The sequence below is a fragment of the Streptomyces sp. NPDC088923 genome (genome assembly GCF_044749745.1).
GTDB lineage: Bacteria > Actinomycetota > Actinomycetes > Streptomycetales > Streptomycetaceae > Streptomyces.
The window spans coordinates 171,907-229,577 of sequence record NZ_JBIVIO010000007.1 but is presented as its reverse complement, the minus strand read 5'-3'; the positions used below and the strand labels follow the sequence as shown (position 1 = coordinate 229,577).

At 73.2% G+C, this 57,671-nt stretch carries 40 protein-coding genes (2 of these 40 only partly in view); 30 read left to right on the top strand and 10 right to left on the bottom strand.

Translation table 11 applies throughout. The annotated features are described in order from the left end of the window. From ACIP4O_RS24700 to ACIP4O_RS24690, 3 genes are all read left to right on the top strand, one after another. On the top strand, positions 1–429 hold the end of the coding sequence (locus ACIP4O_RS24700) for an ABC transporter permease (RefSeq protein ID WP_401577588.1). It extends 525 nt beyond the left edge of the window; the window shows 429 of its 954 coding nt (coding positions 526–954); its start codon lies beyond the left edge, outside the window; it ends in the stop codon at positions 427–429. Between the two features lie 107 nt (positions 430–536). Beyond that, positions 537–1,322, top strand: coding sequence for an ABC transporter permease (locus ACIP4O_RS24695; protein ID WP_401577586.1), 786 nt, complete (start codon positions 537–539; stop codon positions 1,320–1,322). Then, complete coding sequence (locus ACIP4O_RS24690; RefSeq protein WP_401577584.1) at positions 1,319–2,908, top strand: ABC transporter ATP-binding protein; 1,590 nt, start codon at positions 1,319–1,321, stop codon at positions 2,906–2,908. Before ACIP4O_RS24695 ends, ACIP4O_RS24690 begins: the two co-directional genes overlap by 4 nt. 170 nt (positions 2,909–3,078) lie before the next feature. Here ACIP4O_RS24690 and ACIP4O_RS24685 read toward each other — a convergent pair whose 3' ends face one another. Further along, entirely contained in the window at positions 3,079–4,749 is a 1,671-nt protein-coding gene (locus tag ACIP4O_RS24685) for a (2,3-dihydroxybenzoyl)adenylate synthase (protein ID WP_401577582.1), read from the bottom strand. A gap of 181 nt (positions 4,750–4,930) precedes the next feature. Here ACIP4O_RS24685 and ACIP4O_RS24680 point away from each other — a divergent pair, with 181 nt between their 5' ends. The 13 genes from ACIP4O_RS24680 (at position 4,931) to ACIP4O_RS24620 (ending at position 31,469) form a co-directional block, all read left to right on the top strand. Continuing rightward, entirely contained in the window at positions 4,931–11,716 is a 6,786-nt protein-coding gene (locus ACIP4O_RS24680; protein WP_401577581.1) for an amino acid adenylation domain-containing protein, read from the top strand. Continuing rightward, entirely contained in the window at positions 11,713–17,205 is a 5,493-nt protein-coding gene (locus ACIP4O_RS24675) for an amino acid adenylation domain-containing protein (protein WP_401577579.1), read from the top strand. Before ACIP4O_RS24680 ends, ACIP4O_RS24675 begins: the two co-directional genes overlap by 4 nt. Beyond that, complete coding sequence (locus tag ACIP4O_RS24670; RefSeq protein WP_401577578.1) at positions 17,202–18,374, top strand: saccharopine dehydrogenase NADP-binding domain-containing protein; 1,173 nt, start codon at positions 17,202–17,204, stop codon at positions 18,372–18,374. Before ACIP4O_RS24675 ends, ACIP4O_RS24670 begins: the two co-directional genes overlap by 4 nt. Next, positions 18,371–20,482, top strand: a complete 2,112-nt coding sequence (locus tag ACIP4O_RS24665; RefSeq protein WP_401577577.1) for a Gfo/Idh/MocA family oxidoreductase — start codon at positions 18,371–18,373, stop codon at positions 20,480–20,482. Before ACIP4O_RS24670 ends, ACIP4O_RS24665 begins: the two co-directional genes overlap by 4 nt. Further along, positions 20,479–21,693, top strand: a complete 1,215-nt coding sequence (locus tag ACIP4O_RS24660; protein WP_401577575.1) for a cytochrome P450 — start codon at positions 20,479–20,481, stop codon at positions 21,691–21,693. The genes ACIP4O_RS24665 and ACIP4O_RS24660 overlap by 4 nt, the downstream gene beginning before the upstream one ends. Continuing rightward, positions 21,690–22,502, top strand: a complete 813-nt coding sequence (locus tag ACIP4O_RS24655) for a thioesterase II family protein (protein WP_401577573.1) — start codon at positions 21,690–21,692, stop codon at positions 22,500–22,502. The genes ACIP4O_RS24660 and ACIP4O_RS24655 overlap by 4 nt, the downstream gene beginning before the upstream one ends. Before the next feature lie 85 nt (positions 22,503–22,587). Continuing rightward, complete coding sequence (locus ACIP4O_RS24650) at positions 22,588–23,316, top strand: class I SAM-dependent methyltransferase (RefSeq protein WP_401577571.1); 729 nt, start codon at positions 22,588–22,590, stop codon at positions 23,314–23,316. Further along, on the top strand, positions 23,313–25,283 hold the full coding sequence (locus tag ACIP4O_RS24645) for an ABC transporter ATP-binding protein (protein WP_401577569.1): 1,971 nt from the start codon (positions 23,313–23,315) through the stop codon (positions 25,281–25,283). Before ACIP4O_RS24650 ends, ACIP4O_RS24645 begins: the two co-directional genes overlap by 4 nt. Next, on the top strand, positions 25,280–27,133 hold the full coding sequence (locus ACIP4O_RS24640; protein ID WP_401577567.1) for an ABC transporter ATP-binding protein: 1,854 nt from the start codon (positions 25,280–25,282) through the stop codon (positions 27,131–27,133). Before ACIP4O_RS24645 ends, ACIP4O_RS24640 begins: the two co-directional genes overlap by 4 nt. Continuing rightward, positions 27,133–28,503, top strand: a complete 1,371-nt coding sequence (locus ACIP4O_RS24635) for a salicylate synthase (RefSeq protein ID WP_401577565.1) — start codon at positions 27,133–27,135, stop codon at positions 28,501–28,503. The genes ACIP4O_RS24640 and ACIP4O_RS24635 overlap by 1 nt, the downstream gene beginning before the upstream one ends. Positions 28,504–28,663: 160 nt before the next feature. Further along, complete coding sequence (locus ACIP4O_RS24630; RefSeq protein WP_401577563.1) at positions 28,664–29,623, top strand: metal ABC transporter solute-binding protein, Zn/Mn family; 960 nt, start codon at positions 28,664–28,666, stop codon at positions 29,621–29,623. An 11-nt stretch (positions 29,624–29,634) separates the two neighbouring features. Further along, the gene (locus tag ACIP4O_RS24625) at positions 29,635–30,531 is read left to right on the top strand and encodes a metal ABC transporter ATP-binding protein (protein ID WP_401577784.1); all 897 of its coding nucleotides are present in this window, start codon (positions 29,635–29,637) and stop codon (positions 30,529–30,531) included. Beyond that, a complete protein-coding gene (locus tag ACIP4O_RS24620; RefSeq protein WP_401577561.1) occupies positions 30,528–31,469 on the top strand; it encodes a metal ABC transporter permease in 942 nt (313 codons plus the stop codon). The genes ACIP4O_RS24625 and ACIP4O_RS24620 overlap by 4 nt, the downstream gene beginning before the upstream one ends. A 99-nt stretch (positions 31,470–31,568) precedes the next feature. On the opposite strand, the gene ACIP4O_RS24615 is transcribed toward ACIP4O_RS24620, so the two are convergent. Beyond that, complete coding sequence (locus ACIP4O_RS24615) at positions 31,569–32,015, bottom strand: Fur family transcriptional regulator (protein WP_401577559.1); 447 nt, start codon at positions 32,013–32,015, stop codon at positions 31,569–31,571. Between the two features lie 135 nt (positions 32,016–32,150). Continuing rightward, the gene (gene rpmG / locus ACIP4O_RS24610) at positions 32,151–32,315 is read right to left on the bottom strand and encodes a 50S ribosomal protein L33 (RefSeq protein WP_401577557.1); all 165 of its coding nucleotides are present in this window, start codon (positions 32,313–32,315) and stop codon (positions 32,151–32,153) included. Positions 32,316–32,385: 70 nt separating this feature from the next. Between rpmG and rpmB the strand changes: the two genes are divergently transcribed. The 8 genes from rpmB to ACIP4O_RS24570 all read left to right on the top strand — a co-directional run bounded on the left by rpmB (position 32,386) and on the right by ACIP4O_RS24570 (position 38,589). Further along, positions 32,386–32,622, top strand: a complete 237-nt coding sequence (rpmB, locus tag ACIP4O_RS24605) for a 50S ribosomal protein L28 (protein WP_401577555.1) — start codon at positions 32,386–32,388, stop codon at positions 32,620–32,622. After that, positions 32,622–32,927, top strand: a complete 306-nt coding sequence (rpsN, locus tag ACIP4O_RS24600; protein WP_401577554.1) for a 30S ribosomal protein S14 — start codon at positions 32,622–32,624, stop codon at positions 32,925–32,927. Before rpmB ends, rpsN begins: the two co-directional genes overlap by 1 nt. 99 nt (positions 32,928–33,026) lie before the next feature. After that, a complete protein-coding gene (locus ACIP4O_RS24595) occupies positions 33,027–33,464 on the top strand; it encodes a permease (protein WP_401577552.1) in 438 nt (145 codons plus the stop codon). Between the two features lie 265 nt (positions 33,465–33,729). Further along, complete coding sequence (locus ACIP4O_RS24590) at positions 33,730–33,861, top strand: hypothetical protein (RefSeq protein ID WP_401577550.1); 132 nt, start codon at positions 33,730–33,732, stop codon at positions 33,859–33,861. Between the two features lie 605 nt (positions 33,862–34,466). Beyond that, a complete protein-coding gene (locus ACIP4O_RS24585) occupies positions 34,467–35,252 on the top strand; it encodes a TIGR03084 family metal-binding protein (RefSeq protein WP_401577548.1) in 786 nt (261 codons plus the stop codon). Between the two features lie 92 nt (positions 35,253–35,344). Continuing rightward, a complete protein-coding gene (locus ACIP4O_RS24580; protein ID WP_401577546.1) occupies positions 35,345–36,655 on the top strand; it encodes an ABC1 kinase family protein in 1,311 nt (436 codons plus the stop codon). 213 nt (positions 36,656–36,868) lie between these two features. After that, positions 36,869–37,891, top strand: coding sequence for an NAD-dependent epimerase/dehydratase family protein (locus ACIP4O_RS24575; RefSeq protein WP_401577544.1), 1,023 nt, complete (start codon positions 36,869–36,871; stop codon positions 37,889–37,891). Beyond that, positions 37,888–38,589, top strand: a complete 702-nt coding sequence (locus tag ACIP4O_RS24570; protein WP_401577542.1) for a maleylpyruvate isomerase family mycothiol-dependent enzyme — start codon at positions 37,888–37,890, stop codon at positions 38,587–38,589. Before ACIP4O_RS24575 ends, ACIP4O_RS24570 begins: the two co-directional genes overlap by 4 nt. 147 nt (positions 38,590–38,736) lie before the next feature. On the opposite strand, the gene ACIP4O_RS24565 is transcribed toward ACIP4O_RS24570, so the two are convergent. The 5 genes from ACIP4O_RS24565 to ACIP4O_RS24545 all read right to left on the bottom strand — a co-directional run bounded on the left by ACIP4O_RS24565 (position 38,737) and on the right by ACIP4O_RS24545 (position 44,538). After that, positions 38,737–39,534 carry a helix-turn-helix transcriptional regulator gene (locus tag ACIP4O_RS24565; RefSeq protein WP_401577540.1) on the bottom strand — a complete coding sequence of 266 codons (798 nt, stop codon included), beginning with the start codon at positions 39,532–39,534 and terminating at the stop codon, positions 38,737–38,739. Positions 39,535–39,893: 359 nt separating this feature from the next. Then, positions 39,894–40,949 carry a carboxymuconolactone decarboxylase gene (locus ACIP4O_RS24560; RefSeq protein ID WP_164282956.1) on the bottom strand — a complete coding sequence of 352 codons (1,056 nt, stop codon included), beginning with the start codon at positions 40,947–40,949 and terminating at the stop codon, positions 39,894–39,896. A 274-nt stretch (positions 40,950–41,223) separates the two neighbouring features. Then, complete coding sequence (locus ACIP4O_RS24555; RefSeq protein WP_401577538.1) at positions 41,224–42,105, bottom strand: SDR family NAD(P)-dependent oxidoreductase; 882 nt, start codon at positions 42,103–42,105, stop codon at positions 41,224–41,226. Continuing rightward, on the bottom strand, positions 42,102–42,737 hold the full coding sequence (locus tag ACIP4O_RS24550) for a carboxymuconolactone decarboxylase family protein (RefSeq protein ID WP_164282960.1): 636 nt from the start codon (positions 42,735–42,737) through the stop codon (positions 42,102–42,104). Before ACIP4O_RS24550 ends, ACIP4O_RS24555 begins: the two co-directional genes overlap by 4 nt. A 253-nt stretch (positions 42,738–42,990) precedes the next feature. Beyond that, positions 42,991–44,538: a GMC family oxidoreductase gene (locus tag ACIP4O_RS24545; RefSeq protein ID WP_401577536.1), complete on the bottom strand. Its 1,548-nt coding sequence runs from the start codon at positions 44,536–44,538 to the stop codon at positions 42,991–42,993. Between the two features lie 304 nt (positions 44,539–44,842). Here ACIP4O_RS24545 and ACIP4O_RS24540 point away from each other — a divergent pair, with 304 nt between their 5' ends. Genes ACIP4O_RS24540 through ACIP4O_RS24520 form a run of 5 tightly spaced genes read left to right on the top strand, consistent with a single transcriptional unit; the run spans position 44,843 to position 54,777 of the window. Continuing rightward, positions 44,843–46,822 (top strand): FG-GAP repeat domain-containing protein, encoded by a 1,980-nt coding sequence (locus ACIP4O_RS24540; protein WP_401577534.1) that lies wholly within the window; start codon positions 44,843–44,845, stop codon positions 46,820–46,822. Next, complete coding sequence (locus ACIP4O_RS24535) at positions 46,819–47,838, top strand: enediyne biosynthesis protein (RefSeq protein ID WP_401577532.1); 1,020 nt, start codon at positions 46,819–46,821, stop codon at positions 47,836–47,838. The genes ACIP4O_RS24540 and ACIP4O_RS24535 overlap by 4 nt, the downstream gene beginning before the upstream one ends. Next, positions 47,835–53,729, top strand: a complete 5,895-nt coding sequence (locus ACIP4O_RS24530) for an SDR family NAD(P)-dependent oxidoreductase (protein WP_401577530.1) — start codon at positions 47,835–47,837, stop codon at positions 53,727–53,729. Before ACIP4O_RS24535 ends, ACIP4O_RS24530 begins: the two co-directional genes overlap by 4 nt. After that, positions 53,726–54,202, top strand: coding sequence for a thioesterase family protein (locus tag ACIP4O_RS24525; RefSeq protein WP_164282968.1), 477 nt, complete (start codon positions 53,726–53,728; stop codon positions 54,200–54,202). The genes ACIP4O_RS24530 and ACIP4O_RS24525 overlap by 4 nt, the downstream gene beginning before the upstream one ends. Positions 54,203–54,207: 5 nt before the next feature. Then, on the top strand, positions 54,208–54,777 hold the full coding sequence (locus ACIP4O_RS24520; protein ID WP_239096282.1) for a flavin reductase family protein: 570 nt from the start codon (positions 54,208–54,210) through the stop codon (positions 54,775–54,777). A gap of 167 nt (positions 54,778–54,944) precedes the next feature. On the opposite strand, the gene ACIP4O_RS24515 is transcribed toward ACIP4O_RS24520, so the two are convergent. Both ACIP4O_RS24515 and ACIP4O_RS24510 read right to left on the bottom strand, forming a co-directional pair. Next, positions 54,945–56,342 carry a cytochrome P450 gene (locus ACIP4O_RS24515; RefSeq protein ID WP_401577527.1) on the bottom strand — a complete coding sequence of 466 codons (1,398 nt, stop codon included), beginning with the start codon at positions 56,340–56,342 and terminating at the stop codon, positions 54,945–54,947. Further along, positions 56,339–57,322: a DUF1702 family protein gene (locus ACIP4O_RS24510; protein WP_164282973.1), complete on the bottom strand. Its 984-nt coding sequence runs from the start codon at positions 57,320–57,322 to the stop codon at positions 56,339–56,341. Before ACIP4O_RS24510 ends, ACIP4O_RS24515 begins: the two co-directional genes overlap by 4 nt. 268 nt (positions 57,323–57,590) lie before the next feature. Between ACIP4O_RS24510 and ACIP4O_RS24505 the strand changes: the two genes are divergently transcribed. Next, positions 57,591–57,671: the start of a hypothetical protein gene (locus ACIP4O_RS24505; protein ID WP_401577525.1), read on the top strand. Its footprint extends 888 nt past the window's final position; only the first 81 of its 969 coding nucleotides appear in the window; the start codon lies at positions 57,591–57,593; its stop codon lies off the right edge, out of view.

Below are 57,671 nucleotides of genomic sequence, written 5' to 3'. Positions count from 1 at the left end.
CCCTTCCAGGCGCCGAGCGGGCTCGTCCTGCCGGTCCTGACCCTCGCGGGGGCCGGGCTCGCGACAGCCACCAGGCTCGTGCGCACCGCGGTCGCCGAGGTGGACCGCAGCGCGTACATCGAGGCGGCACGGCTCGACGGGGTGCGTGGTGCCCGGCTCGCGCTGCGACATGTCCTGCCGAACGCGTTGGGACCGGCGGTGCAGGGCCTCGCCCTCACGACGAGCGGCCTCGTGGGCGGGGCGGTCGTGGTCGAGAGCGTTTTCGACTACCCCGGCATCGGCCGGGAGCTCCAGCAGGCGGTGGCGGCGCGGGACGTCCCGATGGTCCTCGGCATCACCACGGCGCTCGCGGCCGTCGTCCTGCTCCTCCTGCTGCTCGGCGACGTCCTCGCCCGGCTGCTCGACCCGAGGGGAGGGACAGGGAGGTGAAGAGGCTCGGAAAGCGGGGAGTCCGGGAGACGGAGAGGGAAAGACCGGAGGTGCTGAAGGGGGACGCGGTGGCGCGGGTGAGTGGAGATGCGCGGCGGTCCCATGGCGTGCTGCCATGGCTCGCGGGGGCCGGTGCCGCCCTCGTGCTCGCCCTCGCCCTCGTCGGCCCCCTGTTCGCACCGCACGACGCGCGGGCCCAGCTCGGAACGGCATACGGTGGCCCGGCCCCCGGACTGCCGCTGGGGACCGACGCGCTCGGCCGCGATGTACTGAGCCGGGTGCTGTGCGGCGGACGCCGGATGGTCCTGACGGCGGGCACGGCGACCGTGCTCACGAGCCTGGTGGGCGGGGTCGCCGGCGTGCTCGCGGGGCTCGCGCCGGTACGGGTGGGGGAGACGGTGCAGCGGCTCTTCGACGTGCTCGCGGTCGTCCCGCCGCTGCTGCTCGTCCTCGTGCTCGCGGCCGGATTCCCCGGCAGCGGCCCGGCCACCGTCCTCGCGCTGGCACTGGCCACCGCGCCGTTCTCGGTGCGCGTACTGCGTGCGGCGACGGCCCGCGTCGTGACCACCGCTTACGTGGAGACGGCGCAGGCGCGCGGGGACTCGGCGCTGCGCGTGGCCCGCTACGACCTCCTGCCCAACCTCGCGGGAACCGCGCTCACGGAGGCGGGGCTGCGCCTCGTGGCCTCGCTGCACCTGGCGGCGACGGCGGGCTTCCTCGGCCTCGGCGGGAGCGGTGCGGAGCCGGACTGGGGGCGGATGGTGAGCGAGAACCTGGCCGGCGCCTCGCTCGTGGTGGTGCCCTTCCTCGTCCCGACCCTCCTGCTCGTGGCCCTCTCGGTGTGTGTCGGACTGCTGGCCGACCGGTTTGCCGGAGCGGAGGCGGCGGGATGAGGGCCGAGGGAGCGGGCCGGGGAGGCGGCGGAGAGAGGGAGCGCGTCACGAGCGCCGACGGCTTGCGGGTCCAAGGGCTCACGCTCGGCCCGGCCTCCGGTGGCGAGTCCGTCCTCACGGAGGCGAGCCTCGTGCTCGGCGCGGGACGGATTCTGGGCGTCGTGGGCCGCTCGGGTTCGGGCAAGAGCAGCCTCGCGCTGGCGCTCCTCGGCCACGTCAGGCCGGGACTCGCGCTGCGCGCCGGCCGGGTGCGCGTCGCGGGCACCGATCCCTTCACGCGACAGGGCGCACGGCTCGTACGGGGCCGGCTCGTCGCGTACGTGGGCCAGGACCCGGCGGCGGCCCTCAACCCCGCGCGGGGGATCGGCGCGCACCTCCTGGACGCGGTGCGGCGCGCCGGCGGACCGCGTGAGAAGGAGGCGGAGCGGGTCGCCACGCTCCTCGACCGGGTCCGGCTGCCCGCCGCACGCGCCTTCCTGCGGCGGCGTCCGCACGAGGTGTCAGGTGGCCAGGCGCGGCGCGTGGTGCTCGCCGCCGCGCTCGCGAGTGCGCCGCGCGTCCTGGTCCTGGACGAGCCGACGGCCGGTCTGGACGACGCGCTCGCCCGGGAGGTGCGGGAGCTGATCGAGGAGACGGTGCGGGAGGAAGGAAGGTCCGTTGTGCTCGTCAGCCACGATCCCCGCTGGGTGGGTGCGCTCGCGGACGAGGCCGTACGGCTGGAGGCGGGACGCGTCGTGGCGCGCGGAACGCCCCGGGAGGTCCTGGCCACCGACCCCGCACCGCCCCGGAGGCGGAGAGCGGCGGAGGCCGGGCGTGAAGGCGGGCTCCGTGCTTCGGGACTGGTGGTGGTGCCCGCGCGCGGGGCCGCGCCCGTCCTGCGCGGCGTCGGCCTCGCAGTGCCCCCGGGGACGTGCACCGCCGTGCTCGGTCCTTCCGGCGCGGGCAAAACGACTCTCGCGCGCTGCCTGGCCGGTCTCCTGGCCCCGGAGGCCGGCACCGTGGAGTGGCACGACCGGGAGGGCGTGGGCCAAGGCCCTTCCGCCGCTGCGCAGTTGGTGGCACAGGACGCGCATGGCGCGCTCAACCCCAGGGAATCCGTCCGGCGCGCCCTGACCCGCCCGCTCACCGGTCTTCGCGGTTTCGGCCCGGACCGCGCGGCGGCGGAAGCCGGCGCACTGCTCGCCAGGGTCGGGCTCGGCGCGGAGATCCTCGCGCGGCGTCCTGCCGCTCTCTCGGGCGGGGAGCGGCAGCGGGTGGCGCTCGCGCGTGCTCTCGCGGCGGCGCCCCGCGTACTGGTGTGCGACGAGGTGACCTCCGCTCTCGACCCCGACACCGCGACCGAGATCGTGGACCTGCTCGACGCACTGCGCCGTCGGGACGGGCTGACCCTGGTCCTCGTCTCGCACGACCTCGCGGCCGTCGCCCGCTGCGCGGATCGCGTCGTGGTCCTGGACGGCGGCGAGGTGGTCGCTTCGGGCGCCGCGTCCCAGGTGCTGGGGCAGCCTCCGTACGCGGTGCCGAAGCCGGCGCGAGGGCAAGAGCCGTCGCGACGGGGCCGTGCCACCCGGGGCGAGGAGCAGGAGTAGGCGACGCCGCGGTGCGGGAGCCGCCGAGGGTGCGCTGTGGCGGGGCCGGCCGTGCACGGTGCGGACGGCCGGCCCCTGCGCCGCGAGGCACGCGCGGCCGGGCTGTCGCGTCCCCGGCCGCTCGTGGTGCCCCGCCTCGGTGAGCACCACGAGCGGCCCTCCGGCCGGGCTCAGTCCGCGAGCCGCTCGGCCAGCGCCTTCTTGTCCACCTTGCCGACCGGCGTCAGGGGCAGCGCGGTGACGACGACGAACTGGTCGGGGACCTTGTAGGCGGCCAGTCCGCGCTTCTCGCTCAGGTAGCGGCTGAGCTCCGGTGCCTCCGGGGCAGGAGCGGCGGAGCACGTCACGAAGGCCACGGCCCGCTCGCCCCGCGCGGGGTCGGGCAGGCCGACGAGTGCCGCCGCGCCGATGCGCGGGTGTGTCAGGAGGTGTTCCTCGACCTCCGTCGCCGCGATCTTCTCGCCGCCGCGGTTGATCTGGTCCTTGACCCGCCCCACGACGACGAGATGCCCGGAGGGAAGGCGCCGCACGAGGTCGCCGGTGCGGTAGTGGCCCTCCGGGGTGAAGGCGCGCGCGTTGTGTGCGGCGGCCCGGTAGTAGCCGCGCGGGGTGTACGGGCCCCGGGTGAGGAGTTCGCCGGGTTCTCCCTCGCGGACGCGGGCACCGTCCGGCCCGACGACGAGGATCTCGTCGTCGGGGGAGAGCGGACGGCCCTGCGTCGTACGGATCAGCTCCGCGGGGTCGTCGAGCCGGGTCAGGTTCAGCAGTCCCTCGGCCATGCCGTACACCTGCTGGACCGTGGCCCCGAGCGCGGGACCGAGCCGGGCGGCGAGCGCGTCGGCCAGCCGGGCTCCGCCGACCTGGACGACACGCAGCGTGCGCGCGGAATCCGGGTCGGCGGCGGCTTCCTCCATCCAGTGCGGGACGAGCGGCGGGCTGAGCGCGGTGAACGTGACCCCCTCGCGGGCGATGAGTGCGAAGCCGGTCTGCGGACTCGGGTCGGGCGCCAGGACGACCGTGCCGCCCGCGAAGAGTGTCCCGAGGACGCCGGGACAGGCGAGCGTGAAGTTGAAGGCGACGGGGAGCACGGCGAGGTAGACGGAGCGCGCGTCAAGGCCGCACACCTCGGCGGCGGCACGGGCGTTGTAGGCGTAGTCGTCGTGCGTGCGCGGGATGAGCTTCGGCAGACCCGTCGTGCCGCCGGATAGCAGCAGCAGGGCGAGGTCGCCGGGCGCGGGCGGGTCCTCGACCGCCCTCCTCGCCGACTCCGTACGGCGCAGGGCGGCGTACGGCACGAAGTCCTCGTGCGGACCGGGGTCCCCGACCACGATCACCTGGCACGCGTCCTGTCGCGGCAGCCCGGCGAGCACTTCGCGCATGAGCGTGCGGTGGTCGTGGCGGGCGTGCCGGTCCGGCACGACGCAGGCGACGGCGCCGGAGAGGCGGATCAGGTGCGTCAGTTCGGCGCGGCGGTGTCCCGGCATCGCGTGGACAGGCACGGCACCGAGGTGTTGCAGGGCGAACCACAGCAGGACGAACTCGGCGACGTTGGGGAGCTGTACCACGACGCGGTCCCCGCGCCCGATACCGAGGGCGCGCAGGCCGGAGGCGAGCAACTCGCTCTCCGCGGCGAGTTCGGCGTACGTCCAGCGGCGCGTGCCGTCCACGAGGGCGGTACGGCCGGGGCGTTCGAGGCCCCACGCGGTCACTTCCTGGCCGAAGGCGCGCCCGCGCCAGTGGCCGGCGCGCCGGTAGCGCTCGGCCGCCTCCCGGGGCCAGGCGGGGTGGTCGGGGTCCTTCGGGTGTTCGTGCGGATCGTGCGAGTGCGGGGGGCGAGGCATGCCGTGCTCCTGGGGCCTGGTCGTAAGGGACGGGCGGAATGCGCCCTTGAACGTTCGAGAATCTAATGATAATCATTTTCAGGTGCGGCTGTGACCCCCTCGCGGCTCTCGCCCGTACGGGCGAACCGAGCCCCCCTCCACGCACCCAACCCCCCTGCTCCCACCGGAGGCTGACACCGCCGTGAACGACCACCACCCCGACCCCCGCGCCAGGACCGGGCAGCCCACGCCGCCCGGCGACGGACTCACCCCCGAGGAGATCCGCGCGACAGTGGCCGAAGCGCTGGGCGCCGGGACACTCGACGAGGACAGCGACCTCTTCGCGCTCGGCCTCGACTCACTCGTGCTGATGCGACTCGTGGGCGCCTGGCGGCGGGCCGGCAGTTCGGTGACCTTCCAGGACCTCGTGGACAAGCCGGTCCTGAGGGCCTGGTACGCCGTCCTGCGCGAACGGAGCGGCCTCCCCGCGGCGAATGCCGCCGCCCCCCTGCCCGCGAGCAGCCCGGAGGACGGCACGCCCTTCGCCCTTTCGGCCATGCAGCACGCGTACTGGATCGGCCGCCAGGACGGACAGCCGCTCGGCGGCGTCGCCCCGCACTTCGCCGTCGAACTCGACGGCACCGGACTCGATCCCGAGCGCCTGGGCACGGCACTCGGCAAGCTCGTGGACCGGCACGCCATGCTGCGCGCGTACGTCGACGCGGACGGCCGCCAGCAGTACGGCGACGGACCCGCCCGCTTCGCCGTGCACGACCTGCGCGAACTGTCCGGCGAGGAGCTGAGCGCGCGCCTCGCCGAGCTGCGCGAGCGGCACACCCACACCCGGCCCGACCCGGCGGCGGGAGAACTCTTCCGTACCGCCCTGTGCCTCCTGCCCGGCGACCGCACGCGGCTCCAGATCGGCCTCGACATGATGGCCGGCGACGCCCTGAGCCTGCGCGTCCTCCTCGCCGACCTGCGCGACCTCTACGCCCACCCCGGCGAACCGCTCCCGCCCCTCTCGCTCACCTACCGCGACTACCTCGCGGCGCGCGCCACCGACCCCGGCACAGCCGAGAAAAGGGCGGCCGACCGCGCCTGGTGGCACGAGCGGCTCGCCACCCTGCCCCGGGCCCCGGAGGTCCCGACGACCGTGCCGCTCACCCGGCCCGTCGCGGCCACCGACACCGCGCTCACCCGCGCGCGGCGGCTGCACCACTGGATCGGCCCGGCCGACAAGGAGACGCTCGCCGCACGGGCCAGGGGCCACGGGCTCACCCCGGCCGCCGCGCTCGCCACCGCCTTCGCCGAGGTCCTCGCGGCCTGGAGCGGCAACCGCCGCTTCCTGCTCAACCTCCCCCTCTTCGACCGCGAGCTCTACACGCCCGATGTCGCCGGACTCGTCGGCGACTTCAGCTCCTCGCTCCTGCTCGACGTGGACCTCACCGAGCCCCTCCCGTTCCTCGCCCACGCCCAGCACATCCAGGACGGCATCAGGGCGGGTGTCGTGCACGGCTCCTACGGCGGTGTCGAGGTGCTGCGCGACCTCACGCGCGCCGAGGGCTCCCCCGTCCTCGCGCCCGTCGTCTACACGAGCGCCCTCGGACTCGGCGAGATCTTCACCCCCGAGGTCCAAGAGCTCTTCGGGCGCCCGGTGTGGATCATCTCGCAAGGCCCCCAGGTCGTCCTCGACGCCCAGGTCACCGAACTGGACGGCGGGCTGCTGCTCAACTGGGACGTACGGGACGGAGTCCTCGCTCCGGGAGTCGCGGACGCGGCCTTCGCCGCATACCGCGCGCTGCTCACCTCCCTCACCGAGCGGGAAGCCGCGTGGGAGGAGCCGGTCGGCCCCCTCGTCCCCGCCGCGCGGCTCACGGCGCGCACGGCGGCGGCACGGCCCCGCACCCCCGAGTCCGAAGAGCCCCTGCACGGCCCGTTCTTCCGGCACGCCGCCGAACATCCCCAGCGCCTCGCCCTCGTCCGCGAGGACGGGACGCGGCTCGCCTACGGCGAACTGGACCGAGCGGCCCGCCGGGTGACGGCCCTGCTGCGCCACCACGGGGTCGGCGAGGGCGATACGGTCGCGATCACTCTGCCCAAGGGCGCGGCCCAGGTCGTCGCGGTGCTCGGTGTCCTCGCCGCCGGGGCCTGTTACGCGCCCGTGGGGATCGAGCAACCCGCCGCGCGGCGGCGGCACATCCACGCGCGGGCGGGGGCGCGCGTGGTCCTCACCGACCCCGGCCACGCGCACCTGTGCCGGGACGTCCCCGGTCTCACCTGCCTCACGATCGACGAGGCAGTCGGCCACCCCCCGGCCGCCGTCATCAGCACGCCCGCACCGGAGAGCCCCGCGTACCTCCTGTTCACCTCGGGCTCCACCGGTCTCCCCAAGGGGGTCGAGGTCCCGCACCGGGCCGTCGTCAACACACTCGACGCGCTGCGCGAGCGATGCGCCATCGGGCCCCGCGACCGCACCCTCGCCCTCTCCGCGCTCGACTTCGACCTCGCGGCCTTCGACCTCTTCGCACCCCTGTCGGCCGGGGGCGCGGTCGTCCTCGTCGGCGAGGACCACCGCAAGGACGCGCACCACTGGACCGCGCTCGTGCGCGGCCACGGCGTCACACTCCTCCAGTGCGTGCCGGCCGTCCTCGACCTCCTCCTCGCGGCCGGAGCAGATACCGGACTCGGCAGCACCCCGCGCTTCGCCCTGCTCGGCGGCGACTGGATCGGGCTCGACCAGCCGGCCCGGCTGCGCGCCCTCGTCCCCGGCTGCCGCTTCCTCGCGCTCGGCGGGATGACCGAGGCCGCCGTGCACTCGACCGTCTTCGAAGTCGAGGAGGTGGACCCGGCATGGCTCTCGGTGCCCTGGGGGAAACCCCTGCGCAACATGCGCGCACGCGTCGTGGACAGCCACGGGCACGACTGCCCCGACCGCGTTCCGGGCGAACTGTGGATCGCGGGGCCCGGTCTCGCCACCGGTTACCGCGGCGACCCAGAACGCACCGCCGAGCGGTTCGTGGAGCACGACGGCGAGCGCTGGTACCGCAGCGGGGACCTCGCGCGCTACCGCCCCGACGGGATCATCGAGTTCCTGGGACGGGCCGACCACCAGGTGAAGATCGGCGGGCACCGGATCGAACTCGGTGAGGTCGAGGCCGCTCTGGAAGCCGACCCCGCGGTCCTGCGCGCCGTCGCCGTGGTCGTCGACGAGCCCGTGCGCAGGCTCGCCGCCCTCGTCACTCCCGTACCGGGCGGCGCGGAGCCCCCCGTACTGCCCGAGGAGGTGCGCGCGCGGGCGGCAGGACGGCTCGTCGGCTACATGGTGCCCGAGTCCGTCCTCATCAGGGACGCCCTCCCGCTCACGCCCAACGGCAAGCCCGACCGCGCGGCCGTCGCCCTCCTGCTCACGGGGCACGCCGGCGACCGGTGGCAGACACGAGAGACCCCCGCGGGCACCGCGGAGGAGACGGTGGCGGCCGTGTGGGCGGAACTCCTCGGGGTGACCGGCATCGGCAGAGACGACAGCTTCTTCGCGCTCGGCGGCGACTCCCTTCTCGCCACCCGGGCGGTGGGACGGCTGCGTGCCGCCGGCTTCGCGGAGGCCGCAGTGGCCGCCCTCTTCGCCGCACCCGCTCTCCGGGATTTCGCCGCCCGCCTCGGACCGCGTGCCGCCGCCGGCACACCCGCACCGTCCGCCCCCGTCGCCGACGCGGTGCACGCCCACGAGCCCTTCGCGCTCACCGACGTACAGGCCGCCTACCTGCGCGGCCGGGACTCCGATTTCACGCTGGGCGGCGTCGGCACCTGGCACTACAGCGAGTTCGACGGCCCCGACGTGGACCTCGACCGCCTCGCCCGCGCCTGGAACCGGCTCGTGCGCCGCCACGGGATGCTCCGCGCCGTCGTCGAGGCGGACGGCACACAACGCGTGCTCCCCTCGGTGCCCGAGGTACGCGTCCGCGTCGAGGAGACGGACGCGGCTGGGGCCGGGCCCGCGCTCGCCGCCCTGCGGGAACGCATGGCGCACCAAGTGCGCGACCCCGGTACCTGGCCGCTCTTCGACCTCGCCGCGCTCCGCTACCCGGGCGAGAACGGCCGCACCAGGACCCGCCTCGCCGTGGGCCTCGACTACCTCGTACTCGACGCCCTCTCGCTCACGACGCTCTACGGGGAACTGAACACCCTCTACGACGACCCGGAGGCCCCCCTCCCGCCGCTCTCGCTCACCTTCCGCGACTACCTGACGAACCTCGCCCCCGATCCCGCCGCGCTCGCCCGGGCACGCGCGCACTGGGAGGAGCGGCTCGCAGAGCTTCCGCAGCCCCCCGCCCTGCCCTTCGCCACCGAGCCGGCGTCCCTGACGGGGCCGCGCTTCACGCGGCGCCGCCTGAGTCTGCCCGCGCCGCGCTGGCGGGCCGTCAAGGAGCGCGCGGCCCGGTACGGGCTCACCCCGGCGACGCTGCTCCTCGCCGCCTACGGGGAAGTCCTCGCCGCGTGGAGCGGGGCGGACGCGGTCGCGGTGACCCTCACGCTCTTCAACCGCCGCGAGACGCACCCCGACGTGCACCGCGTGCTCGGGGACTTCACCTCGCTCGCGCCCGCCGCCTACCGGCGCGCCGGAACGCACTGGCTGGAGCGGCTGCGCGAGACACAGGCACGGCAGGCCGCCGACCTGGACCACCAGGACGTGCCCGCGGCCTGGCTGTTGCGCGAGACGGCCCGCCGCTCGGCGCCCGGGACCCCCGCTGTCGTCTTCACCGGCGCGCTCGGGGTCGGCGACGCCTCGCTCTCCGGCCCGGCGACGGGCTTCCCGGCGAAGGTCTGGGGGCTGTCGCAGTCGCCGCAGGTGTGCCTGGACAACCAGGTCACCGAGGAGGACGGGGCCCTCGTCGTGACGTGGGACGCCGTCGAAGCCCTCTTCCGCGAAGGCGTTCTGGACGCCATGTTCGCGGCGTACGCGAAGCTGCTCGACCACCTCGCCGACGGCGACTGGGAGTCGCCGGTGCCCCCGCTCCTCCCCGCGCCCCAGCGGGAAGCCCGCCGCCGTGCCGCCGCCGAGGCGGCAGGACCCGTCACCGCGGCGCGCACCCTGCACGAGACCTTCTTCACGCATGCCGCCGCCGCGCCCGGCCGCACCGCGCTCATCACCCCGGACGGCACGCGGATCAGCTATGTGCGGCTCGCCTCGGACGCGCTCCGCTTCGCCGCCGCGCTGCGGGCCCGAGGGGTCCGCGAGGGGGAGCGGGTCGCCGTGGGCCTGCCGAAGGGCCCGGCGCAGGTGGCCGCGGTCCTCGGAGTGCTCGCCGCCGGCGCGGTCTTCGTCCCCGTGGGCCCCGCGCAGCCGGCCCACCGGCGCGCCCGGGTGCACGCGCTCGCCGGCATCCGCGTGAGCATCGCCGAGGAGGCCGAACCCGGGGCTCCGGCCGCCGCGAAGGCGGGGCCCGAGGTGCTGACCCCGGCACTGGCGCACGAGCACGAACCCCTCGAAGGTCCCGTGGTGCCCGCGCCGGGCACACCCGCGTACGTCATCTTCACCTCCGGCTCGACCGGCGAGCCGAAGGGCGTCAGCGTCTCGCACGCCGCCGCCTGGAACACCGTCGCCGATGTCAGCAGGCGCCACGGCATCCGGGCCAGGGACCGGGTGTTCGCTCTCTCGGCACTCGATTTCGACCTCGCCGTCTACGACCTCTTCGGCATCCTGTCGGCGGGCGGCTCGCTGCTGCTGCCGACGGAGGAGGACCGGCGCGACCCCGCCGGCTGGCCCGCGCTCGTACGCCGCTTCGGCGTGACGGTGTGGAACACGGTGCCGGCGCTGCTCGGGCTCCTCCTCGACGCGGACGAGCACGGCGAGGGACCGCCCGGAGACCTCCTCGGCCTGCGCACGGCCCTCGCCTCGGGTGACTGGATCGCGCTCGACCTGCCCGCTCGCCTGCGGGCGCGCACGGCGGGCGGCTGCCGGTTCGTCGCCATGGGCGGGGCGACGGAGGCCGCCGTGTGGTCCAACACGTACACGGTCACCGCGTCGCTTCCCGGCTGGCCGTCGATCCCGTACGGCAGTCCGCTCACCGGGCAGGAGTACCGGGTCGTGGACGGGGCCGGAAAGGACTGCCCGGACTGGGTGCCGGGCGAGCTGTGGATCGGCGGACTCGGGCTCGCCGACGGATACCTCGGCGACCCGGAACTGACGTCCCGCAAGTTCCCCATGAGCCAGGGGCGGCGCTGGTACCGCACGGGGGACGTGGGCCGGTTCCGGCCCGGCGGGCTCATCGAGTTCCTGGGCAGGCGCGACGCGCAGCTCAAGATCTCCGGGCACCGGGTCGAGGCCGGCGAGGTCGAGGCCGCGCTGGAGGCCCAGCCGGGGATCGCGCGGGCCGCTGTCGTCGGCGCGGGACCGCGTACCGCCCGCAGGCTCGTGGCCTTCGCCGTGCGCCAGGACGGGCCCGTACGGGAGGAAGGGGCGGACGGGTCCGTACGGCAGGACGGGGCGGAGGGGCGCATACGGGCCGGCGCGGGCGACTCCGGCGCGCCGGGAAGCGCCGACGACCTGCCGCGGACCGCGCACGTCCTGTCCGCGCTGCACTCACGGCTCTCCGCGCACGCGGTGCCCGCACGGCTCCACTTCCTCGACGCGCTACCGCTCACCGGCAACGGAAAGGTCGACCGGGCGGCCCTCCTCGCGCTCGCCGAGGAGCACGAGCCCGCGCGCGTCGCGGAGAGCATTCGGCCGCGTCCGGGCACCGAGGCCGAGGTCGCCGCGCTGTGGGAGTCCTGTCTGCCCGGCACCGCGAGCGACCGGTACGCCAACTTCTTCACCGCCGGCGGGGACAGCCTCGCCGCGATGCGGCTCGTCGCCGCGCTGGGACGCCACTTCCACATCCCCTTCCCGGTCCGCCGCCTCCTCGCGGCCCCGGACCTCGCCGCCCTCGCGGCCGACATCAGCACCAGCGTCGCCGCACAGGCGGCCGACACCGAGAGCGGAGCACTGTGAACATCAACGAACTACTGGCCGACTGCGCGGCCCTGGGCGTCGAACTGTGGGAGGAGGAAGGGCGCCTGCGCTTCCGCGCCCCCCGCGGGGTGCTCACCGGGGGACTGCGCGAGCGACTGGTCGCGCACAAGGAAGAGCTCCTGCGCCATCTCGCGGACCCCACCGACGAGATGCCGACCCCCGACCCCGCCGCGCGGCACGAGCCCTTCCCGCTCACGCCCGTGCAGTCCGCGTACCTCCTCGGCCGTGCCGAAGGCGTGCCCTACGGCGGCGTCGCCTGCCAGGCGTACGTCGAACTCGACTACCCCGAGCTGGACGCCGAGCGCGTCGCCCGGGTGTGGCAGGAGCTGACCGAACGGCACGACATGCTGCGCGCGGTCGTCCACGAGGACGGCTACCAGCAGGTGCTCCCCGAAGTCCCCGCGATCGAGGTCGAGGTCGCCGAGGCACCGCCCGGCCAGGAGGAGCGCACGCGTGCCGCCGTGCGGACCCGCATGACGGAGCGCCGATCCCAGACCGACCGGTGGCCGTTGTTCGAACTGGCCCTCACCCGGGCTCCCGGTGGCGACCGTCTCCACGTCGCCTGCGACATGCTCATCGTGGACCACGCGGGGCTGCGGCTCCTGCTCGCCGAGTTCGACGCCCGCTACCGGGGCACGGCGGAGCGAACGGCGCCGCTCACGCCGAGCTTCCGCGACTGCGTGCTCGCGCGGCGCGCGCAGGTGGGGACACCCGCGTACGAGCGCGACCGCGCCTACTGGTCGGCGCGCACCGACACCCTGCCGCCCGCCCCCGAACTGCCGCTCGCGGAGCGGTGGGCGCCGGTCCCCAACGCACCCCGTGACGCTCTTCCCGGTGCCCCCGTCTCCTTTCGGAGGCTCGAACGACTCCTCGGCGCCGAAGCCAGGGGACGGCTCGGCGAACGGGCCGCGCGACGCGGACTGACCCTGTCGGGTGTGCTCCTGACCGCCTACGCGGAGGTCGTGGGCCGCTGGTCGCGGACGCCGCGCTTCACCCTCAACGTACCGACGGCCGACCGGCGCCCCGGGACCGGCCACGTCGTCGGGGACTTCACCGCGCTGGAACTGCTCGAAGTGGACCTCGGCTCACCCCTGTCCTTCGCGGAGCGCACCCGGGAGCTCACCGGGCGGCTCCTGGAGGACCTGGAGCACGCGCGGTACGGCGGGACCGAGGTGCTCGCCGAACTGTCGCGCCGCTCGGGCTCGCCCGTCCTGATGCCGGTCGTGTTCACGACCGCGCTCGGCGGCCGTGAGACCGCTTCCCTGCCGATCGCCTACGCCGCGACCAGGACTCCGCAGGTGTGGCTCGACTGCCAGGCCATGGAACGCGGGGACGCGCTCGCCCTGTCCTGGGACGTGCGCGAGGGCGTGCTTCCCGAGAGCACGGCCGAGGACATGTTCACGGTGTACGCCGCGCTCGTCGAGGAGCTCGCCGCGCCCGGCGCCGACGCCGCCTGGGACCGGCCGGCCGCGCTCCCGCTGCCGCCCGCCCAGGAAGAGCGGCGTGCCACCTACCACGCGAGCGAGGGACCACTGCCCGGCGGACTGCTGCACGAGGCGTTCCTCGCCCGGGCGGCCGCGGCCCCGGACGCCGTGGCCGTCGAAGCGCCCGGGCGCACACTGACGTACCGGGAGCTGGCCCGGCGCGCGGGCGAGGTGGCGACGCGGCTGACCGCGCTCGGACTGGAGCCGGGCGAGCGGGTCGCGGTGTGGATGGACAAGGGCTGGGAGCAGCCGGTCGCCGTCCTCGGCGCACTCCTGGCGGGAGGCGCCTACCTGCCGGTGGACACCGCGCAGCCGGTCCGCCGCAGGGACACGATCCTGGCCGACGCCGCCGTGCGCCACGTCCTGACGCAGTCGTGGCTCGCGGAACTCGACGACCTGCCCAGTACCCTCACGGCGCACGCGGTGGACGCGCTTCCCGAGGCGCCCGCCGACCCCGTCTCCGCCCAGGGGACCGCCCCTGCCGACCTCGCCTACGTCATCTACACCTCCGGCTCGACCGGGACGCCGAAGGGCGTCATGATCAGCCACCGCGCCGCCGTCAACACGATCGCCGACGTGAACCGGCGGTGGGGGCTCGACGCCGGGGACAAGGTGCTCGGCGTCGCGGGCCTCGGCTTCGACCTGTCGGTGTACGACCTGTTCGGGCCGCTCTCGGTGGGCGGGACGCTCGTGCTGCCGCGGGAGGAGCGCCGGGGCGACCCCTCGCACTGGGCGGAACTGCTCCTCGACCGGGGCGTGACGGTGTGGAACTCCGTTCCCGGACAGCTCCAGATGCTCTGCGACTGGGTGCGTTCGGCGCCGGGGGCGCGGGAGGCGCCGCTGCGGCTCGCGCTCCTGTCGGGCGACTGGATACCCGTCGCCCTGCCGGACGAGGCCCGCGCGCTGTGGCCGTCCCTGGAGGTCGTCGCCCTAGGCGGCGCGACGGAGGCGGCGATCTGGTCGATCGCCCACCCCGCCGCCGACGTGGACACGGCGCGCCCGAGCATCCCCTACGGACGGCCGCTCACCAACCAGCGCGTGCACGTCCTGGACCACGCGCTGCGCCCCCGCCCCGAGTGGGTGCCCGGCGAGCTGTACCTCGCGGGCGCGGGGCTCGCGCTCGGCTACCTGGGTGACGAGGCCCGTACCGCCGAGCGCTTCGCGCACCACCCGCTGACCGGTGAACGGCTCTACCGCACCGGCGACATGGGACGCCAACTCCCGGACGGAACCGTCGAGTTCCTCGGGCGCGAGGACACCCAGGTCAAGATTCGCGGCTACCGGGTCGAGCTGGCCGAGGTGGAGGCCGCCGTGCAGGCACACCCCTCCGTGGGCGCGGGCGCGGTCGTCGTGGACGACGGAGCGAGCGGCGGACGCAGGCTCGCCGCCTTTGTGGAAAGCGGTCGGCGCGCGCCGGGCACCGCCTCGGCGCTCTCGCGGGAGGCCGCCGAGGCGGCGCGCGCGGCGATCGCACACGCCGGCGAGTCGGTGGACGGCGCTCGGCTGGGCGCCTTCCTCGACGCACTGGACGCCACCGCGCTCGACGTCATGGCGCATGTCATCGCCGCGGCCGGACTGTGCACGGGGCCTCAAGGCCACACCGCCGACGAGGTCTGCGCGGGACTGCGCGCGACTTCCCGCCACCGGCATCTGGTCCGCCGCTGGCTGCGTGCGCTCACCGCACACGGGCGTCTGACGCATGACGCGGTCAAGGGCGCGTACACGGGGCTGGCCCCGGTGGACGGGGCCGCGCTGGAGGCCGCGTGGCGCACCGCGGCCGGACTGGAGGCGGAGGTCGGCTGGTCGACCGAACTCCTCGGCGTCATGCGCACGTGTGCCGACCGGCTCCCCGAACTGCTCGCCGGTGAGGTGGAGGTGGCCGCGCTGCTCTTCCCCGGCGCGACGACCGCGGCCGCCGACGCCGCGTACCGCGACAACCTGGCGATCCGCCACCTCAACCAGGCGGTCGCCGCCGCGCTCACCCGTGTCGCCGCCGCACACACCGGCGAAGAACGACTGCGCGTCCTGGAGATCGGCGGGGGAGTGGGCGGCACGACCGCCGAACTCGTCCCCGCGCTCGACCGCTACGGTGTGGACTACCTCTTCACGGATGCCTCGCCGTTCTTCGTCGACGAGGCCCGCGAGCGCTTCGCCGAGCGGCCGTGGGTCCGCTGCGCGCGCTTCGACCTCGACCACGAGCCGCGTGCCCAGGGCCTCGTGCCCAATTCCTTCGACGTCGTGGTGTGCGCCAACACCCTGCACGCGGTGGCGGACACGGAGGCGGCGGTGGCGCGGCTGCGAGAACTCCTCGCGCCCGGCGGACGGCTCGTCTTCGTGGAGAACACGCGGGACCTGCACCCCCCGCTCCTCGTGTCGATGGAGTTCCTGGAGCTGGCGGGCGCCGAGTGGACGGACGAACGCCCGGCGCTCGGCCAGTCCTTCCTCACCGGTCCGCAGTGGCACGACCTGCTCGCGCGGCACGGGGCCACGGACGTGGCGGCGTTCCCCGGCGCGGGGGAGCCGCTCGCGCGCACGGGACAGGAACTCTTCCTCGCCGTCCTCAAGGACGACCGCGTCCCGCTCACCGAGGGCGAACTCGCCCGGGACGCCGCCAACAGGCTGCCCGCGTACATGCTTCCCTCGGTGTGGCAGGTCGTGGACGCGCTGCCGCGTACGGCGAACGGCAAGACGGACCGGGCCGCGCTGCGCGCCTGGCTCCCGCGCGAGAGCGCACGGCCCCGGACCGGGGCCACCGGGGCGGAACGGCCGATGGACCCACTGGAGCGCGAACTCGCCGCACTCTGGGCAGAGTTGCTCGCGGTGCCCGAGGTCGGCGCGCACGAGGACTTCTTCGACCTCGGCGGGGACTCCCTGCTTGTCGCGCGGATGGCCGGAAGGATTCGTGAACGGGTGGCCCACGCGGGGGATCTGGAGTGGGAGGCCGTCCTGCGACACCTGCTGCGGCGGCCCACCGTCACCGGTCTCGCCGCCTTCCTGCGCGAGCGGGCGGGCGAGGCGGCGCCGGACCCGGCGGCGCCGGCGGACCCCCTCGTGCACCTGCACGGCTCGCGGTCCACCGACGAGCCGGTGACGGTCCTCGTCCACGCGGGCACCGGCACCGTGATGCCCTACCGGGCCCTCGTCACCGAGATCCGGCGGCGCTCGCCCGGACTCGCCACCGTGGCGGGCCTGGAGGTGCCCGCCCTCGACCGCTACCTCGCCGCCCCGCCGGAGGGGCTCATCGAACAGCTCGCCGCCGAGTACGCCGAAGCGCTGACCCGGGACGGAGCGCGACGCTTCCACGTCGTCGGCTACTGCCTCGGCGGCCTTGTCGCCACCGAGGTCGCCCGCTCCCTCGCCGAGTCGGGAGCGGTGGTCGAGAGCCTCACCGTCATCAGCAGCCACAGCCCGCGTTTCCGGCTCGACGACGAACTGCTCTCCGAGTACGCCTTCGCCGTCATGATGGGCATCGACCCGGCGGACCTCGGCTTCCCCGCCGACGAGAACCGGGTCGCGGCGGCGGCCGACGCCGTCCTCGCGCAGAGCCCCGGCGTGCTGCGGGACGGCGGACTCGCCGCGCTGCAAGGGGAGTTCGCCGATGTCGGCGCGTGCTTCGCCGCGCTCGCCGCCGTACCGCGAGAAACCCGCATCGAGCGGATGTGCGACGCGGTCCCCGCCGGTGCCGGCAACTACGCCCCCGACCACATGACCCGTCTCTTCTCCGCCTTCCGGCAGAGCGTCTTCGCGATCACCCGGTACACCGCCGAACCGTACGCGGGGGACATCACCTTCCTGCGCCACGACGGTGCCTACCCCTTCCCCGGCAGCAAGGCGGCGGTCACCACCTACTGGGAGGACCTGACGCTCGGCGACCTGACGATCCTCGACATCGGCGGCGACCACTTCAGCTGCCTCGCCCCCGAACACGCCCCGGCTGTCCTCAAGCTCCTCGACGAGCTGACCTCCGGGGCGGTGACCCGGTGACCGCGACGACGATCGGCGTGCTCGGCGCCTCGGGCGCCGTCGGCCGCGCCGCCGTGCGGGCCCTGCGCGACCTCGGGCACACCGCACTGCGCCTCGGGGGACGCACCGAGCAGCCGCTGCGCGCCGTGCTCGCCGAGGAACTGCACGGACAAGGGCACATCCGGACCACCGACCTCGCCGACCCCGCCGCGCTCGCCGCCTTCGCGCGCGGCTGCGACCTCGTACTCAACTGCGCCGGCCCCAGCTACCGCTTCGGCGCGACGGCGGCCCGCGCGGCCCTCGGGGCCGGGGCCCACTGCGTGGACGTCGCGGGCGACGACCCCGCCGCCGAGAACCTGCACGACGAACCGCCGCCGCAACTCGCCGGGCACACGGTCGTCCTCTCGGCGGGAACACTGCCCGGCCTGTCGAGCCTCCTGCCACGACTGGCAGCACGCCGACTCGACACGGCCGACTCGCTCACGGTGTACTGCGGCGGCCTGGAGCCCTGCTCGCCGACCGTCGCCGCCGACCTCCTCCTCTCGCTCACCTCGGGGGGTCCGGAGGGCGGCGCCTACGGCGAGGCGCTCGCGGCGGTACGGGGCGGACGGCGCGCCGCGCGGGTACTGCGCGCCGCGCGGGACGCCTTGGTACCGGGCTTTCCCGGCCGGGTCGCTCTCGTGCCCTTCCTCGGCGAGGAGACGGTACGCCTGGCCGCCGCGCTCGGCCTGGAGCGCGCCGACTGGTGGAACGTGCACCCGGGCCCCCGGGTCCACGCGCTGCTCACGAGCCTGCCGGCCGCGCTCGCGGCGGGCGAGGAGCCCCGGCTCCTGGAGGAACGGCTCAGCCGCGCCGCCGGCGTCGACCTCGCCGGGCGCTCCCCGTACTACGCGATGGAGTTCCGGCTCTCGGGCCGCGCGGGCGGGCGCCCCGCCGAACGGTGGCTGCGGCTGCGCACCAGCAGTAGTTACCGGCTCACCGGCGCGATGGGCGCGCTCACGGCTGACGCCGTCGCGCGCGGCGCCGTACCCGCGGGGACGCACTTCGCTTGCGAGGTGCTCGACCCCGAGGAGGTCGTCAGCGGCCTCGTCGCGCTCGGCGCCGCCGACTTCCTCGTCCAGGACGCGCCGCCGACAGCGGCGGCCGGGCGAGCGACGGGCCGGGACGAGGCAGAGGAGGGAGAACTGTGAGCACCGGCACCGCCCCGCTGCGCGTCCTCGTGTGCGGAACGAACTTCGGGCGCTTCTACGCGCAGGCCGTGGACGAACGGCCCGGGCTCGTCCTCGCGGGCGTGCTCAGCCGGGGCTCCGCCGCCTCCCGCGAGCTCGCCGCGCGGTACGGCGTCCCGCACCACACCGAGGTGAGCGCGCTGCCCGAGGACATCGACCTCGCCTGCGTCGCCGTCGGCTCCGCCATCTCGGGTGGCGCGGGGACCGAACTGGCGCTCGCCCTGCTCGACCGGGGCGTGCACGTCCTCCAGGAACACCCCGTGCACCTCGACGAGATGACTCGCTGCCTGCGCCTGGCCCGCAGGAGAGGCGTGCACTACCGCGTCAACACGCACTACCCCCACGTCGCCCCGGTGCGCCGTTTCCTCGCCGCCGCCCAGCGGCTGCGGGAGCGGCAGCGGCCGCTCTTCGTGGACGCGGCCGGCCCGGTCCACCTCATGCACCCGCTCGTCGACGTGCTCGGGCGCGCCCTGGGCTCGCTGCGCCCGTGGAGCTTCGACGAGGGACCCACGCGCCCCGGGGCGCCGTTCCAGACGGTGAGCGGCGCGCTCGCCGGAATCCCGCTCACGCTGCGCGTGCAGAACCAGCTGGACCCAAGTGACCGGGACAACCACGCGCTGCACTGGCACCGCGTCTCGCTCGGCACCGAGGGCGGGGTCCTCACGCTCGCCGACACCCACGGCCCCGTCCTGTGGAGCCCCCGGCTCCATGTCGCCCGAGACACCGGGCACCGCTTCGTCCTTGACGGACCCGGCACGGAGCCGCTGGAGCGCGCCACGACCTCGGTGCTCGGCGGGACGGGCTCCTTCCGCGAGGTGTTCACCCGGCTGTGGCCCGACGCGCTCGGGCTCGCCATCGACGGCCTGCGCGAAGCCGCCGAACAGGGCACCGACCCGCTCGCCGGCGCGCAGTACGACCTGACGGTGTGCCGCATCTGGTCCGCCCTTGCGGCCCGCATCGGCCCGCCCGAACTCGTCCGGCCCCCCACCCCGCGTCCCCTGACCGCCGACGAGCTCTTCCCCGAAGAGGCGGGCCCGGGGCCGGTCACGGCACGGCCGCGCGCGCCGCGCTCCGGTCGAAGTCCCCGCGGCGCGAGGCCCGTCGGCGGCGCGGAGCCCGGGGCGGGCGCCGACGGCGCGGTACCGGGCCCCACTGGTACAACCGCGTCAGGACCCCCTTCGCCCGCCCCCTCCGGCACCACAGTCGCGAGGACCGTCCCCTACGACACCTCGGCGGAGTTCTTCAACCTCGTCGCCGCCGAGCACACCGAGACCGCGAGCGCGCCCGCCGTCGCGGAACTCCTCGCCGACGCGGACCTCTCGTACGGACCGGTGGCCGATATCGGCGCGGGGACGGGACTGCTCACCGAGGCAGTGGCCCGGGCCCGCCCCGATGTCGAGGTCTTCGCGTGCGAACCCGCCACCGGGATGCGTGCCGTCCTGATGAGCCGGGTCGTCAGCGACCCCCACCTGCGCGCCCGCGTCACCGTGACGGACGACAGGGCACCGGAGCTGGACCTGCCCGACCGGCTCGGAGCGGTCCTGCTCTGCGGCGTGCTCGGCCACCTCGATACGGAGCAACGTGCCCTGCTGTGGAGGTACTTGCGTCCCAGGCTCGGTCCCGCGAGTCCCGTCGTCGTCGAGCTCATGGGCTTGGAGGAGCCCGTCGAGCTCCCGCAGACGCGCACGGCGACGGCCCGCGCGGGCCGCCACACCTACGCCTGGTGGTTCTCCGGCGGCCCCGACCCCGAGGAGCCCCGCGCGATGCGCCTGCGCAGCACCTGGCGGGTCCACGAGGACGGCGCGGCCGACCCCGTGCGCGAGGTGCGCGACAGCTACCGGTGGTGGCCCTTCGGACTGCGCGCGGTGGAGGAGGAGTCCGGGCTGTGCGCCCGCCTCCTCGCCACCCGGCCCGGGGCGCCCCCGCTCGCCGTCCTCAGCAGACCCCCGGGCACCGGCTCCGTCTCCACCCCCGGCCCGCTCGCTTCCGGGCGGCCCGTTGCCGAACCGCCCGATTCCGAACCGCCCCACCCCGGACCACTCACCCCCGACAGCGAGGACCACCGATGACCACTCCCGCCGAACCGCCGCCCGCCGCCCGTGACTTCCCCGTCCGCCGCACCTGCCCCTTCGCGCCGCCCCCCGTTTACGCGGAACTGCGCGCGCAGGAACCCGTGGCCCCCGTGACCCTCCCCACCGGCCGCCCCGCCTGGGTCCTCACGCGCTACGAGGACGTGCGCGAGCTGCTCGCCGACCCGCGCGCGAGCGCCGACATCCGGCGCCCGGCCTTCCCCGCGCTCGGCGAGGGCGAGCAGGAGGTGGGTGCCCGGCTGCGGCCCTTCATCCGCACCGACGCACCCGAGCACACGCGCTACCGCCGCATGCTCCTGCCCGAGTTCACCGTGCGGCGGGCGCGCGCGATGCGCCCCGCCGTCCAGGCGCTCGTGGACGGCCTCGTGGACACGATGCTCGACGGCGGGGCGCCCGCCGACTTCGTCCCCCTCTACGCCAACGCCGTCTCCACCTCCGTCATCTGCGAACTGCTCGGCATCCCGCGCGAGAACCTGGAGTTCTTCCGCGACGTGACCCGGATCTCGGGCTCGCGGCACAGCACCGCCGAGCAGGTGACTGAAGCACTCGGCGGCCTCTTCGCCCTCCTCACCGACCTCGTCCGCGCCCGCGAGAAGGACCCCGGCGACGACCTTCTGTCGCGGCTCGTCGTGCGGCACCTGCGCACCGGTGCCGTGACCCTGCCCGAACTCCTGTCGACCGTGGGCATCACCATCAACGCCGGCCGCGAGACCAGCACGAACATGCTGGCGCTGAGCACCCTCCTCCTGCTCCAGCGTCCCTACCTCCTGGCCGAGTTGCGCGCCGATCCGGCGCTCTGGCCGGCCGCCGTGGACGAACTGCTGCGCGTCATGTCGATCGCCGACTCGATCCCGCTGCGGGTCGCCGCGGAGGACATCGACATCCCCGGAGGCACGATCCCCCGCGACGAAGGGGTGATCGCGCTTCTCGCGGGCGCCAATCACGACCCGGAGCAGTTCGACCACCCCGAGCGCGTCGACTTCCACCGGCCCGCCAACCACCACGTCGCCTTCGGCTACGGCGTGCACCAGTGCGTCGGCCAGCACCTCGCGCGCCTGGAGTTGGAGGTCGCCCTGGAGACCCTGATCCGCCGGGTCCCGACTCTGCGGCTCGCCGAACCCGAGGCGGAGATCGCCTTCAAGCACGACTCGGCGACCTTCGGCATCGAGCGCCTCATGGTGGCCTGGTGAACGCCGAAGGCGTGCACACCGGGACGGGACGGCGCGGGGCGCTGCGCTGCTGGCACCCCCGGCCCGCCGCGCGCTGGCGGCTCTTCTGCCTGCCGCACGCGGGCGGCGGCGCGGGCTCCTTCCGCCCCTGGGCCGCGCTGCTGCCGCCCGAGGTGGAGTTGTGGGGCGTGCAGTACCCGGGCCGCGAGGACCGCTTCGCCGAACCGTTCGCGCCGGACATGGGCACGCTCGTCACCGCGCTCGCGGCCGAGCTGGCACCGTACACGCGTCGCCCGTACGCCCTGTTCGGGCACAGCATGGGCTCGGCCGTCGCCTGGGAGCTGGCCCACGCGCTCCGCGCGGCCGGAGCGCCCGAGCCGGACCGACTCTTCGCCTCGGGCCGCCGTTCCCCCGCGACGGCCGTCACCGGCACGGTCCATCTCCAGGACGACGAGGCGCTGTGCCGGGAGCTGGACCGGCTGGGCGGGACGAGTGCGGAGGTCCTGGCCGACCCGGGGCTGCGGCCCGTCGTCCTCGGCTGCGTACGCGCCGACTACCGGCTCATCGAGACCTACCGGCCCGCGCGGAGACCGCCCCTGAACTGTCCCGTCGAAGTCTTCGCCGGGGACAGCGACCCCGAGTTCCCCGCCGGGCCCGAGGACCGGGACGGCGGCTGGGCAGCGCTGACACTCGGCCCCACCCGCGTCCGCGTCTTCGCGGGCGACCACTTCTACCTGACGCCGCGTCGCACGGAGGCCGTCGCGGCCCTCGTCCGGCGCCTGGACCCCGCCCTGCCGACCGGAGGCCGCTCGTGGCCGAGCACCCCGTGACCACCCCGGGCGCCGCGCACCGGTGCCCCGTCCGCACGGTGACCGGCGCGCGCCGCCCCGATCCCCGTACCCCGGGAGCAGGACAGTGATCGACTACTACTCGCCCTCCGCCGAGTTCTACGAGATGGTCGCGGCCCGGCACACCGCGAGCAGCGGCCCCCCGCTCGCCCGCGTCCTCGCCGGGCTCGATGTCTCGCACGGCCCCGTCGTGGAGATCGGCGCGGGCACCGGGCGCGTCACCGAGGTCATCGCCGGCGCCCTGCCCGGCGCCGACGTCCTCGCCGCCGAACCCTCCGCGACCATGCGCGCCGTACTCACCTCGCGCGTCGCCCGCGATCCCGACCTGCGGCGCCGCGTCACGGTGAGCGACGGCGCCGCGCAGGACCTGCGCCTGCCCGAACGGATCTCCGCCGTCGTCATCTTCGGCGTGGCCGGGCACCTCACCGCGCCCGAGCGCGTGCGGCTGTGGCGCCGTCTCGCCGCGCGGCTGCCACCGGGCGGCCCGGTCATCGTCGAGCTGATGGGCGTCTCCGCCCCCCGGAAGCTGCCCCCCGCCCTCTCCCTGCGCGAGCGCGTCGGCCGCCAGACCTACGAATGGTGGATCGGCGGCGAGCCCGCGGAGGGCGACGCGATGCGCTTCACGACCACCTGGAAGGTGCTGCGCGAGGGCCGCACGGTCCGGGAGGTCTCCGACAGCTACCTGTGGCACACCTTCGACGTCGCACGACTGGCCGCCGAGTCCGGCATGACGAGCCGACGCGTCACCGAGGCGGCCGGCCGCCCCGTTCCCGAGATCGGAATCCTCCTCGCATGACCACACCCGTTCCCCCTCCCGCGGCCTCGCCGCTCGCCCTCCTCGCCCCGGTCAAACGGCGCCTCCTGCTCGCCCTCGCGCTCCAGGCGTGCGCGGCGGCAACGGGCATCCTGCCGTTCTTCGCGATCGCCCGGCTCACCGCCCGCCTCGCGGACGACACCGGCGGAGCGGCCGATGACGCCTGGCCCTGGGTGAGCCTCGCCTGCGGCTCGGGCGTCGCCGCCCTCGCCCTGGGCTTCCTCGCCGGGCTCCTCGCCCACCAGGCCGACAACGACCTCCAGCTCTCCCTGCGCCGCCGGCTCGCCGCCCACATCGGCCGCCTGCCGCTCGGCGCGCTCACCCGCCGCCGCGACGCGATCGAGAGCGCCGTGCGGGACGACGTGCACGCCCTGCACGCTCTCGTCGCGCACACACTGCTCGATGTGACGGCGCTCCTCGTCGCACCGCTGCTCGCCTTCGGCGTGCTCGTCGTCGCCGACTGGCGCCTCGCGCTCCTCGCCCTCCTGCCGCCGCTCGCCGGGGCCCTCCTCTTCCGCCGCGCGATGGCGGGCGCCAAGGCGCGGATGGCCGAGTTCGGCGCCGCGCAGGCCCGCGTCTCGGCCGCCGCCGCCGAGTACGCCCAAGGCATCGCGGTCGTACGCGGCTTCGGCCGCGCCCGCACCGCCCACGAGCGCTTCGTGACCGCCACCGACGCCTTCGCCGCGTTCTTCACCTCCTGGGTACGGTCCACGCTCGTGCCCTCCACGGCGGCTCTCCTCGTCGTCTCACCCGCCCTCGTCCTGCTGCTCCTGGTGGCCGCGGCAGCCCCCCTCGTGGTCTCTGACGGCCTCTCCACCGCCTCGCTGCTCGCCTTCGTCCTGCTCGGCCCGGCGCTCGCCGCCCCGCTCGGCGTCGTCGGCACCCGCGTCCAGCAGATCCGCGGCGGGCAGGCCGCCGCCGCCCGGATCACCGCGCTCCTCGCCACGCCATCCCTCCCGGCCCCCGCCCGCCCGGTACTCCCGCAAGGCGCGCACGTCTCCTTCCGCGACGTGTCGTTCTCGTACGACGGGGAGCGCGACGCGCTCTCGGGCGTGGACCTCGACCTCGCCCCCGGCACGGTCACCGCGCTCGTGGGCCCCTCGGGCGCGGGGAAGTCCACACTCGCCGCGCTCCTCGCGCGCTTTCACGACGTGAGGGGCGGTGCGGTGACGATCGGCGGCGCCGACGTGCGCGAGATCCCACGGGAAGCGCTCTACCGCTCGGTCGGCTTCGTCCTCCAGGACGTACGGCTCCTGCGCGCCTCCGTCGCGGACAACATCCGCCTCGGACGGCCGTCCGCGACGGACGAGGAAGTCGAGCGCGCGGCCCGCGCCGCGCACGCGCACGACATGATCACGGCGCTCCCGGACGGCTACGCCACCGAGGTGGGGACCCGCGCGCGGTTCTCCGGGGGCGAGGCGCAGCGCGTCTCGATCGCCCGCGCGCTCCTCGCCGACGCCCCCGTCCTCGTACTCGACGAGGCGACCGCGTACGCCGACCCCTACACCGAGGCCCTGGTCCAGGACGCGCTCTCCACGCTCGCCGCCGGACGGACCGTCCTGGTCGTGGCGCACCGCCTGACGACCGTGCGGGACGCCGACCGCATCGTCGTCCTTGAGGAGGGCCGCGTCGTCGAGAGCGGACGCCACGCCGAACTCCTCGCCGCCCAAGGGCGGTACGCGCGGCTGTGGCACGCGCAAGCCGCAGAGCCGGAGCCGGGGCAGCTCGCGGCAGGGGAGCGGGACGGGTCCGGGGGACCCAGCGGGGCCGCCCCCGTGATCCCCGGCCCGGGCCCCACCGCGGACTCCTCGCAGCCGAAGAGAACCATGCACTCAGCGCCATCCGCCGAAGCCCTGTCCACCGAGAACTCGTCCGCCGAGGCGACGCCCCCCGCCCAGAGCCCCCCGCCGCCCCGTACCCCCGGTTCCCGGAAGGTCACGCACCCATGATCCGCCTGCTCCGCCACGTTCTCGGCGTCGAGGGCTTCCGGCCGCTGCGCCGCCTGCTCGCCGTCCTCCTCGCCGCCGCCGTACTCCAAGGGCTCGCCTTCGCGCTCCTCGTGCCCGTGCTGCGGGCACTCCTGGGCGGCTCACCCGACCGGGCCTGGCCCTGGCTGCTGACGCTCACCGCGGTCACCCTCGCCTTCACGGCGGCTCAGACGGCCTCGCTCGCGGGTGGATTCACCGTCGGCGGGCAACTGTCCAAAGCGCTGCACCGGAGGCTCGCCGAGCACACGCGGACGCTGCCGGTCGGCTGGTTCTCGGATGCCCGCGCCGCGGAACTGGCCGGGCTCGCCGGCCCCGGCGTCATGCAAGTGATGAACATGCCCGCCCACTTGCTGCGCCCGCTCGTCTCGGCCGTCGTCACCCCGGCCGTACTCGTCGTGGCCGCGTTCTGCTTCGACGTACGCGTCGGCTGGGTCCTTCTCGCCGCCCTCCCCGTCCTGCTCGCCGCACACCTGGCGAGCACCGCCGTGGTGGCCCGCCTCGACCGGGGCAGGGACGCGGCGAGCACGGAGGCCGCCAAGCGGGTCATGGAGTACACGCGCAACCAGCCGGTGCTGCGCGCCTTCGGCCGCACCACCGAGAACCACGCGGCCCTGGACGAAGCACTCGTGGGGGAGGCGCGGGCCGACCGCCGCCTGATCACGCGGGGCGTTCCCGGTCTGGTGACCTTCGCCTTCGCCGCCCGCGCCGTCCTCGCGGCCGTTTTGGTGCTGAGCACCGGATGGATGCTCGACACGCCGTCCGACGTGCCGACCCTGCTCGCGCTGCTCGTCCTCACCGCGCGGCTCACGGAGGGGGTCTCGGGCGCGGCCGACCTCGGGGCGGGGCTGCGGATCGCCCGGCACAGCCTGGAGCGCATCGCCGCGCTGCTCGACGAGGCGCCCTTCCCCCTCCCGGCGCGCCCGCGTGACCCCGGGGGCCATGCCGTGCGCTTCGACGCCGTCGACTTCTCGTACGCGCCGGGCACGGCAGGCGAGGCCCCGGGAACCCTGCACGGCGTCACGTTCTCCGTGCCGGAGGGAAGCATCACCGCGCTCGTGGGCCCCTCCGGGGCCGGGAAGACGACCGTGGCCCGGCTGCTCGCCCGGTTCTGGGACGTGAACGGCGGCAGCGTCCTGATCGGCGGGGTGGACGTGCGCGACATGACGCCCGAGACCCTGGCGGCCACCGTGTCGCCGGTCTTCCAGGACACGTACCTCTTCGACGGGACCGTGGAGGAGAACGTCAGAGTGGGAAAACCGCAGGCCGAGCCGGAGGAACTGCGCGAGTGCGCACGCCTGTCCGGGCTCGACCGGGTCCTGAACCGCCTGCCCGAGGGATGGGCGACCAGGGTCGGGCCCGAAGGCACCGCGCTCTCCGGCGGCGAGCGGCAGCGCGTCGCGATCGCCCGCGCGCTCCTGCGCGACGCCCCCGTCCTCGTCCTGGACGAGGCGACGGCCTCGCTCGACCAGGAGAACGAGGCCCACCTCGTCGCGACCGTCCGGGGCCTCGCCCGCCACAAGACGCTCCTGGTCATCGCGCACCGTCTCAGCACCATCCGCGAGGCCGACCAGATCCTCGTCCTGGAGCGGGGCCGGGTCACCGAGCGCGGCACTCACGAGGAGTTGCTCGCCCACGACGGCACGTACGCCGGTTTCTGGCGCAGCCGTACGCGTTCCCGAGGCTGGCGCCTGACCCCGGCGCCAGCCGCCCCGCTCGCCGGGGCAAACACCACCACCCCTCTTCAGCCTCGCGTGCCGGCCCCCTCCGCCGGCTCCCGGCTCTCCTCCACCCCTGATCGCGGAGCACCCTGATGAGCACCACCCCTTTCGCCGCCTGGGCGGCATGCCTGCCCGAACCGCTCCCTCGCGCGATCCTCGACGCGAACGGGGAGACGGCCCGCACCGCGGCCCGCCTCGCGCGCGCACGCCTCGGCACCCACCACGTCGTCTACGAGCGCGGCGGCACCTGGCACGTCGCGGCGGGCGAGGCGACCTTCGCGGCCACCGCCGCCGGAGCCTCGCTGAGCGACGGCGCACGCACCTGGCACGTTCCCGCGCCTCAGGGGCCGCTGGCCGCCGTACGGGAGGCGCTCACCTCGCTGCGCGCCGCTTCGTCCCCGGACCGCGCGGTGCACGGCTGGGCCGCCTTCGAACTCGCCCATCTTCTGCACGGCGACCCCGCCCGTGCCGGGTCCGGCACGCTGCTGTGCTTCCTGGTTCCGTCCGTCGAGATCACGCTGACGCCGGGCAAGGCCCAGGTGCACGCGAGTGACCCGGCCGCGGTGGACCGTGTCGCGGCGGTCCTCGGCGCGCGGGCCGCGCCCGAGCCCGCGGCGGAGCCGCCCGGCGAGGCCGTCGCGGCGCTGTCGGCCGATCCGGGCGGCTACCGTGCGGCCGTTGCCGCGACGAGCGCGGACATCCGGGCCGGGCTGCTCGACAAGGCTGTCGTCTCGCGGGAGGTTCCGCTGTCCCGTGCCCCCGACCTGGGTGCCTCGTACGCGGCGGGACGGGCGGCGAACACGCCCGCGCGTTCCTTCCTCGTCGACCTCGGCGGCTGGCGTGCCGCCGGGTTCAGCCCGGAGACGGTGGTGGAGGTCGCCCCGGACGGCCGGGTCTGTACCCAGCCGCTCGCCGGCACCCGGGCCCGCACCGGCGACGCGGCCGAGGACGCGCGGCTGCGTGCCGAGTTGTACGCGGACCCGAAGGAGGTGCAGGAACACGCCCTCTCGGTCCGCCTCGCCCGCGCGGAGCTGGCCCGGGTGTGCGCGCCGGGGAGCGTGGCCGTGGCGGACTTCATGGAGATACGGGAGCGGGGCTCCGTCCAGCATCTCGCCTCGCGAGTGGCGGGCCGGCTCGGCGAGCGTGCGGACGAGTGGGACGCGTTCGGCGCGCTCTTCCCCGCGATCACCGCCACTGGCGTGCCGAAGCGGGCCGCCCTCGATGCCCTTGCCCGCCATGAGCACGGACCGCGCGGACTGTACGGGGGCGCCGTCTTCCGGTCGGACGCGGCGGGCGCGCTCGACGCCGCGCTCGTCCTGCGGAGCGTTTTCGTACGCGGAGGCCGGGCCTGGCTGCGGGCAGGAGCGGGTGTGATGGGGGTCTCCAGTCCGGACAGGGAGTTCGAGGAGACCCGCGAAAAGCTCCTGAGCGTGGCTCCTCACCTGCGCTTCTCCTGGCAATGAGGCCGTGAGCGACCGGAGGTCAATTTTTGGAAACGAAAGTCATTACGAAGCAAGGCGGGGTCGTAGTGACATTCATTTTCATATAGCGTGACGAGTGGCGCCGCCCCCGGTGGACGGCGCCACTCGGTCACTTTTCCCGTATCCCGTTCTGGAGACTTCCGTGCGTATCCCCCGCTCCCGCCGCCTCGCCGTGCTCATATCCGGCGCCTCCCTCCTCGCCGTCGCCGCCTGCGGGAACTCCTCGGACTCCGGCAAGTCCTCCGACTCCGGGGACAAGTCGAAGTCCGCCTCTTCCGGCAGCTCTGCGGAGCGCGTGGCCGTCGCGGCCTCCACCAACGTCTACGGCGACATCGTCAGGAGCGTCGGCGGCGACAAGGTCGAGGTCACCTCCTTCATCTCCGACCCGGACCAGGACCCGCACTCCTACGAGGCCGACACCCGCAACCAGCTCGCGCTCTCCAAGGCCAAGCTCGTCGTCGAGAACGGCGGCGGCTACGACGACTTCATGGACCGCATGCTCAAGAGCGCGGGCAACTCCTCCGCCGACGTGCTCAACGCGGTGAAGATCTCCGGCAAGACCGCCCCCGAGGGCGGTGAACTCAACGAGCACGTCTGGTACGACCTGCCGACCGTCGCCAAGCTCGCCGACCGGATCGCCGCCGCACTCGGCAAGGCCGCCCCCGCCGACGCGGACACCTTCAAGACCAACGCCGAGAAGTTCAAGGCGGACCTGAAGCCGCTGGAGGGCAAGGAGGCGGCGCTCAAGAAGGCGCACGGCGGCGAGGGAATCGGCATCACCGAGCCCGTACCGCTCTACATGACCGAGGCCGCCGGGCTCGTCAACAAGACGCCCGAGGACTTCAGCGAGGCCATCGAGGAGGGCGACGACGTCTCCCCGAAGGTGCTCCAGGAGACCCTCGCGCTCTACAAGGACAAGAAGGTCAAGGCCCTCGTCTACAACTCCCAGACCTCCGGGCCGCAGACCGAGAAGGTCGCGGACGCGGCGAAGAGCGCGGGAGTGCCCGAGGTGCCCGTCACCGAGACCCTGCCGAAGGGCGAGGACTACCTCGCGTGGATGGGCGCCACCATCGACGCACTCGCCGCCGCGCTCGACAAGTGAGCGGTACGGAGATGATCCCGGAACCCAGGAGGGCCCCCGCGGCGGCGGGCACGGGCGAGGGCACACCCCCCGCGCGCGCTGCGGCCGACGACACCGCCGCGCTGCTCAGCATGCGCGGCGGCGCCGTCGCCCACGGCCGGCGCACCGTCTGGCGGGACCTCGATCTCGACGTCGCCCCGGGGGAGTTCCTCGCCGTGCTCGGCCCGAATGGGGCGGGCAAGACGAGTTTGTTGCGGACCCTCCTCGGCAGGCAGCCGCTGTCCGAGGGGACCTTGAGCGTCCTCGGCGAGCCCGCGCACCGCGCCAACCGGTACGTCGGCTACATCCCGCAGCAGGCGAGTCTCTCGGCCCAGGCCCCGGTCCGGGCCCGCGACCTGGTCCGCTTCGGCGTCGAGGGCCACCGCTTCGGCCCGCTGCGCCGCCATCGGGCGGACCGTGAGCGGGTGGACGAACTCCTCGCCTCCGTCGGCGCGACCGCCTACGCGGACGCTCCCGTCGGTGAACTCTCCGGCGGGGAACGCCAGCGGGTACGGGTCGCGCAGGCGCTCGCCACCGACCCGCGCCTCCTGCTCTGCGACGAGCCACTCGTCTCGCTCGACCCGCACCACCAGCGGGCCGTCACCGAACTCATCGACGCCCGCCGCCGCTCGCACGGCACCGGGATCGTCTTCGTCACCCACGAGATCAACCCCGTCCTCGACCTCGTGGACCGCGTCCTCTACCTCGCGCCCGGCGCGCACCGCACCGGCACGCCCGAGGAGGTCCTCACCTCCGCCTCGCTCTCGCGCCTGTACGGCACGCACGTCGACGTCGTACGGGTCGGGGGCCGGGTCGTGGTCGCCGGCGCGTACGAGGAACCGGCCCACCACCCCGGGGAACCGCACCCGCACCACGGAGTCCGCCGATGAACCTCGCCGACGGCGTCTGGCACCAGCTCTTCGCCTACGACAACTACGGGGAACTCCTCGGCCTCGTCCGCAACTCGCTGATCGTCGGGGCGGCCCTCGGCCTCGTCGGCGGGCTCGTGGGCGTCTTCGTCGTCATGCGCGACCTGCCCTTCGCGGTGCACGGCATCAGCGAGCTGTCCTTCGCGGGGGCCTCGGCGGCCCTGCTGCTGGGCGTCAACGTCGTCGCCGGTTCCCTGCTCGGCTCGCTCGTCGCGGCGGGGGTCATCGGCGTCCTCGGCGCGCGCGCCAAGGACCGGAATTCCGCGATCGGCATCCTCATGCCGTTCGGCCTCGGCCTCGGCGTCCTCTTCCTCGCGCTCTACAAGGGCCGCGCCGCGAACAAGTTCGGGCTCCTGACCGGGCAGATCGTCGCCGTGGACACGCCGCAGACGGCGTGGCTGCTCGGCACCTCCGCCGTCGTCCTGCTCGCCCTCGCGGTGGTCTGGCGCCCGCTCACCTTCGCGAGCGCCGACCCCGAGGTCGCCGAGGCGCGCGGCCTGCCGGTCCGCTCCCTCTCCCTGGCCTTCATGCTGATCCTGGGCCTCGCGGTCGCGCTGTCGGTGCAGGTGGTGGGCGCCCTGCTGGTCCTGACCCTGATCGTCACGCCCGCGGCCGCCGCCGCCCGTCTCACCAGTTCCCCCGTGCTGCTGCCGCTGCTGAGCGTCGCCTTCGCCGTCGTGTCGGTCGAGGGCGGCATCCTCCTCGCCCTCGGTAGCAGCGTCCCCATCAGCCCGTACGTCACGACACTCTCCTTCGCGATCTACGTGGGCTGCCGTCTCGTCGGCCGGCTGCGGAAGCGGAGGGGGCGCAGGGGGAGCGCCGACGCGGCCGGAGGCCGCGCGCGGCCGGTCGTTCCCAAGACAACCCCCGATGCCGCTGGGGCTGTTGCCGAGGACTGAGACCGCTGTCCCGCGCGGGGCGCAGAACGTCGTGAGCGGCCGGACCTGTGTCCGGCCGCCCCGATGCCGCAAGGGGGACCCGCTCCTCCGGGCGCGCCGTCACAACGGCGCGCCCTCGGCGTGTTCCGCCGTATCCGCGCAGCCGTCACAGATCCCGCTCAGCTCCAGCGTGTGCGCCACGGCGCGGTAGCCGGATTTCCTCATCACCTCGGTCACCCAGTGCTCGACGACCTCGGCGTCGACCGCGAGACTCGTGCCGCACGAGCGGCAGACGAGGTAGTGCCGGTGCTCCCCCGGGGGCCGCCAGCGGTAGAGGCGGCCACCGGACTCGTCGCGCGTCACGTCCGCGCGTCCCGTCTCCTCGAAGAGCCGCAGCGTCCGGTAGACCGTGGTCAGCCCGACGGCCGCGCCTTCGGCGACGAGGAGTTCATGGAGCGCCGGAGCCGAGACGAAGCCCTCGGCGGCGCGCAGGGCACCGAGCACCGCGGCGCGTTGACGCGTGGAGCGGGTCTCCCTGAGGAGTTCCCCGCGGCTGATTCCGTACACAGAACTCGTCCTCCCCCTCGCGGACGTGCCCGTGCGGCGCGCGGGCAGGACTGGGACACCGGCCGACGCGGCTTCCCGAGAGCGCGTTCACGCCGGGAAAGCCGCGCCGGACCGGGCGGATGGCATGGGGGAGGGTCAGCGTTCCTCGCGGAAGTCCACGTGTCGGCCGAGGAGCGGGTCGTACTTCCGCAGTACGAGCCGGTCGGGGTTGTTCCGCCGGTTCTTGCGCGTCACGTAGGTGTACCCGGTGCCTGCGGTGGACCGGAGCTTGATGATCGGGCGTAGTTCGTTGCGTGCCATGGGAGGTAGCATACGACAACGATTTTCATTACCGAACGGGGTCCCGTGCCCTGGAAGGAACAACGCGCCCATGTCCGCACACTGCCAACTGACCGGCAGCAAACCTGTTTTCGGCAACAGGGTGTCCCACTCGCACCGGCGCACCTCGCGCCGCTTCGACCCGAACATCCAGCGCAAGAGGTACTGGCTTCCCAGCGAGGGCAGGTACGTCCGGCTGGTGCTGAGCGCCAAGGGGATCAAGACGGTCGACGCCATCGGCGTCGAGGCCGCCGTCGCCCGCATCCGAGCCCGAGGGGAACGCGTCTGATGGCCAAGAAGAGCAAGATCGCGAAGAACGACAAGCGCCGTGAGATCGTCGCGCGCTACGCGGCCCGCCGGGCCGAACTGAAGGAGATCCTGCGCCGCCCGGACAGCGGCGAGGCCGAGAGGGCCGCCGCCCTGCGCGAACTGCGCCGTCAGCCGCGCGACGCCAGCGCCACGCGTGTCCGCAACCGCGACAGCGTGGACGGCCGGCCCAGGGGTCACCTGCGCAAGTTCGGCCTCTCGCGGGTGCGGGTGCGCGAGGAGGCGCACGCCGGATTCCTCCCCGGAGTCACCAAGTCCTCCTGGTGACCCAGCCGTTCGCGGTACGGCGGTGCCCTGCCCGGGAGCCCCGTACCGCGAACGGTTGCCACTCTGGCGCCGCGCCCTGGGGGTGGGGTCTCGCTCGCGGTGATCGGCACCGTCCTGAGCGTTCTCGGGCCGATGTTCGTGCTCGACCTGCGCACGCCGCCCGTCGCGGCCTGGTGCACGGTCTTCACCGCCGTCGTGGTGCAGGGTGTCCCCTTTCTGCTGCTCCGTACGCTCGTCTCCGCGGCCATCGGCGCTTTCGTCTGGGAGCGTGCCCTCAGCCGGGTGCTGCCGCGCACGCCGTCCCTCGCCGTGCCCGTCGTGCGGGGGGCGTCCTGCTTCCGGGGTGTGCGTGTGCCTCGGTGCCGGTGGCGGCCGGTCTCGTGCGGCGTGGGCGCCCCTCCCGCCGCCGCGTTCGCCTTCCTGCTCTCCGCACCCGCGATCAACCCGGTGGTGCTCGTGGCGACTTCGCTGGCTTTCCCCGGCCGCCCCCTCGTGGTGGTGGCCCGGTTCGTGGGCTCGCTCGCGACCGCGTCCTGATGGGGTGGTGGGCGCGCTTCGGCCGTGCGCAGTGGTTGCGGCTGCCGTGCTCGGGGCGGCCTCCGCGCGGGGGCGGATCGCGCGCCCGGGACTTCGCCGCCAGGCTGCGCCCACGACTTCCTGCACGCCGGAGGCTTCCTCGTCCTCGGTTCGGCCGCGACCTTCAACATCGCGGTCCCGCGCTCGGCGCTCGATGTCTTCACCGGCTCGGCGTGGTCGGCCGTGCCGGTGCTGGCGCTGCTCGTCGTGGTGCTCTGCGTGTGCAGTGAGGCCGACGCCTTTCGACGCGGCGGGCACCTACAAGGTCACCTTCAGCGTCAGCGGCGTCCTCGCGTCGACCGGCCAGACGGTCAGCACCGGCTCGAAGACCTACACCTTCGAGGTCACCGACAGCTGACCGGCGGCCCCCGTACGGTCCGGTTCCCGCCTCGGGGTGGGAGCCGGACCGTACGTTCGCGGGACCGCGCGCCCGGGCCCGGCGGGCACGAGGCCGGGGGATGAGCCGCTCACGTCGGAAATCGGGGCGCTTTGCCCTGGTGAGTGGGGTTCCTGAGGGGGAGGCGGGCGGCGGCTTGGGGCCTCGTGGCCTGTCGCAGCCCTCGACCGCCCGGGGAGGCAGGCGCGCCGGAATCCATGCCCGCGCTCGGACGACCTCGGGTGCGTGAGGCGGCCCCCGCTGGAACTGCTTGTCGGGTGGGGGCTCCTCGACGTCGTCCACAACGCGACGGGCCGAACTCACCCGGCGCTGGCAGGTGCTGGAGCTGGACGGCCCCGTGCGGCTCTCCTCCTTCGGCACCCTGGAGCCGCCATCCGCATCGCGAGTACCTCCTCACGACCGTTGCCCTTCGCGGACAGTGCCACCCCTCGCCGTTGAGCACACAACATCCGGGGCGTCGGAGGCGGCGCGGAGAGCACGTGCGAAGAAGCGGCGGTCCGCCCGTGCCCGGAGGATGGACGCGGTTCGCCCGCCGCGTTCTCCGGCGCCTCGAAGGGAATGGACACATGACCGCGATGCAGGACGTGTACGCAGATCTGGCGGTGGAGGGTGCTGAGATCGGAGACCTCGTGTCGGAACTGAGCTCCGAGGAATGGGCGACGGAGACCCCCGCAGCCTCCTGGACGGTCCGTCATCAGGTGGCTCACCTGGCGTACGTCTCCCGCATGGTCCGGCTCGCGGTGAGTGACGCGGACGCCTTCGAGGCCGAGATCGCGCCGGTCCGGGAGGACTTCCAGTCCGGAATGGACGCCAGGCTCGCCGAGTATCTCGCGGAGCCCCTTCCCGGACTACTGCGTCGCTGGGCCGAGGAACGGTCCGCCGCCGAGAAGGGGCTGGCCGCACTGGAACGGCGTGCCCTGGTGCCGTGGCCGGCGGCCGGGCCGTTGCCGGCCAGTGTGCTCGCCGCGGTCGCGTTGACGGAACTGTTCGCGCACGGCCAGGACATCCGCGACGGCCTCGGACGTTCGCGCGTGATCACCGACCGGATCGGCCACATCGTCTTCCTCGGGACCCGCACCCGGGACCTGGCCTACCGTGCCCGCGGTCTGCGACCTCCGGCCGAGCCCTTCCGCTTCGAGCTGACGGCCCCGTCCGGAGAACTGTGGGCCTTCGGCCCGCCGGAGGCCGGGCAGCGGATCACCGGCCCTGCCCAGGACTTCTGTCTGCTCGTCACCCGGCGCAGACACCGCGACGACCTCGCCCTGAGCGCGGTGGGGACGGAGGCCGACCAGTGGCTGGACATCGCACAGTCCTACGTCGGACCGCCCGGCACGGGTCGGGCACCGCAGTGAGCAATATGGCGTATAGAGCGCCGGCCCGGTGGCTGCTTTCCTAGCTGGCGGGCCGTCTTCGGTCCGCCCGACACGAGGGATCTGGGGTTGCCGTGCGAGAACAACGGACCAGTTGGTGGCTGCTGCCGAAGCGTGCCTGTGCCACCGTCCTGATCGTCACCGGACATCTGATCGCCGCCCTGCCGCACACGGTGACCCGCGGCGGCCGGACCCGGCTGGCGCACCGCGCTCCCCGGCTGCTGACCGCGCTGGGGCCGTTCTTCGTCAAGGCGGGGCAACTGCTCAGCACGCGCCGGGACCTGGTCCCCGAACGCTGGTGCGACGCCTTGGGCGAACTGGCCGACGAGGTACGGCAGCCGAGACGCGCGGCGGTGGCACGCACCCTCGCCGAGGCCGGGTTCTCGGATGCCTTCGCCGAGTTCGACTGGCAGCCGGTGGCCTGCGGCAGTATCGCCAGCGTGCACCGCGCACGACTCGCCGACGGCACCGAGGTCGCCGTCAAGGTGCAGCGGCACGGCATCCGCCCAGTGCTGGAGACCGATCTGCGGCTGGCTCTGCTCGGCGCGCGGGCCGGCCGGCTGCTGCCGAGCATGCGGGACCTGCCCGCCGAGGAGATGATCGGACAGCTCGGCGGCGCCGTCCTGCGCCAGCTCGACTTCACCGCCGAACACGATTCCCTGCTCGCCCTGCGCGGCAACCTTGCCGACCACACCGAACTGCGCATCCCCGCGCCCGTCGAGGGACTGTGCGGACCGACGGTGCTCACCATGGAGTTCGTCCCGGACATCGGCCGGTTCCGACCCCACGGCATGTCGATGGCCCGCCGCCGGGAGGTGGTCCGCGATGTCCTCCGGGCGGTCTACCGGATGCTCTTCGTGGACGGCCTGGTGCACTGCGACCTGCATCCGGGCAACCTCTGCCTGGACGGTGAGGGACGGGTCGTGATGCTCGACGCCGGCTTCGTGGTGCGGCTGCCCGACGCGGTGCGGCGTTCCTTCGCCGGCTTCTTCCTCAACATGGCCCAGGGCAACGGCCCCAAGTGTGCGGACATCGTGCTCGACAGCGCCGCGCGGCTCCCCGCGGACATGGACCGGGAGGGGTTCCGCGGCGCGGTGACGGAGCTGGTGGACGAGGTGGCCGGGGCACTGTCGAAGGACTTCGACCTCGGGGCGTTCGCGCCGCGGCTGTTCAAGCTCCAGAAGGATTTCGGCGTCTTCGCCGCGGCCGAGTTCGCATTTCCGCTGCTGTCGCTGCTGGTGCTGGAAGGAATGATCAAGGAGTTCGACTCCGAGGTCGACTTCCAGGCCGAGGCGGTTCCCGTGCTCATGGCCTCCTTCGCCAAGGACGTCCAACTGGACTCCGAGCGCCGCGAGGACGGTCCCTCCGGCGGGTGGGCCGCCTGAGGACCGTGCCGGCCCGCCGCACCTCGTACCGTCCGCGGTCGCCCGTCCCCGCCTTCGTACGGACCGGGACGGACGGTACGAGCCGACGCGCGGCGGGCATCACCCGACAGCTCCTGCCGGACCGGCCGCGCACGCCCGCGGACCGGCCGCGCCGACGGACGAAGCGACCCGTCGAGCAGGGGACGGAAAAGGAGGAACGACATGTTGGTCTGTGTGACAGGAGGCACCGGCTTCCTCGGCTCGCACACGGTCGCCGCGCTCGCGGCCGGCGGAGCACGTATCCGGCTGCTGACGCGCGACCCGTTACGGCTGGCGCCCGCGCTCGGCCCGCTCGGCATCGACCCGGACACGGTGGAGACCGTCACCGGCGATGTCGCCGACGAGGCGGCGGCGGCCCGCGCGGTCCGCGGCGCCGACGCCGTGATCCACCTGGGGTCGGTCTACTCTTTCGACCGTCGGCGCCGTGACGACATCACCCGCACCAATGTGGCGGGTACCGACGCGGTCCTGAATGCGGCGGTTAGGGCCGGGACCGGCTCGGTCATCTACGTCTCGACGGTCGGCGCGCTGATTCCCGCCACCGCGTCCGAGCTGCGCGCCGACAGCCCGGTGGGGGCCCCGGACGAGCCCTACCTGGCGAGCAAGGCGGCCTGTGAGACGCTCGCCCGGCGGCACCAGGACGCCGGGGCGCCGGTCCACATCGTCTACCCACCGGCCCTGCTGGGCCCGGACGACCCCAGGCGCGGTGACCAGACCGGCCGGCTGCGCGACGTGCTGCGCGGCCTGATGCCGCTGTGGCCCACCGGCGGCTTCCCGCTCGGCGACGTGCGTGACACCGCCGCGGTGCTCGGGGGGCTGGCCCTCGGCCCGCCGCCGGACAAGCCGGTGCGGGTCTTCGCGCCCAACCGGTACGTGACGACGGCCGACTATCTGGCGGAGCTCCGCGCGGCGACCGGCCGCCGGCTCATGACGCTGCGGCTGCCGGGGCGGGCCATGCTTCCCGCCGCCCGGGTCGCCGATGGGGTCCAGCGGTGGTGGCCGTGGCACATCCCCGCCGAGTTCGGCGCCGCCTACACCTGCGTGCACGCGGTGCCGGTGGCCCGGGCCGCCACGGCCGACGTCCCCTCGGCGCGGCCCGTCGCGACGACGATGGCCGACACCGCTCGCTGGCTGCACCGGGCCGGCCTGCTGACGCGGCGGCAGGCCGGGAGCGCCGCCGGGCGGAGCGGGGCATGACGGCGGCGGGGACCGGACACGATCCGGCCGAGCAGCACCACGCCTACCGGCGGACCAGGGAGAACATCACCGGCCTGGTCACCCGGACGCCGGACACGGCCACCGCCGGCGTGCCCGCCTGCCCCGAGTGGACCGTGCGCGACCTGATCGGACACCTCGTCCACATCTGCGAGTCGTTCGCCGCCCTGGAGGACAACCAGATAGATCTGCGCCCGTCGGAGGGCGTTGACCTGCCCGGTCTGCTGGATCGGTGGGACGCCCTGGACAGCGAGTTGCGCGAGGCACTGGACCACACCCCCGAACTGCGGCGGCGCATCCTGTTGCTCGACGTGTTCTCGCACGAGATGGACCTGCGCGCCGGTCTGGGCGAGACGGTCGCGCCCTCCGGCCATCCGGCGTTCCCCGGCGCGCTGGACCTGGCCACCATGGGGTTCGGCCTCGCGGTGCACGGCGGGAATCTGCCGGCGCTGCGGATCGACACCCCGGAGCGGGACTGGGTGGTGGGGGAAGGGCCTCCCCTCGCCACTGTCCACGGCCCGGCCTTCGACGTCTTCCGGTCGCTGACCGGCCGCCGCACCCGGCGCCAGATCGAGGAACTGCGCTGGTCCGGAGGCGCGTCGGTGACCTGGATGCCGGCCTTCGCCTGGGGACCGTTCGCGCCGCCCGCCTACGAGGTGGAGCCGGTCCGCGGCTTCTGACCCACCGGACCCCGCGGGAGACGCGGCAGGACCGCCCGAAGCCGCACGGGCCGGTGCGGGGCCCGGCCCGTGCGGATGGGCCGTTCCGCTGGAGAACGCCCGACCCGCCGTACGACGGGCCGGGCGTTCTCCTTCGCGTCCACGGATTCAGGTGCCGGTGATGGCGGGCAGCTCGAAGGGAGCATCGCCGGCCTTCGGCAGGCCCGAGAAGTCCAGCTCCGGCAGCGCCAGAAGGATCGGCAGGTCCAGGGAGGTCAGCGGACGCCCGAGCAGGTCGACCCGGGTGTTCTGGCCCCGTCGTACGTTCAGTACCTGGCTCGAAGCCACCAGCAGCGGGCGCCGCTGACCGAGCGCCGAGGGCGGGTCGTCCATGGCGAGTACGGCCGCCCGGATGTACCAGGCACCCTCCGGCAGGCGCAGCGAGAACGAACCGGGCCCGTCCAGGATCGCGCAGGAGGCCGGGCGGCCCTGCACGATGGACTCACGGAACGCACCGATGTAGATCCGTACCGGCTGCGCGGTGCCGGGGAGACGAATGGTGCCTTCGAGTTCACTCGTGGGCCGGCCACCGTCGAGGAGCTGCTGCGGCCCCGTGACGGCCTCGCCGCTCGGCGTCAGCAGCCCGGCACGGGCCAGCGCCCGATAGCGGGCCGGGGAGTGGCTCACACTGCGGGTGAAACGACTGGTGAAGGTGCCGAGACTGTTGTAACCGACGCGGTAGGAGATCTCGGTGACGCTGAGATCGGTCTCCAACAACAGGCTCTTCGCCCGGTGCAACCGGACCACGGAAAGGAATCGGCCCGGAGAGGTCCCGGTGAGATTGCGGAACACCCGGGAGAAATAGAATTTGCTGAGAATCGCGGTGTTGGCGATCTCGTCGAGCGAGAGTGGTTCCTCGTATCGGTCCCACATCGTCGCTATCGCGCGCTCAACGGCGACCTGCATGGCAGTGCTCCAAGCTTGTCGATGAATCGAATGCGTCCTGACGGAAATGGCCGAGCGACATCTCAGAACTGACGCTCTGTCGGTGCGATAATGTGTACCGCAGAGATGTGCACGGTATTTCTCCGAGCGTGCCGATGAAGCGAGTGCGTCCTGACCGGACGCGCAGGGCAGCGCCTGTCGACCGCGGGGCGGCGGGAAAGGGGTCCCGCTTTCGAGCGACGACATAAAAATGCCGGACCCCGCCGTGCCGCATCGGGTATCAATACCCGGAGAATTTAGGGCGCACGGACCCTATATCGGAACACCACCGCAAGGCGGTGGGCGGAACAAAGGCTGCCTACGCGAAGGGAGCGGGGTATTCAGTTGACGCGGAGCAATTGTCCGATGCGCCGCTGTGCCGCCCGCTGAGCGGCCCACGACGTGACCGCGAGGATCTCCCGGTCACCCCCGCCGTTCTGCCGGAAGGCCGCGATGGCCTTGTCGTCCACGCGGTAGGAGGCCAGGGCGGTGAGCAGTGCGAGGTTGCCCGCCTGCCGGTCGGCCGGCGGCAGTTCCCGCAGCGGCGCGTCCAGCCAGGCCCGGCCGAGGCCGGGGTCGCCGCCGTCCCAACGGGCCAGTTCGGCGGCCACCATGTCCCGGACCGACTCCGGCACCAGTTCGGCGGCTGTCAGCTCGACGGCCGCCGTGCCGCGGGCCAGCGCCCCGGCGATTCGCGGATCGGCCGCCGCCCAGCCCAGGTCCTCCGGCAGCGGGGCGTCGGGCAGTAGCGACAGCGACGTACCCGGTCGGGCCCTGGCTCTGACGGAGCCGCGCATCAGGCCGGTCAGCACCCGCAGCACGGGGCCCACCGCCCGGTCCGGGGCGTGCGGCGGCAGCGGTTGTGCGCCCAGGAAGACGTTGACCATCCGGTTGAGGTACTGGAGACAGAACGCGGTCCCGGCCAGTTCCGGAATGAGTTCGGGTGCGAACGGAGGCCTGCCCGCCGAGCCGATCCACGCCGTCAACTGGCCCGGCGTCGTCCCCGCGCCGCCGTCCGGTCCCGCCTTCGCTCCCCGACCGGACGCAGTGGGCCGGGCAGTCAGGGAGTCGTGCATCGTGGAGTGCATGGTGGTGCAGAAGGGACACTGGTTGTCCCGGGACACGGCGGCGGCCACCGCTTCTTTCGCGGCCCGCTGTACCAGCCCGTCGACCAGCATCGTCTCGCGCAGTGTCATCCAGGACGCCGCGAGCAGCGCCGGCACCGGGGCGTGCAGGGCTATGGGGGGAGCCAGCACCCCGAAGTCCCGTTCGAGCTCCCGGTAGACCCGGGCGGTGTCGCCGGTCGCCTCGCCGAACGGCACGGTCGCGAGGTGCCGGACCTGGAGCAGGGACAGCCTCCGGAGCGGCGACTGGACGAGGAGTCTCGGGTCCTTCATGCGTCCGCTCCGGGGTCCGGACCGATGACGTCGCGCCGTGGTGGCTCCGCGTGGCCTTCATACATCGGTGGCACTTCCCTCAGCTCCTCGGCGGATGTCTTTCGGTGCGCCAGTCAATCGTCACACCGATGCGGGAGTTCCCTCTTCTTCGTTCTTGCGGTCTGACGGCCGCCCTTGAACGACTCGCCGGCAAGGCCTGCCGCGGGGCTCGCGTCCGCGCCCCGCCCGGCCGCCGCCATCGGCGGGCCCGGGCGGGGCCACGGTAACGGCAGGCCTAGGGGACGGGGAAGAACGCCCGGACGAAGCGTTCGAACATCCTGTCCCCGATGGTCCACCGCATCCGCGGCAGCAACCGGGACGGCATCCCGATCCGGTACCTGATCCGCGGGTTGTCGCTGGTCACCGCCTTCTCGATGACCTTCGCCACGGTATTCGCGCGCACCGCCATCCGGCCGCGGCCGCTCGGCTTCTCCGTCTCCCGGTAGGCGCCGTGCCAGTCGACGAAGTACCGCCAGAAGTCGTCGTACAGACCGTTGTTCTCCTGCCCCCCGGACATCCCGAGGTCGGCGACCGACATCGGTACGAACCCCCCGAGCACCGGCGACGGCTCGACCAGCACCACCTTGATGCCGAACGCGTCCACCTCCAGGCGCAGCGAATCGCTGATGGCCTCCAACGCGTGCTTGGTGGCCTGGTAGTAGCCGCGGCCCGGGGTGGCGAACTGACCGAAGATGGACGACATCATGATCACCCGGCCGCTGCCCCGGGCCCGCATGCCGGGCAGTACGAGCTGGGTCAGCCGGCACAGTCCGAAGACGTTCGTCTCGAACTGGCTGCGCACCTCGTCCATCGGGGTCTCGCCGATGGTGCCGTTGAGGCTGTAGGCGGCGTTGTTGATCAGAGTGCCGACCGAGCCGTGCTCGGCGGTGATCTTGTCGACGACGGCCCTCATCGAATCCTCGTCGTTGACGTCCAGCTGGAGGACCTGGATGCCCTCGGCCTCCAGCTCGGCCAGTGCCTCGGGCCGCCGCGCGGTCGCGTAGACCGGCCAGCCGGCCCGGTGCAGCCGCAGCGCCACGGCCTTTCCGGTGCCGGAGGACATGCCGGTGCTCGACGACGCCCCGGTGAGCAGGATCGCTCGCGAGGGGCTGCTCATCGGGGCTCTGCCAGCCGCTGCTCGGACACGGTGGCGTCCTCCGGCTGCGAGGCGATCCGGCTGCGGGCCACCGAGTCGCCCAGGCCCAGGCCGTCCACGAGGCGGTTGATGAAGGCGAAGAGTGAAGCGGTGAAGACCGCTTCCAGCATCTCCGCGTTGGTCCAGCCCGCGGCCTCGGTCCTGGCCCAGTCCTCGTCGGTGACGCGGAACGCCCCCGTGCAGATCTGGGTGACCAGGCGCATGAGTTCCTTGGTGCGCTCGTCGATCGGCAGGTCCTCCACCGAGGCGGCGTCGGCGATCGCGTCGGTGAGTTCCTGATCGCCGCCGAACTGGGCCAGGAACCAGTTGTGGGTGCCCACGCAGTACGGGCAGCCGTTGACCTTGGAGCTCCAGGCGGAGATCATCTCCCGGGTCGCACGCGGCAGTACGCCGTCGTTGAACACGCCGCCGTAGCCGGCGATCACGACCTCCAGCAGATCGGGGCGGCTGGACACAAGGCGGAACATGTCCGGCACGAAGGGAATCCCCATCCGGGACTTGATCGCCTCGTACAGCTCCGCGGTCCTGCCCTGGGCCTCGTCCTCCCCCACCAGGGGGACGCGGACCGTGCTCAGCACATTCGGATCGGTCATGGGTGATCGCCTTTCAACCGATTGTGGGAGCCGCCCCGCGAACCAATCGAGAAAAACAGAAAAATATCCGGGTCTGCTGTTCGGCGGGTAATCGCGGCGTTGTTTTCTCATATGGTGGCAGGAATAGTGACGGCGTCTCGTCTTTCATATTGCCCTGTGTGCGCCTGCCGGCGGCCGGACCTGGACATACGGACGGCCGTCCCGGCGCGGCAGGCGCCGGAACGGCCGTCGGGGGAGGCCGGGCGGGTTCAGCTCACTCGGCGCGCAGCCAATCCGCCAGCCGCTCACCGATCATGATCGAGGTGAGGTTGGTGTTGCAGTTGACGATGCTCGGCATCACCGAGGCGTCGGCCACGTACAGGTTGTCCGCCCCGTGCACCCGCAGCTGTTCGTCCACCACGGCGCCCGCGTCGTCAGCGGTGCCCATGCGGGCCGTGCCCACCGGGTGGTAGCCGCTGTCCAGGCTCACCTTCACGTACTGCTCGACCATCGCGTCCTTCTCGATGAGCTTGTCGTTCAGCACGATGAAGCCGTCGCCCCGCGCCGCGATTTCCGGGTGGTTGGCCAGCTCCCAGCAGGTCCGGACGCCTTGGACCATCTTCTCCAGGTCCCGTTCGGTGGAGAGGAAGTCGAGCTGGATGTCAGGCCCCGCCGCCGGGTCGGCCGAGGCCAGCCGCAGCCGGCCGACGGACTCCGGCTGCTGGTCCACCACCATGACACCGAAGATCATCGAGGCGCCCGCCAGCATCTGAAGCTCGGGGAAGAGCTCCAGATCGAAGTGGTTGACCATGTAGTACTGCATGTCGTTGAAGTCGGTGGAGCCCTTGGCCGTGGTCCGCACCATGGACTGCAGGAAAGGCACGTTCTCGTCCAGGGCCCCGCCCTTGGGCCGCATGAACACGCCGGTCCGCGGGTGGTCCATCAGGTGGGCACCGACCCCGGGCCGGTCCAGCCGGACATCGATTCCGAACCTGGTCAGGTCGTCGGCCGGGCCGATGCCCGAACGCATCAACAGCGTCGGGGTGTTGACAGCGCCGGCCGACAGAATGACCTTGTGAGCCCGCAGTTCCTCAGGCTCGCCGCCACCGGCCGACACCAGGACGCCCACCGCGCGATCGCCCTCGAAGAGCACCTCGTGCACCAGCGTCCCGCTGCGCAGGGTCAGGTTCTCCCGTGCCCGACTCTCGCGCGTCAGGTACGCCATCGCCGTCGAGACCCTGTGGCGAGGGTCGCGCCGGTTGGACGGGATCGGACCGATACCGGTCGCCTCGGGGTGGTTGTGGTCGGAGACCTCGGGGAATCCGGCCGCCAGGCTCGCTTCGGTGAAGGCGCGCTGCATGGTGGTCATCTCGTCCGGCTGGAACCGGCGGATCGGCACCGGTCCGCCCTTGCCGTGGTACCGGCCCCCGAAGTCCAGGTCGTCCTCCAGCCGGCGGAAGTACGGCAGTACCCGCTCGTACGCCCACGCCGGATTACCCGCCGCCGCCCACTTGTCGTAGTTCTCGGGCACGCCCCGCAGCGCGATGGTGGCACCGACCGCGGACGAGCCGCCGGTGACCTTTCCGCGGGGAAAGAGGATGCGTCGGCCGTCCATGATCTCCGCGCGGTAGTGCCAGTCGTGCTTGCTCATCGACATGGCATTGCCGTTGGTGATGTCGTGCGGGATGCCGGCCGGATCGGGAAAGTCCGGGCCCGCTTCGATGAGGAGTACCGAACGAGCCGGGTCCTCGCTCAGCCGGGCCGCGAGCGCCGCACCCGCGGAGCCCGCCCCGACGATGATCGCGTCATACGTGTGCGTCATGGATTTAAAACCTCGCCAGAGTGTGATGCGAAAGGGACCGATCTCACCCGAGTTTTTCAGGGCCGCCGGCATCCGGTCTTCTCCGAGACTGCTCAATGACGCGGCCCTGGATATCCCCCGCACCGACCGAAGGCGTTGCCTCAACGGGCTGAAACCGCCCCCACGAACCGTGGCAACGTCAGAGAAGCAGTCCTTGCCGGGCTGATAGATCCTCAAGTGCCAGGTGCTGCGGCAGTAATTTCAGGATTACATTCGCAGTGTCCTCGGTCAGCTTTTTATTTCTCGTTCACGGGAGGGAAATGGGATGTCGTACCGACAGCGATTCCGCAGGCTCATCCCAGGGGTGGTCACGATATTGGTGGCGACCTCGCTGTTCTTCGTCGTCCGTACCTCGGTATCCGTCGCGGGCGGTGATCAGGCTGCTGCCGCGTACAAGTTCAAGGAGATGCCGATCGCGATGCCGCCCGGATACGACGCGCAGCCGAAGAAGACGATCCGTGAGGTGAACCCGGCCTACGAGAAGATTCGTGCCTGGATCTCCTCGGTCGGCGCCAGCATCGCGGTCAACGATGTCACCGGCCACGGACTCGCCAACGGTATGTGCATCGTCGACACCCGTACCGACTCGGTCGTGGTCACCTACACGCCGACCGCTCGTACCGCCGACCGGTTCACGCCCTTCGTGCTGGACGGCAAGCCGCTGCCGATGGACGAGGCCATGGCGCCCACCGGCTGCACCCCCGGCGACTTCAACGGCGACGGCCGCAACGACTTCCTGGTCACCTACTGGGGCCGCACTCCGGTGCTGTTCCTGGCGAAGTCCGACGCCAAGACCCCGTCCGCGTCCGCGTACGTCCCGCGTGAGGTCGTCGCCTCGCAGAGTCTCGACGGCAAGTACCACGGGCCGCGGTGGAACACCGACGCCGTCTACGTCGCGGACCTCGACGGCAGCGGCCACCCGTCGATGATCGTCGGGAACTACTTCCCCGACTCCGACGTGCTGGACCCGCACGGCCTCGACAACGTCGAGATGAACGACTCGCTCTCCAGCGCGAAGAACGCCGGCGGTGACCACGTGCTGCGCTGGTACAAGGCCTCGGCCGGCACCGACCCGGACGTCTCCTTCGTCGAGGAGAAGGACGCCATCCCGTACGCCAGCTCCACCGGCTGGACGCTGGCCATCTCCGGCGCCGACCTGACCGGCTCCGGGCTGCCCGACGTCTACATCGCCAACGACTTCGGCCACGGGCACCTGCTGCACAACCGATCCACCCCCGGCAAGATCCGCTTCACGGAGGCCAAGGGCGAGCGCACCCCGACGACCCCGAAGTCGTTCGTGCTCGGCAACGGCTCCTTCAAGGGCATGGGGGTCGACTTCGGTGACGTCGACGGCAACGGCAGCTTCGACATGATGGTCAGCAACATCACCGTCGCCTGGGGCCTGGAGGAGAGCAACTTCCTCTGGGTCAACCAGGCCGACAGCCCGGCCGCCGCGAAGACCGAACTGCGCAAGGGCGTCGCCCCGTTCAAGCAGGAGGCGCAGAAGAACGGCGTCGCCTGGACCGGCTGGGGCTGGGACGCGAAGATGGGCGACTTCCTCAACAACGGCCAGCAGAACATCCTGCAGGCCGACGGCTTCGTCAAGGGCGACATCGACCGCTGGCCGTGGCTCCAGGAAATGGCCATGACCAACGACAACCTGCTCTCCAACCCCGCGATGTGGCCGCACGTCGGCCCCGGTGACGACCTGGCCGGCGACGAGGTGATGGCGTTCTACGCCCGGACCAGCAGCGGCAAGTACGCGAACGTGAGCGAGCAGCTCGGCCTCGACGTCCCGATCCCGACCCGCGGGATCGCCACCGCCGACACCACCGGCAGGGGCGCGCTGGACTTCGCGATAGCCCGCCAGTGGGGCCCGCCCGCGTTCTACGCCAACCAGGCCCCGAAGCTGGGCAAGGACCTGACACTGCGGCTGTACCGGCCCGCGCCGGACGGCACCGCCGGAGAGGGCCTGGCCGCACCCGGCTCGCCCGCGTACGGCACCACGGTGAGCATCACCACCCCGCAAGGGCGGCAGATCGCCCAGCTCGACGGAGGCGGCGGACACGGGGGCTTCCGCAGCTTCGACGTGCGCTTCGGCCTCGACACCTATACGGGCCCGGTGAAAGCGCACTTCACGTGGCGCGACAGCGACGGCGGCCTGCACACCAAGACCCGGCAGCTCTCCGCGGGCAGCCACACCCTCATGCTGACCGACGACATCCAGGAGGTGACGAGCCGATGACCGAGACCCGTTCCCAGACTGTCGAGGCGGCTCCGCACGACGCCCGGCCCCACGCCGAGAAGAAGAAACCCAACCGGGACCCCCGCTACCTGGCACTGCGCAACTTCGCCATCTCCATGAGCGTGTTCAACATCCTGGGCTACACGCTGCTCGGCTTCGAGCAGCCCTGGCTGTGGCCTATCATCTGCGCGCCGTTCGCCTACGCCGTCGAGATGGTGCTCGAGGTGATCAGCGCCTGGGCCCACAACCGCCGGGCCCGCTTCCTGGGCGGGGGGTTCCGCAGGGTGTACGAGTTCCTGCTGCCCGCCCACATCACCGCGCTCGCGGTGAACATGCTGCTCTACGGCAACGACCTGCTGCTGCCCATCCTGCTCGGTGTCTTCATCGGCGTGGCCGGCAAGCATGTCCTCCAGGCACCGATCAACGGGCGCATGCGGCACTACATGAACCCGTCCAACTTCGGTATCACCGTCACACTGCTCATGTTCGGCTCCTGGATCAGCATCGCCCCGCCGTACGAGTTCACCGAGAACGCGAACACGTTCTTCCGGGTCGGCATCCCGCTGGTCATCGCCACCGCGGGCACGGTCATCAACGCCATGCTGACCAAGCGAGTACCACTGATCGTCGGCTGGCTCGGCGGCTTCGTCATCCAGGCGGTGCTGCGCCACTTCCTGTGGGACGTGGCGATCTGGTCCGCGCTCGGGCCGATGAGCGGCGTCGCCTTCGTGCTCTTCACCAACTACATGATCACCGACCCCGGCACCACCCCGTCCAAGGGCCGCAACCAGTTCATGTTCGGCTCCTCGGTCGCCATGGTCTACGGGCTGCTGATGCTCTTCAACGTCGTGTACACACTCTTCTTCGCCACCACGATCGTGTGTGCCGTCCGCGGTGTCGGCTGGTGGGTCGCCCACGGTCTGCGACGACGCCGGGAACCGGACGGGGCGAGCGGAACGGTGGCGCGGCCCGCCGAGCCGCGGCGCCTGGCCGACAACGAGGCGGTGGCGGCATGAGCGTGCGCGAACCGCGGCCCGTCACCACGGCCGAGAACGACGAGCGGGAACTGTCCGGCCGGATCGCGGTGGTCGGGATCGCCTGCCGCTACCCCGACGCGGAGAACCCCGAACAGCTCTGGCAGAACGTGCTGGCGGGCCGCCGTGCCTTCCGGAAACTGCCCGACCAGCGGATGCGTGCCGCGGACTACTACTCACCCGACCCCACCGCGCCCGACCGCTTCTACAGCGCCAAGGCCGCGGTGATCGAGGGCTTCGAGTTCGACCGGGTCCGCTACCGGGTGGCGGGCAGCACCTTCCGCTCCACCGACATGACCCACTGGCTCGCCCTGGACACCGCCGCCCGTGCCCTGGAGGACGCGGGATTCCCGTTCGGCGAGGGGCTGGCGGACGTCAACACCGGCGTCATCATCGGCAACACCCTCACCGGGGAGTTCAGCCGGGCCAATCTGATGCGGCTGCGCTGGCCGTACGTCCGCCGCACCGTCGGCGCCGCGCTGCGCGAGCAGGGCTGGGAGAACGAGGCGCTCACCGCCTTCCTCGACGGCCTCGAACAGCGCTACAAGAGCGCCTTCCCGCCCATCGGCGAGGACACCCTCGCAGGCGGCCTGGCCAACACCATCGCCGGCCGCATCTGCAACCACTTCGACTTCAAGGGCGGCGGTTTCACCGTCGACGGCGCGTGCTCGTCCTCCCTGCTCTCGGTCTCCACCGCGTGCGACGCGCTGGCCCGCGGCACGATGGACGTGGCGGTGGCCGGCGGTGTGGACCTGAGCATCGACCCCTTCGAGGTGATCGGTTTCGCCAAGACCGGCGCGCTCGCCACCGGCGAGATGCGGGTCTACGACAAGGGCGCCAACGGCTTCTGGCCCGGCGAGGGCTGCGGCATGCTGGTCCTGATGCGGGACGAGGACGCCCGCGCGCAGGGCCGGTTCCGCTACGCCACCATCGCCGGCTGGGGCTACTCCTCCGACGGGAAGGGCGGCATCACCCGGCCCGAGGCCAGCGGCCACCGCCTCGCCATACGACGCGCCTACCGCGCGGCCGGCTTCGGCATGGAGACCATCGGCCTCCTGGAGGGCCACGGCACCGGAACGGCCGTGGGTGACGCCACCGAGCTGCGCGCCTTCTCCGAGGCACGTCGCGCCGCCGGCGCACTCGCCCCGGCCGCCCTGAGCACCGTCAAGGGCAACTTCGGCCACACCAAGGCCGCGGCCGGCGTCGCCGGGCTCCTCAAGGCGATCCTCGCGGTCCGCCACCAGGTGATCCCGCCCGCCACCAGCCACTTCGACCCGCATCCCGAACTCCTCGGCCCCACCCCCGCACTGCGGGTGCCGGACCGCGCCGAGCTGTGGCCCGAGGGCATGCCCATCCGGGCCGGGGTCTCCTCCATGGGCTTCGGCGGCATCAACGCCCACGTCGTCGTCGAGCACGCCGACGGCTTGCGGCGCAGCGCCGTGCCGAGCGTCACCCGCAGACTGGTCGCCTCCCGGCAGGACGTCGAGCTGTTCCTGCTGGACGGCACCGACCCGGAGGAGCTGCGGCAGAAGGCGACGCGCCTCGCGGAGTTCTGCGCCCAGCTCTCGTACGCCGAACTCGGCGACTTGGCGGCCACGTTGCACGGCGAGCTGGACGGCCGGCCCTTGCGCGCCGCGGTGCTCGTCGCCTCGCCCGAGCAGGCCACCGAGCGGCTCACCGAGCTGGCCGGACAACTGGCCGCCGGAGTCCGTACGCTGCTGGACACCCAGAAGGGTGTCTTCCTCGGCAGCGCCGGCTCGGCCCCCCGGATCGCCTTCCTCTTCCCGGGGCAGGGCGCCGGAAAGCGGGGCGACGGAGGCGCGTTGCGTCGCCGGTTCGCCGCCGTGGACGAGCTGTACGACCGGCTCTCGCTGCCCACCGACGGCGACCTGGTCGCCACCGAGGTCGCTCAGCCCCGGATCGTGGCCGCCTCGGTCGCGGGCCTGCGAGTACTGGACATCCTCGGCATCGAGGCGGTCCGGGCCACCGGCCACAGCCTCGGGGAACTGACCGCCCTGCACTGGTCGGGCGCCATGGACGAGCCGACCGTGCTGAGCGCGGCCGGCGTCCGCGGCCGGATCATGGCCGCGGCCGGCGACGGCGAGGGCACCATGGCGGCGCTCGCGACGACCCCCGAACTCGCCGAGACCCTGACCGCCGGCGAGCCGGTGGTGATCGCCGGCTACAACAGCCCGCGCCAGACCGTGGTGTCCGGCCCGGTCGCGGCGGTCGAACGAGTCTGCGCGCTGGCGGCCGGACAGGGCGTCGGCGCGGCGAGGATCAACGTCTCACACGCCTTCCACTCACCGGCCGTCGCTCCGGCCGCGGCCGGACTCGCCGAGCACCTGAGGACCGAGCGGTTCGGCCGGATCGGGGAGGGCCTGATCTCCACCGTCACCGGCGGACTGCTGCCCGCCGACACCGACGTGGTGGACCTGCTCACCCGCCAGGTACTGCAACCGGTCCGGTTCACCGAGGCGCTCCAGGAGATGGACGGCGAGGTCGACCTGCTGATCGAGGTCGGACCGGGCCACGTGCTCAAGTCGCTGGCCGCCGAGATCCTGCCGGACGTGCCCGCGGTCGCCACCGAGGCGGACGCCCTGTCACTGACCGGGCTGCTCGGCACGGTCGCCGCCGCCTGGACGATGGGCGCACCGGTCCGGCACGGTCAGCTCTTCGCCGGGCGCTTCACCAGGCCGCTGCCGCTGGACAAGGAGTTCCTGTTCTTCGCCAGCCCCTGCGAGTCCAACGACGAGGACTTCGTGCTGGAGCCCTCCGAACCGGCCGCGCTGCCCGAGCTCACCGCTCCCGCGGCCACCGCGGCCACCGCGGGCACCACGGCAGCCGACAAGGAGGACGCCTCCAGCCTGGAAGTGCTGCTCCGGCTTGCCGCCGAGCGAGCCGAACTCCCGGTCGAAACGGTCGATCCGGCGGCCAACCCGCTCGACGAACTGCACCTCAGCTCCATCACCGTCGGCCAGATCATGAACCAGGCCGCCCAGGAGCTGGGCATCTCCGCACCCATGGTCACCACCGCCTTCGCCACCTCCACGCTGGGGCAACTCGCCGAACTCCTTGACGAGCTGTCGGAGCAGTCGCCCGAGGACCACCAGCCCTCCGCCGCCCCGGGCGTCGCGAGCTGGGTGCGCCCGTTCGTGGTCGATCTGACGCCGGCCGAACTGTCCGGCGGTCCTGCCGCCGGGCCCGGTGGCGACTGGCAGGTCTTCGCCTCCGACCGGCACCCGCTGGCCGGCCCGCTGGCCGAGCGGCTGCGCACGGCCGGGCCCGGCGGGGGCGTGCTCCTCGCTCTTCCCCGCGACTGCGGTCAGGAGCACATCGGCCTGATGCTCGCCGCCGCCCGAGCCGCACTCGACCCGGACCGGCGTGCCGCCGGCACCCGGCTGGTCGCCGTCGGCGACCGCAGGGGAGCGGCGGGCCTGGCCAAGACGCTGCATCTGGAGGCACCGGACATCCCGGTCACCGTCGTCACCCTGCCGTTGCCCGGGGACATGACGGCCGAAGCCGCCGAACGGATCAGCCCCCGGATCGCCGCGGACGTGCTGGCCACCACCGGGTTCAGGGAGGTGCACTACGACCGCGAGGGCGTGCGGCGGGAGCCGGTGCTGCGGGCGGTGGACCTCACGACGGACTCCACCCACCAGGCGTTGGACGACGACGACGTCCTGCTCATCACCGGCGGCGGCAAGGGCATCACCGCCGAGTGCGCCATCTCGCTGGCCGGGCCGAGCGGTGCGGCGATCGGGCTGATGGGCCGCTCCGACCCGGCCGAAGACGCCGAGCTCGCGGACAACCTGCGCCGCATGGAGGCGGCCGGTGTCCGGGTGCACTACGCGCGGGCCGACGTCACCGACGTCGACCAGGTCAAGGCCGCGGTGGGCGAGATCACCATGGCGCTCGGCCCGGTCACCGGCCTGCTGCACGGCGCGGGCCGCAACCAGCCGCAGGCGCTCGCCAACCTGGACGAGGACTCGTTCCGCCGCACGCTGGCCACCAAGATCGACGGTGTGGAAGCGGTGCTGGCCGCGATCGACCCGGCCGCGCTGCGCCTCTTCGTGACATTCGGCAGCATCATCGGCCGGGCGGGACTGCGCGGCGAGGCGGACTACGCCACCGCCAATGACTGGCTCACCGAGCTGACCGTCCAGTTCCAGCAGGACTACCCCGACTGCCGCTGCCTGGCACTGGAGTGGTCGGTCTGGTCCGGTGCCGGCATGGGGGAGCGGCTGGGCGTCCTGGAGGCCCTGGTCCGCGAGGGCATCGAGCCGATCCCCGCCGACCAGGGCGTGGAACTGCTCGGCCGGCTGCTGGCCGACACCGGTACCCCGCCGGCCCTGGTGGTGATGGGCCGGGCCGGCGGCCTGCCGACGCTCACCCTGGAGCAGCGCGAAACCCCGCTGCTGCGGTTCCTGGAACGCGTCCAGGTGCACTACCCCGGCATCGAACTGGTCGCGGACGCCGAACTCGGCGCCGGCAGCGACCTCTACCTGGCCGACCATCTGCTGGACGGCGACCTGCTCTTCCCCGCCGTCCTCGGCATGGAGGCCATGACCCAGGTGGCCACCGCGCTCACCGGCCACCAGCACACCCCGGTGCTGGAGGACATGCGGTTCCTGCGGCCCATCGTGGTCCCGGTGAGCGGCACGACGACCCTGCGGGTGGCCGCCCTGGTCACCGGACCCGGCACGGTCGAGGTGGTGGTGCGCAGCAGTGAGACCGGCTTCCAGGCCGACCACTTCCGCGCCGTCCTGCGCTTCGGCGGGCGGGAGTCGGCCGGTGATCCGGTGCCGGTCACAGAGCAGGTGCCGCGCGTGCCGCTGGCACCCGGTGAGCTGTACGGGCCGGTGCTCTTCCAGGGCGACCGCTTCCAGCGGCTGCTCGGCTACCGGGACCTGGCCGCCAAGCACTGCCTGGCCGAGATCGACGACACTCCCCGGGCCGACTGGTTCGCCGCCTACCATCCGGGCGAACTGGTACTGGCCGATCCCGGTACCCGCGACGCGCTCATGCACTCCATCCAGGCGTGCGTGCCCGACGCCACGCTGCTGCCGGTGAGCGTGGCACGGCTGCATCTCGCGGCCCGGCCGGCGCGACCGACCGGCCGGCTGCTGTTCCTCGACGCCCGCGAGCGGTCCCGGGACGGCGACAGCTACCTCTACGACCTGGACGTCCGCGACGAGGAGGGCCGACTGGTCGAGCGTTGGGAGGGCCTGCTGCTGCGGGCGGTGCGCAAGCAGGACGGAGCCGGCCCCTGGCTGCCGGCGCTGCTCGGCCCCTTCCTGGAACGGCGCGCCGAAGCGGCGCTCGGCCACCCGCTGCGGTGCGTCGTGCTGCCCGGAGGCCCGGTGGACGGGTCCTCGGTGGACGAGCGCAGGCAGCGCACCGCCCAGGCGGTGAGCTGGGCGCTGGGGCGGACCACCGAGGTGCGCCACCGGCCCGACGGAAGGCCCGAACTGGCCGAAGGCCGACGGGTGTCCTCCTCGCACGCGGCGGGCGTCACCTTCGCCGTGGTCGCCGACCAGGCCGTCACCTGCGACGTCGAGGTGGCCGTCGAACGGTCGGCCGACGAGTGGGCGGCGCTGCTCGGCGCCGACGGCCTGGCACTGGCACGGCTGCTCGCCGAGGGGCGGGGCGAGGCACTGAGCCTGGCCGCCACACGGGTGTGGGGCGCGGTGGAGACACTGCGCAAGGCGGGCCACGCGGTGGCCGCGCTGAGCCTGGACGGCGACGCGGGACTGCCGGCCGGCTGGGTGGCCTTCCGCGGCGGCGCACACCGCATCACGTCATTCGCGACCGCCCTGGAGGGCGTCGCCGATCCGGTGTCGTTCACCGTGCTGACCGAGGGGACCCGATGACGCAACCGGACTACTACGAGTACCGCCACCTGGTCGGCTTTGAGGAGACCAACCTCGTCGGCAACGTCTACTACGTCAACTACCTCCGCTGGCAGGGCCGCTGCCGGGAGATGTTCCTGCGCGACCGGGCACCCGACGTGCTCGCCGACATCCGGGCCGACCTCAAGCTGTTCACCCTGAAGGTGGACTGCGAGTTCTTCGCCGAGATCACCGCCTTCGACGAACTGTCCATCCGCATGCGGCTCGTGGACCTCACTCAGACCCAGATCGCCTTCACCTTCGACTACGTGCGGCTCGGGCCGGACGGAAGCGAGACCCTGGTCGCCCGGGGGCAGCAGCGGATCGCCTGCATGCGCGGCCCCAACACCGACACCCGTCCGACCAGGGTCCCCGAGCCGCTGCGGCTCGCCCTGGTGCCCTACAGCGTCTCCGGTACGGCGTCCTCCCGGACGCTCACCGCTACTGCGAGGTGATCCACATGCCCATCCTCCCCTCCGCCTCCGTTCCGCTGCCCGGTCCGCTCGACCTGCCACCGCTTCCCGCGGAGGCGCCCGAGGCGGACATCCACGACCGTCGCGCACTGCGCGGGGTGCTGGGACGTTTCGCCACCGGGGTGACCGTGCTGACCGCGGGACGTGACACGCCGCGCGGCATGACCGCCAACTCCTTCACCTCCGTCTCCCTCGAACCGGCCCAGGTGCTGGTGTGCGTCGTGAAGTCGGCAGCCATCCACCAACTCGTGCTGGATGAGCAGGCGTTCGCGGTCTCGGTGCTCAGCAGGGACCAGGAATGGGTGGCCCGGCACTTCGCCGACCACTCACGCCCGCGCGGCGCGGCGGAGTTCGCCGGCATCGACCACGCACCCGGCCGGCACACCGGAGCCCCCGTGCTGGACCATGTCCAGGCATGGCTGGAGTGCCGGCTCAGCGCCGTCCACGACGGAGGGGACCACACCATCTTCGTGGGCTCGGTCCTGTGCGCGGGCAACGCCTCGGGAGAGGACCCGCTGCTCTTCCTGGGCGGGGCCTTCCGCCGCGTCGCCGCCTGACCCCGGTTCCAACAGGAAGCCCGGCCGGCTGCCCCGGCCGGGCTTCCCGCGTCGCCCCCGGCAGTCCCGGGCGGACGCCGGAACGCGAACGGCCGCCCCGGGCAGCAGCTGCCCGGGGCGGCCGTTCGCGTGACCGGTCCGTCCTCGCCGCCGGCGGCGGCGCACTCTCAGTTCCGCGGTTCCACGGTCATCGGCAGGCCGCCCTTGACCCGCAGGGTCAGCATCGGCTCGGCCCGTACCCTGTGGCCCGGGGGGACCGAGAGACGCAGCCGGCGCAGCAGGACGGCGAGCACCACCGTGGCCTCCATCATCCCCAGGCTGCTGCCGACACAGACCCGCGGTCCCGCACCGAACGGTACGTAGCTGTACCGGTGCCGGCCCGCGGCGCGGCCCGTGGCGAACCGTTCCGGGTCGAACCGGTCCGGGTCCTCCCAGAAGTCCGGGTGTCGGTGCAGTGTGTAGGGGCACAGCACCACATCGGCGCCGGCCGGCACCCGGTAGTCCCCGATCCGGTCCGCCGCCAGCGCCCTGCGCGGCAGCAGCCACACCGCCGGGTACAGCCGCATCACCTCCTGGAGCACCATCGACGTGTACGTGAGCCGGTGGAAGTCCTCGATGGTGGGCAGCCGGTCGCCCAGCACCTCGTCGACCTCGGCGCGTACCCGGTCGCCCGCTTCCGGGTGCCGGTCCAGCAGGTACAGCGTCCAGTTGAGGGTGCTGGCGGTGGTGTCGTGCCCGGCGAGCAGCAGGGTGATGAGCTCGTCGCGCATCCGGTTCTGCCGGACTGCCGGGTCCCGCTCGTCAGCCGTCGCGTCGATGAGGCGCGAGAGCACGTCGTCGCGGGTGCCGTCGGAAGCCGGGTGCCGTTCCCGCTCCTGGGCGAGGGCGGCCACGATCCGGTTCAGTTCGGCCCGCGCCTTGCGGAACCTCAGTTGCAGGGGCAGCGGGACCCACGTGGGCACCGAACTCAGGCTCATCATTTCGAAGACGGCCTGGTCCTGGACGATTTCGAAGGCCTCGCCGATGGCTTCGTACGCGCCCAGGTCCGCGTCCAGCAGCGAGCGGCCGAGCACCCCGAGGGTGAGCCCGGTCATCTCCTGCCGGATGTCCACCGCTCCCGCGCCCGCCGACAGCCTCAGCCGGTCCGCCAGCAGCAGCGCCTCCTCGCCGATGGCCCCGATCTGCCGGGCGATGCGGCGCGGCTGGAACGCCGGCTGGATCACCTTGCGCTGGGCTCGCCACAGCGGGCCCTCACTGGTCAGCAGGCCGTTGCCGAGCGCGCGCCGGGCGTGCACCAGGCCGATGCCCTTGTGGTAGTTGGCGCTGTTGTCGGTCAGCACCCGGCGGATGTGGTCGGGGTGGTTGAAGAAGTACAGGGTCTTGGGGCCGAGCGGCAGCCGTACCGCGTCGCCGTAGGTGGCCGCCGCCTCGGTCATCACTGCCAGCCGGTCGGAGGCCATCCGGGCCAGGAGCACCGGGGTGCTGGCCCGCGACGGCCCCGGAGGCCGCCGCGGCCGGTCGCCGCTCGGCAGGACCGGGGCCGGTACCGAGTCCATGCCCCTCATGCCCGCGCCTCGGGCGCTTCGCTGGAGATCCGCTCGGCGATCTCCCGGCGCCACACCTCGTAGGCTGTCAGCCGGTCGTCGACGACGGGGGTGGGCCGGGCCCGCGAGCAGACCTCGGTGACCTGCTGCGGGGTCATGCCGCAGAGCAGCCGCGCGGCCATCTCGGTGTGCGGTGTCAGCAGTCCGGACTCCACGCGGGTCGTCGAGGCGAAGGCCGCGCCCTGGGCGAGTTGCGGCCGGTAGCTGCCTGCCCGTTCGAGCAGGTACAGCAGCTCGGCCTCGTCGGCACCGCCGGCGTAGCAGGCGGCCAGTCCGACCCCGCTGTAGAGGTCGGCACGCCGGTCCGCCGTGAAGCCGTCCACCAGGTCCGCCACCACGGCCGGGTCGGTGCCCCCGATGAACCACAGCGCCCGTCCGATGCCCTGGTCGACGGCGTGCCCCGCGTACCGCCGGGTCTCGTCGCCGGGCCACCGGAAGGACGGGTCCCGGTACTGCTCGCGCACATAGCGCTGGGTACGGAAGTAGGCCTGGTGGAAGCCGTATCCGTCCAGGGACAGCCAGCGCAGCAGAGGGTCGGCGGGCGCGATGGACGCCCACCGGAAGCGGGGCAGCCGGGCCATCGCCCAGCCGACGCCGACGTGCACCATGTACTCGTGCGGGGCACCATGGCCCGCCAGGAAGGCCGATATCCGGCCGTTGCCGGGTATCGGGAGGCCGTCCAGCATGGCCAGTCCCATGGCCGCGCCCTCGTAGGCGAAGCCGCGGAACCGCACCGGGATCCGCTCAAGCCGCTGGTGCGCCTCGTCCTGGTCGCGTGCCTCGACGGCGTACGCGTAGCCGTCGAGGAAGGTCGCCCCGACCGTCTCAAGCGTCTCCCGCGCCTCGGGGCTCTTCTCGTGGAAGCCCCGGGTCGACAGCTTGGTCTCGTTGTGGCTCGGTGTCATCAGACGGCGTCTGACCGTGCGCCAGCTCGCGCTCATCGTTGCCCTCCAGCCCGCCGCGAGCCCGGATGGCCGCAGCTCTCCGGTTTCATGCTCCGGCCCCTCGGACCGCGCCACTACTTCTGCCGTGCCGGTACCGGGCAATTCAGGAGTAGGCAGTGAACGGGCCGGGTCCCGACACTCAGTCGCACTGCCCGCACGTCCCCGTGTGCGAGGTCTCGCGTGGGGCCACCCCGAACCGGAGCGGCCGAGATCGCGGACCTCGTGCACCGATTCCGGCACCGCCCTGCGACAGAGGAGACCTCACGTGACCGATACCACCTTCGCTCCGGCCTCGACGGCACCGCCGCACGCCACCTCGCTCTTCGTCAACGGCCTGTTCCCGCGC

Excerpts from the sequence above, each read along its gene's own strand:
- ACIP4O_RS24690 (WP_401577584.1), top strand. The coding sequence starts at position 1,319 with ATGAGGGCCGAGGGAGCGGGCCGGGGAGGCGGCGGAGAGAGGGAGCGC.
- ACIP4O_RS24685 (WP_401577582.1), bottom strand. The coding sequence starts at position 4,749 with ATGCCTCGCCCCCCGCACTCGCACGATCCGCACGAACACCCGAAGGAC.
- ACIP4O_RS24660 (WP_401577575.1), top strand. The coding sequence starts at position 20,479 with ATGACCACTCCCGCCGAACCGCCGCCCGCCGCCCGTGACTTCCCCGTC.
- ACIP4O_RS24645 (WP_401577569.1), top strand. The coding sequence starts at position 23,313 with ATGACCACACCCGTTCCCCCTCCCGCGGCCTCGCCGCTCGCCCTCCTC.
- ACIP4O_RS24640 (WP_401577567.1), top strand. The coding sequence starts at position 25,280 with ATGATCCGCCTGCTCCGCCACGTTCTCGGCGTCGAGGGCTTCCGGCCG.
- ACIP4O_RS24635 (WP_401577565.1), top strand. The coding sequence starts at position 27,133 with ATGAGCACCACCCCTTTCGCCGCCTGGGCGGCATGCCTGCCCGAACCG.
- ACIP4O_RS24625 (WP_401577784.1), top strand. The coding sequence starts at position 29,635 with ATGATCCCGGAACCCAGGAGGGCCCCCGCGGCGGCGGGCACGGGCGAG.
- ACIP4O_RS24620 (WP_401577561.1), top strand. The coding sequence starts at position 30,528 with ATGAACCTCGCCGACGGCGTCTGGCACCAGCTCTTCGCCTACGACAAC.
- rpmG (WP_401577557.1), bottom strand. The coding sequence starts at position 32,315 with ATGGCACGCAACGAACTACGCCCGATCATCAAGCTCCGGTCCACCGCA.
- rpmB (WP_401577555.1), top strand. The coding sequence starts at position 32,386 with ATGTCCGCACACTGCCAACTGACCGGCAGCAAACCTGTTTTCGGCAAC.
- rpsN (WP_401577554.1), top strand. The coding sequence starts at position 32,622 with ATGGCCAAGAAGAGCAAGATCGCGAAGAACGACAAGCGCCGTGAGATC.
- ACIP4O_RS24585 (WP_401577548.1), top strand. The coding sequence starts at position 34,467 with ATGACCGCGATGCAGGACGTGTACGCAGATCTGGCGGTGGAGGGTGCT.
- ACIP4O_RS24570 (WP_401577542.1), top strand. The coding sequence starts at position 37,888 with ATGACGGCGGCGGGGACCGGACACGATCCGGCCGAGCAGCACCACGCC.
- ACIP4O_RS24565 (WP_401577540.1), bottom strand. The coding sequence starts at position 39,534 with ATGCAGGTCGCCGTTGAGCGCGCGATAGCGACGATGTGGGACCGATAC.
- ACIP4O_RS24560 (WP_164282956.1), bottom strand. The coding sequence starts at position 40,949 with ATGAAGGACCCGAGACTCCTCGTCCAGTCGCCGCTCCGGAGGCTGTCC.
- ACIP4O_RS24555 (WP_401577538.1), bottom strand. The coding sequence starts at position 42,105 with ATGAGCAGCCCCTCGCGAGCGATCCTGCTCACCGGGGCGTCGTCGAGC.
- ACIP4O_RS24550 (WP_164282960.1), bottom strand. The coding sequence starts at position 42,737 with ATGACCGATCCGAATGTGCTGAGCACGGTCCGCGTCCCCCTGGTGGGG.
- ACIP4O_RS24545 (WP_401577536.1), bottom strand. The coding sequence starts at position 44,538 with ATGACGCACACGTATGACGCGATCATCGTCGGGGCGGGCTCCGCGGGT.
- ACIP4O_RS24540 (WP_401577534.1), top strand. The coding sequence starts at position 44,843 with ATGTCGTACCGACAGCGATTCCGCAGGCTCATCCCAGGGGTGGTCACG.
- ACIP4O_RS24535 (WP_401577532.1), top strand. The coding sequence starts at position 46,819 with ATGACCGAGACCCGTTCCCAGACTGTCGAGGCGGCTCCGCACGACGCC.
- ACIP4O_RS24530 (WP_401577530.1), top strand. The coding sequence starts at position 47,835 with ATGAGCGTGCGCGAACCGCGGCCCGTCACCACGGCCGAGAACGACGAG.
- ACIP4O_RS24525 (WP_164282968.1), top strand. The coding sequence starts at position 53,726 with ATGACGCAACCGGACTACTACGAGTACCGCCACCTGGTCGGCTTTGAG.
- ACIP4O_RS24520 (WP_239096282.1), top strand. The coding sequence starts at position 54,208 with ATGCCCATCCTCCCCTCCGCCTCCGTTCCGCTGCCCGGTCCGCTCGAC.
- ACIP4O_RS24515 (WP_401577527.1), bottom strand. The coding sequence starts at position 56,342 with ATGAGGGGCATGGACTCGGTACCGGCCCCGGTCCTGCCGAGCGGCGAC.
- ACIP4O_RS24510 (WP_164282973.1), bottom strand. The coding sequence starts at position 57,322 with ATGAGCGCGAGCTGGCGCACGGTCAGACGCCGTCTGATGACACCGAGC.